Genomic DNA, 56,037 nt, shown 5'->3' with positions numbered 1-56,037 from the left:
CGAAGGCGGCTTCTACAAAATATAAACCGAAAACAGACTGGCAAGATTGCGCCCTCGTTCCTCGCCTGCGAATCACATCACACCGCCGATAACCCGCTGGTCCGGTTCGGGATTGGATAGCAGCCCAGCGGCAGGCGAGCAGAGTTCTCCGTTGATTGATGCGTGCCTCGGGTGAATTGCATCGTTTTGATGTGCCGGTGGAGCGATTACGGAGCTTCTCCGCACATTGTGCCAGTTCAGGCTACGCATATCCTCGCGAATGAATTGCCTTGGGACGCAAGAAATATATGTGTCTGGTTGCGACACATCATTGGGACATGGTAAGCAGCGCTATTGCGGATCACGCATGGCGCTTTGCTGCTCTTGTTGATGAGGTTTTGTGATGGTGCAGATACATCCCCAGGCCCGAACCACGCCTGTTGTGCGGGCGGAAATCGCTCGTTCTACCGAGTCTGCCAGTGTCGTCGCAAAGCGCTATGGCATCAGCGACGAAACCGTCCGCAAGTGGCGCAGACGCGGCGAGAAGGAGGTCCAGGATCGCTCAAGCCGGCCCAAGCGCCTGGCTTGGTGCATGTCCGAGGAAGAGCGCGCCATCATCTGCGCTGTGCGCAGGTCGACTGGCTTCGCCCTGGATGATCTCACCTTCGTGCTCCGGCACTTCCTGCCACACCTCAATCGCGACAGCATCTATCGGGTGCTCAAGGCCGAGGGGCTCAACCGCCGCCCACCCAAACCCACGACGCAGCCGCGCAAAGGGCAAGGCCGCTTCAAGGACTATGATCTGGGCTTCGTCCACATCGACGTAAAACATCTGCCCAAGCTGCGTACCGCGGACGGTGAGATCCGCAAGCGCTTCCTCTATGTAGCCATCGATCGCTGCTCACGGTTCGTCCATCTCGACGTCTACGACGCCGAGAATGCCGCCAACGCTATCACCTTTCTCAACGCCGCTAGGAAGGCGTTCCCTTTCCGCATCACCCATGTCCTGACCGACCGGGGATCCTGCTTCACCGCCGACGATTTTGAACGCACTTGCGCCAAGATCAAGGTCACTCATCGCAAGACAAAACCCTATACACCCCAGACAAATGGCATGGTCGAGCGCTTCAACGGCCGCATCGCCAGCGAGGTGCTGGGCATCAACGTCGCCGGCCACGCGGATCTCGAAATCCTGTTGGCCGGCTTCAACCGCGCCTACAATCGACGACGACAGCGCGCGCTCCAAGGCAGCTCACCACGCCAGAAGGTGGAGGAACGGATCGCACTGGCACCCGCGCTCGCCAATCCTCTTTACAAACCGTCGGTACCGGACGATCTTATGACTAAAGTCGACGACATCTTATATTATGCCAATGATGTGTCGCAACCAGACATTACAGAAGATGACCTTATCTGTGGCGTCGAGGATAAGAGTGTAATCCGGACTGGCCTGGAGGATGGTTCGGTTCAAAGATTCGCTGCGCTCGAGGTCGTTCAACGCCGTCATTCTCGACACCATCAACCGGTGCAATGAGAAGGAGGCTGAGAACATGGTCAGGAAGAAGACGGGCAACTGCACACTGATGATCGGCATGACCGGATCGGCCGTCATCGTCCCGGCGACGGCGCAGGGCAGCAACGTCAAAAAGACCATGATAGCAGCCAGTCTCGGCGTACCAAAATTCCTGAAGCATATACCGCAGACCATGGCCGCGGCCGACAGGCACGCGATGGTAGCCAGAACCCAGTCGCCACTGGTGAGGCAAAGAAAGGTGCCCAAGCCGACCGAGGCTGCCCATGCGCAGGAAAGCAACGCTGCCAGCAGTCGCGGGGGCGTTTGCTCCATACGGATGGCTCGTCGTCCATGAACGACTACAGCCAATCGGATCATCCCCAGCGTGATCTCGAATATCAACCATCCAAGGAATACGGACGACGAATGGCGTGATGTCGCGACTGCTGCAACCGCAGTGATATTCAGGATACCCCCGAGGAAGATCGGAATCGATGCGAAAAGGCCGTTCATCAATTGAGACGCGATGGCCTCCGGGACCACCAATCGTGAACCCAGCAGCCATTTCGTCAATCTATCAACAGGCACTTTTTCCAAACGCATTTCAAATCGGACTCGTCCTACTGCTTTGAAATTTAGCGGTTAATAGTTAACAACTTCGCCAAACAGGAACATTTGGATCGGCTGCGCCCGGTGCTGGCCGGCAGCGAGGATCTCCGGTCTCTTCCCTGATCGTTGACCTTTCGGTCATTCCAGACGCGTTTTGCAGTGCTTGAAACTGGACATTCGTTCAGGCAATCACCTAAGGAACCCAAGTTGGCTACCCTTCCATCTGACGGGCGAAGTCGCGCGCAAATTGGCCCGGTGCGCAGCCTAGCCGTCTGCGGAAGGCCGTGCTGAAGGCGCTCGCGGATTCATAGCCGATCTGGTCGGCGATCCGGTCCAGCGACTTCGTCCCGCGCGCCAGTGCGTCCTTGGCTAACGCCATCCGCCAGCGCGCCAGATATTCGATCGGCGCACAGCCGACCGTGTCGCCAAAACGCGCCGCGAAGGTCGATCGGGACATGCCGGCGAGGCGCGCCAGTTCGGCCACCGTCCTGCTTTCCCGGACATCGGCATGGATCGCGCGCAGCACACGGGCGAGCGCCGGGTCGCGCAGGCCTTTCAGCAGACCCGCTGGCACCATCTCGCCATCCAGTCCGTGCCAGCGCAACGCTTCGACCAGAAGCGTTTCGAGCATGCGCTGGATGATCAGTTCCTTACCGGGAAAATCGGAGACACATTCCTCTGCCAGCAGCTCGATGAGGCGGCCGAAACGGGTCGTGCGGCCCAGCGATGCGGGGATATGGATCAGGTCGGGCAGCAGCGCGAGCAGCAGTGGTGCATTGATCCGCTCGAAGGTAAAGCTCCCGCCCAGCGACACGAAGTCGGGCTCACCATCCTGCTCGCCATGCCGGACAGCATCATTTTGCGGCTCGACCTGAGAACGGCGGTGCAAAATTAGACCACGGTGGCGGCGGCGAAGTGCTGCTGCGGGCGGCGTAAAAGTCGTCCACTTTGCCTTCTTTGCGCGAGCAGGGAGGGCGTGGAGATATATACCGTGGATCTTTACCTGAAGGTGCGTCTTGCTTGCGCGGGCGGCATGAGCCAGCGTGAGGCGGCGAAGCATTTCAACGTATCGCGCGACACGGTCCGCAAGATGCTGTCGTATTCGGAGCCCCCCGGTTACCGCCGGACGGCGGCGGTGCGGCGGCCCAAGCTGGAAGCGTTCGTTCCGATCATCGATGCATGGCTTGATGGTGACCGTCAGGTTCCGCGCAAGCAGCGTCATACGGCGAAGCGGGTATTTGACCGCCTTCGCGAAGAGCACGGTTTCACCGGCGGCTACACGATCATCAAGGATTACATCCGACAGCGCGAGCAGCGCAGCCGGGAGATGTTCGTGCCGCTGGCGCATGCGCCCGGCCATGCCCAGGCAGATTTTGGTGAGGCCATGGTCGAGATCGGCGGTGTTGTGCAGAAGGCGCATTTCTTCGTGCTCGATCTACCGCACAGCGACGCCTGCTACGTGCGCGCCTATCCCGCTGCCGTTGCCGAGGCATGGATGGACGGCCACGTGCACGCCTTCGCGTTTTTCGGCGCGGTGCCGCTGTCGATCGTCTACGATAACGACCGCTGCCTGGTCTCGAAGATCCTGCCCGACGGCACGAGGCAGCGCGCCCGGCTGTTCAGCGGCTTCCTGTCGCATTACCTGATCCGCGATCGTTACGGCCGTCCCGGCAGGGGGAACGACAAAGGCAGTGTTGAAGGGCTGGTCGGTTATGCTCGCCGCAACTTCATGGTGCCGATCCCCCGGTTCGCGACGTGGGAGGCGTTCAACCTGTGGCTCGAGGAGCAATGCCGCAAGCGTCAGAACGACCGGCTGCGGGGCGAGAGCGAGACGATCGGCGAGAGGCTGAAGCGCGATCTGGCGGCGATGCAGGAACTGCCGGCTGCCCCGTTCGAGGCTTGTGACCAGACCAGCGGCCAGGTCTCGTCGCAGGCGCTGGTGCGTTACCGGACCAATGATTACTCGGTGCCGGTGCGCTTCGGCCATCAGGAGGTATGGATCCGGGGCTATGTCGGCGAGGTGGTGATCGGCTGCCGGGGCGAGGTCATTGCCCGTCATGTGCGCAGCTACGAGCGCGAGGACGTGATCTTCGATCCCATCCATTACCTTCCCCTGATCGAACAGAAGATCAATGCGCTCGATCAGGCAGCGCCCCTGCAAGGCTGGCACCTGCCCGAAGCGTTTGCAACGCTGCGCCGCCTCATGGAAGCTCGTATGGGCAAGCATGGTCGGCGCGAGTATGTGCAGGTGCTGCGTCTGCTGGAGAGCTTCACGCTTGCCGATCTGCATGCGGCCGTAAAGCAGGCTCTCGATATCGGGGCGATCGGCTTTGATGCCGTGAAGCATCTCCTGCTGTGCCGGGTGGAGCGCCGACCACCCCGATTGGACATGGCGATCTATCCCTATCTGCCCAGAGCCAGGGTGGAGACGACATCGGCGCGCTCCTACATGCAGTTGCTCTCGGGCGATGCGAAGGATGCGGCATGAGCAGTCCGTCCCCCGAGCTGTTACTGGCCAGCCACCTCAAGACGCTCAAGCTACCAACCTTCCTGCGCGAGCATGACAAGCTGGCCCGGCGATGCGCGGCCGAGGGCGCAGATCACGTCCGCTACCTTGCCCGGCTTGTCGAACTGGAGCTGATCGACCGGGAACGCCGGATGGTCGAGCGCCGGATCAAGGCTGCGAAGTTCCCGGCCGCCAAGAGCCTCGACAGCTTCGACTTTGCCGCGATCCCCAAGCTCAACAAGATGCAGGTGCTGGAACTGGCACGCTGCGACTGGATCAACCGCCGCGAGAACGTCATAGCCCTTGGTCCCTCGGGAACCGGCAAGACCCATGTGGCGATCGGCCTCGGCCTTGCCGCCTGCCAGAAGGGCCTGACGGTCGGCTTCACCACCGCGTCCGCGCTGGTCAGCGCGATGATGGAGGCACGCGACGAACGCCGCCTTCTGCGCCTCCACAAGCAAATGGCCGGATACAAGCTCCTCATCATCGATGAACTGGGGTTCGTGCCGCTCTCGAAAACCGGCGCGGAACTGCTGTTCGAGCTGATCTCGCAGCGTTACGAGCGCGGCTCGACGCTGATCACCAGCAACTTGCCGTTCGACGAGTGGACCGAAACGTTCGGCTCCGAGCGCCTGACAGGCGCGCTCCTCGACCGGCTTACCCACCACGTCTCCATACTCGAGATGAACGGAGAGAGCTATCGTCTGGCCCAAAGCCAGGCGCGCAAGGCACGCTCCAACCCCTGACAGAAAAGACCATCCGTGTGTTGGCGACCCCCACTCGGGCTACGCCCTCGCGGCGCTCGCCAGCACACGGATCACCCGGCCTGATTTTGCGCCGCCCAATGGCCGACTTTTACTCCGCCGTTGACAGGGCCGTCGGTCGGCCGCAACGACCGCAAGCAATATCGCTATGTCGGCGGGCTTGAGGGCAAGTTCGGCGGAAGCTGGAGCTGGGACGCCTATTTCCAGCATGGCCAGACCGATTTCCTCAACGGCGACTATAGCAACAACCCCATCACCGCCAATTTCAACAAGGCCGTCGACGCCGTGGTCAACCCGGCGAACAACCAGATCGTCTGCCGTTCGACGCTGACCGACCCGACCAACGGATGCGTTCCGCTCAACGTTTTCGGCACCGGCAAGAGCACGCAGGCGGCGCTGAACTATATCTACGGCACGTCGCTGCAGACCATCACCATCAAGCAGGACGTGGCGGCAGCGTCGCTGCATGGCGAGCCTTTCTCCACCTGGGCCGGTCCGGTGTCGATTGCGCTTGGCGGTGAATGGCGGCGCGAATCCTACCGGGCGGCCACGACCGCGCTCGACCAGACCAACGCCTTCTTCCTGGGCAATTTCCGTCCCTCCAACGGCCATTATAATGTGAAGGAGGGCTTTTTCGAGACGGTCGTGCCGCTGCTCAAGGATGTGCCCTTCTTCCGCGAGGTCGATTTCAACGGGGCGGTGCGCTATACCGACTATAGCCTGTCGGGTAATGTCACGAGCTGGAAGCTCGGCCTGACCTGGGACGTCGACAGCCAGCTGCGCTTCCGCGGCACGCGCTCACGCGACATCCGCGCGCCCAATCTCGCCGAACTGTTCCAGGCCGGCAACAACCTTAACCAGACGATCAGCGATCCGGTCCTGAACAGAAGTTACAGCATCCAGCAATTCGCCGCGGGCAATCCCAATCTGGTTCCCGAAAAGGCCGATACCACCGCGCTCGGTGTCGTCTATCGCCCCAACTGGCTTTCCGGCTTCGCCGTGTCGGTGGACTATTTCGATATCAAGATCGACAAGGCGATCTATTCGAACACCGCGCAGGCGGTGATCAACCTCTGCCAGGGCGGCGACGCGCTGCAATGTTCGTTCATCACCCGCAATGCCGCCAACCAGATCACGCTCGTCAAGCTCCAGCCGCTCAATATCGGCGGCGAGGCGACGCGCGGCGTCGATTTTGAGGCGAGCTATCGCCGCAACCTGTCCGACCTTGTGCGCCACTGGAACGGCACGCTGGGGCTGCGCATGGTCGGCACCTATGTCGACCGCCGCACGGTGACGATCGGTGGCGTGACCACCGAATATGCCGGGCAGAACGCGAATTTCGACCAGAATTCGCAGGCCGTTCCCAGCTGGCGCTGGCTGGCGTCCGCCACCTATGATTCCGATCATTTCACCGCGACCCTGACCGAGCGTTTCATCAGCGCGGGCAAGCTCAACAATGGCTGGGTGGCAGGGGTCGACATCGACCGCAACCATGTGCCGGCCGTGTTCTACACCGACCTGTCGCTGGGCTTCAAGATTCCGGAGTTCGGCAAGGGCGCTCAGGTCTATTTCGCGGTCCAGAACCTGTTCGACAAGGACCCGCCAGTCGCACCCATTTACGGCGCCACGGGGTTCCTCGGCACCGGCACCAACGGTTATCTCTACGATGTCATCGGCCGGCAGTTCCGTGCGGGCGTGAGGTTCAAACTTTGACCGCCTTGGAGTCTTCGGATGGGGGGATGAACGACAGCGTCCAGGTCCTGATCGTCGGTGCCGGTTCCGCCGGGCTGACGCTGGCGATCGACCTGGCCCGCAGGGGCGTGGCGTTCCGTTTGATCGAGCGGAGCACGGAACCCTTCGCCGGGTCGCGGGGCAAGGGACTCCAGCCCCGCACGATCGAGATTTTCGAGCAATTGGGGATGATCGACGCTTTCCTGGCTGCCTCGGCACCCTATCCGCCCATCGTCAACTATGGAAAGGGCGGAGAGGAGCCTCAGCGGGTTCGCGGCGAAGTGGAGGCAAAAGCCGGTGAGCCTTATCCGCAATCGCTGATGATCCCGCAATGGCGGACCGAGGCGATCCTGCGCGCCCGGCTTGCCGAACTGGGCGGCCGGGTCGAATTCGGCGCCGAGTTGCTCGATTTTGCCGAAACCGGGGGCGGGGTGCAGGCCCATGTCCGTAGCGGGGATGGGGAAGAGATCATTGCCTGCTCCTGGCTGGTCGGCACCGATGGTGCGCGCAGCACGGTGCGCAAGCAGTTGGGGATCGGTTATCCCGGCGAAACGGGCACGTTCCGCATGCTGGTCGCCGACCTGCCGGTCGCCAATCTGCCCGCCGATGCCTGGCATCGTTGGCCCAGGGCGCCGGGCGGGCAGTTCGCGCTCTGCCCGCTCGCCGGGACCGACAGTTTCCAGCTTTCGGCCGAACTCATCGATGGTGAGGAACCGGAGCGCAGCCGGGAGTCGATTCAGGCGATGATCGCGGCGCGGACCGGCGATGCTTCGCTGGTCGCCGGAGAGCTCAGCTGGACGTCGATCTACCGGGTGAACTTCCGCCTTGCCGACAGCTATCGGCGCGGCCATGCCTTCATCGCGGGGGACGCCGCCCATGCCCATCCGCCGACCGGCGGGCAGGGCCTCAACACCAGCGTGCAGGACAGCTTCAACCTCGGCTGGAAACTCGCCGCCGTTCTGGCGGGCGCGGACGAGGCGCTGCTGGACAGCTATGAGACCGAGCGGCGGGACATCGGCGCCGGGGTGCTGGATATGAGCAGGGGCCTGCTGAGCGCCATGACCGACAAGGCCGACATGCATCGCGGCCGGGCCACGCTGCAACTGGACCTCCATTATCGCGCGTCGCCGCTGACCGCCGAACATCGCGCAAAGCCCGGCGGCATCCGCGCCGGCGACCGCGCGCCCGATGCCGCGATCCTCGATCCGGTGGGGACGGCGATCCGCATTTTCGACCTGTTCCGCCATCCCGGTTTCATCCTGCTGGCGGTCGGCGGATCGGCGGAGATCCCCGCGTCCGTCGATGTGCATCTGCGGGTGGTCGAGGTCGATCGCGGTCCCGCTTCCTACCGGGATGCCGGGGGAGAGCTGCGCTGGAACTATGGCCTGACCGGCGACTGCCTGCTTCTGGTACGCCCGGACGGCTATATCGCGGTTGCCGCCGATGTGGATCGCGCCGACCTGATCGAAGACTGGTTCTGCCGCTGGATCGAAGCGGCGCGGGCGGCGGCATGACCACAGGCTTGATGCGCTGGGTGGCGACGGAAGCCGGGGGCTGCCGGTCGGCTCCGGACCGCGAGCGGATTCCGTTGAATGGCCTGCTGCTCCAGGCGGGGGAACGCCCATCGCGCTCTCTCTATCTGTTCCTGCGCCCCGCCGGTGCCTGGCACCTGATGCCGCTGGAGGAAGCCATAGTCGCGCGCGGGATCGATCTGCTGACCGTTTCCACCCGCTATGCGCGCAATGAGGCGCTGGCGGTGGTGGAGCGCAGCCTGCTGGATGTCGGCGCCTGGGTCCGCTTCGCGCGCGAGACGCTGGGCTATGCGCGCGTCAATCTGCTTGGCTGGAGCGGGAGTGGCACGCTGTCGGCCTTTTACCAGGAGCAGGCGACCCGGCCGACGATCGTGGAGACGCCGGATCACACGCCGCTGCGGTTGGCGGAGGCGGGGCTTGAACCCGCCGACGGGCTTGTCTTCCTGGGTGCCCACACATCCCGCGCACGGATGCTTGCCGACATCATCGATCCTGCGGTGATGGCGGAGGAGGCACCGGGCGAGCGTGATCTCGCGCTCGACCTCTATGGCGAAGGCGTGCCTGCACCTCCCTATGACCAGGCCTTCCTGGCGACCTATCGGGCCGCACAGCGTGCCCGGATCCGTCGCATATCCGCGCTTGCATGGGAGCGGATCGACGAGGGGCGGCTTGACCCGTTCATCGTGCCGGGCACCATGGCCGATCCCCATTTCCTCGATCCGACGATCGATCCCAACGGCCGTCCCGCGGGCCGTTGCTGGCTGGGCGTGCCGCAAGCCGTCAACCAGTCGCCCGCCGGTATCGCCCGCGTCACGACGCCCGAAGCATGGCTGTCGCAATGGTCGATTGAGGACAGCAATGTCGATGCGGTCTGGTCGGTCGCAGCGATTGGCAGTCCGCTGCTGGTGATCGAGAATGGCGCGGACGATGCCGTGCCGCCGGGGCATGTGCGAGAAACCTTCGCGGCCGCCATGTCCCGCGACAAACGCTATCTGACGATCCCGGGAGCAAGCCACAGCTATGCAGGCCAGCCCGATGCGCTGGCGTCGGTTGCCGACGCCGTCTGCGCCTGGGCCAGTGAAAGGCACTGACCATGGGCTTGACGCCTGTGAGGTGCCGCTCGGGCACTATGAGGGTAGGCGCCTCTCCGATGTTCTCCGACGCACCCGTCACCCCCCAGCCTGCCAATGCGCGCCGCTTCGGCGCCAGGGGCAATCGGCCCCGCATCACCGCTATTGCCGCGCGCTGCGCCATCCACCCAGCCTTCATCGCCGCTGACGTCTGTGCGCAGGCGGACGCAGAATAGGAGTTTATCCCCATGAAATTCATCAGTTTCCGATTTGCAGGCAGACCATGTTGGGGCGTGCTCCGCGATGATGGAGCGGTCGTCGATCTGTCGGTGGCCGGTCTTGGCGTAACATTGCGGGAGGCTATCGCAGCCGGTCGTCTTGAGGAGGCCGCGCGTCGCGCCGCCACGGGCGAGCCGCTGGGCCGGTTCGAGGATGTCGAACTCGACAGCCCGCTGCCCGATGCCGGCAAGATCCTTGCGGTCGGTGCGAACTATTCCGACCATGCCGCCGAAATGAACCGCGACGTCGGCGGCGATCCGCAATTCTTCATTCGCCTGCCGGCAAGCGTCGTCCCGCACGGCGCGCCGATCCTGAAGCCCCGGGTTTCGGATCATCTCGATTATGAGGGCGAACTGGCCATCGTGATCGGCAAGGCCGGGCGGCATATCGCGCTGGAAGAGGCGATGGGCCATATCGCCGGCTATACCATCTTCAACGACGGCACGATCCGCGACTATCAGCAGGTTTCGCTGCCGGTGGGCAAGAATTTCGACGCAAGCGGGTCGGTCGGTCCCTGGTTCGTTCCGGCCAGTGAAATCCGCTATCCGCTGACGCTCGAAACCCGCGTGAACGGCGAGGTGCGCCAGCATAACAACACCGATAATTTCACCTTCGGCCCGGCGCGGCTGATCGAATATGCCTCGCGATTCACCCGGCTCGAGCCGGGCGACATCATCGCCAGCGGCACGCCCGCCGGGGTCGGTGCGCGCCGCAACCCGCCAAGCTGGCTCAAGGCGGGCGATGTGCTGGAAGTCGAAATCTCGCAGATCGGGACGCTGAGGAACGAGATAGCCGATGAGCCTGCATGAGCCGATCTTGGTGGGGGAGGTTGCCAAGAGCCCCGTCTTTAGGGCACCGGTCAAGGCTGCCATGGAGTCCGCTTCCCCCTCGCAATCCCTGACCCGCAAGGCGGTCGATCATGTCCGCGACATGATCGTGCGCGGGGAATTGCCGCCGCGCTCGCGGGTGCAGGAAAAGCAGCTTTGCGAAAGGCTGGGCCTGTCGCGCACGCCGCTGCGCGAAGCGCTCAAGGTGCTGGCGACCGAAAATCTCGTCGAGCTGCTGCCGCGGCGCGGCGCGCGGGTCACGGCCCTCGATCCCGAAAGGCTGCGCGAACAATTCGCGGTCATCGCCATGATCGAGGCCGAGGCGGCCCGTATCCTCTGCCGTTCGGGCACGGTCGAGCAGATCCGCGACCTGCGCGTGATCCATGACGCGCTGAAATCCGCCTATGTCAGCCATGATCCGGCGCGCTATTATCTTTCGAACGAGCAGTTCCACCGCGCGGTGGTGGTCCAGTGCGGCAACCGGACGCTTGTCGAGATGCACGCCAGCCTGATCGTCCACCTTCACCGGGCACGGCATTTCGCGCTCACCATGCGCGAAATGAATCTGGAGTTCGCGCATGACCATGACGAGATCATCGCGGCGATCGAGCGCCGCGACGCCGAAGCGGCCGGACATCATATGGCGGATCACCAGGCGGGCGTGGCGGACCAGGTGCTGGCGGCCCTTCCGCCGGGCGTGACGGGCGGCCGCGAGAGGAACAGGTCATGAAGATTGACGGTTTCGTTCTGGCCATGCTGGGCGCGGTGGCGCTTGCCCTCGCCATGCCCTGGCTCGGGGCTGAGGACGGCCCCCTGCATCTGGGGATCGTCACCACCGCCGGTATTGCGTTCGTCTTCTTCCTGCACGGCGCCGCACTTTCCCCCGCCGCGATGCGCGCGGGGGCCGCGAGCTGGCGGCTCCATCTGCTGGTCCATGGCAGCACCTACATGCTGTTCCCCGCCATCGGCGCTGCGCTGTTCTTCGGCCTGAAGACCGTGCTGGCGCCGGAGATACGGCTGGGCATCTTCTACCTCTGCGCGCTGTCCTCGACCATTTCCTCCTCGGTCGCGATGACCGCCATCGGCCGGGGCAATGTGCCTGCGGCGATCTTCGACGCGACGCTGTCGGGGCTGCTGGGCATGGTGCTGACGCCGTTGCTGGTGAGCCTGGTGGCGAAGACCGCCACGGGGCATCTGCCGCTGCTGCCGGCGATCTGGGACGTGATGAAGACGCTGCTCCTGCCCTTCGCGGCGGGGCAGCTTCTGCGCCCGTGGATCGGCGGCTTCGTCACCCGGCACAAGGCCTGGACATCAAAGGCCGACCGTTTCGTGATCCTGCTCATCGTCTATGCCGCCTTCTGCGAATCCACGCAGGCGGGGCTGTGGTCGCGCTATGCGCCCGCGACGTTGCTGGTCATCGCGCTGCTCGTGCTGGCGCTGCTGGGAAGCGTGATCGCGCTGACGACGCTGGTCAGCCGCCTGCTGGGCTTCAGCCGGGCTGATGAGGTGACGGCGGTCTTCTGCGGTTCGAAGAAGAGCCTGGCGAATGGCGCGCCGATCGCGCGCGTGCTGTTCGGCCAGAATCCGGCGCTCGGCATGATCGTGCTGCCGCTGATCATGTATCATCAGGCGCAGCTTATCGTCTGCTCGGTGCTGGCGCGGCGCTATGCCGAAAGGGCCAAGCGCGAGACCACGGCCGCCGTCGAGGCCGCCTGACGCCGCCGGGTCCGATGGACCCGGCGGCTTTCCCTCATGGCCAGGCGCGTTCCCCCGGCTGCGCCGTGCCCCTGATCCGTGGCAGCATGATGAGCGGCCAGGGGCTGGGCATCTCCCCCACCGGCACATGGATCAGGGCTGGCTCGTTCGCGCGCAGCGCCTCGACCAGTGCCCGTTCCAGCGCTGCGGGCGTTTCCGCCCGGACCGCGCGGACGCCGAAACTGTCGGCATAGGCGACGAAATCGGGATTGTGCAGGCTGTCGGCGATGCGCCGCCCGCCATAGGCCTGATCCTGGATGCGCCGGACATTGCCGAAGGCACTGTCATCGAACACGACGGTGACCAGCGCGATGCCATGCTTGACCGCCGTTGCCAGTTCGAAGGCCTGATAGCCAAAACCGCCGTCGCCGGTGATCGCCACCACCGGCCGGTCGCCGACCGCGGTCTTGGCGCCGAGCGCGGTGCCGAAGCCGAAGCCCAGATTGTCCTGCTGGCCGCCGGACAGGAAGCTGCGCGGCCGTTCTGCCTGATAGGCCAGCCGTGCGGCGAACCCCATCTGGGTGACTTCATCGACCAATATGCCTTCGGGCGGCAATGCGCGCCGGATTGCGGCGAGAAAGGCCATTTGCAGTTCCAGCCGCCCCAGTTCGCGTGCCATCCAGCCGCGTTCGGCGGACAGGTCGCGCCGCGCGCGCGCGGCGTTGTAGCGGGGCAGGGCTTTGGCCAGCGCGGTCAGCGCCGCGCCTGCGTCCGCCAGGATCGCGCAGTCGGGATTGCGATAGCGGCCCGGCTCCTCCGGTTCGATGTCGATGCGCACGATCTTGAGCTCTTCGTCCACGCCCCAGACGCTTTGCTGGGTGTAAAGCCGGGTTCCGACCGCCAGCACGACGTCGGCCTCCCGCCAGAGCCGGTGCGCCATCGGCAGGTTGACCGCTAGCGGATGTGATCCGGGAATCGCCCCATGGCCGCGCCGGTAGCAGCCGACCGGGGCCTGCAGCATTTCCGCGACGCCCAGCAGCGCTTCGCCCGCATCCTGTGCGCCGCCGCCGACCATGATCAGGGGCCGCTTGGCCGCGCCCAGCAGCTTTGCGGCCTGTTCGATGGCGTCGCTGTCGACGGCGGGCCGGGCGATCGGCAAGGGCGGGGCGGCGTCGCCGGGGCCGCTGGCGGGCCAGACGTCGATGGCGCATTCCAGCGCGACCGGACCGGGGCGGCCGGATTGGGCGAGTTGCAGGGCGGCGGCGATCTTCGGCCCGGCATCGGCGGGGCCGGTGATGCGCTGCGCGTCCTTGGTGAGATGGCGCAGCAGGCCGATCTGGTCGCGGATTTCGTGCAGATGGCCATGGCCGCGCTCCATCGCGTCGGTCGGGATCTGTCCGGCCAGCGCCAGCACCGGCGCGTTCATGCCATAAGCGGTTAGCAGCGCCGCCGACGCGTTGAGGATGCCCGGCCCCGGAACGGCGGCGAAGACCTGCGGCTGCCCGGTCGCCAACGCGGCGCCGAGCGCCATATAGCCCGTGGTCTGCTCATGCCGGGCATGGATCGTGCGGATCCGGTCGCGCGCGCCGTGCAGCGCGTCGAACAGCCCGTCATTATGGATGCCGGGCACGCCATAGAGCCTGTCGATCCCATGGGCGATCATCGTGTCCACGGCCAGTTCAGCCGTAGTATTTTTGACGTTTTTTGGTGACACTAAACTCTCCATTCGATAATAAATCTCCATATATTTGGAGAAGAGATCATGAAGCCTGCTTATTGGATCGCCAGATCGAAAATAATAAAGCCGGATGAATATTTTGAATATGTGAAGAGAGCCGGCCCCGCATCGCAAAAATACGGGGCGAAAATTCTGTCACGCGGCGGACGATTCGAAATATTGGAAGGAACCAGGGAGTTTGAGCGTTTCGTTCTGGTCGAATATCCTTCCTTCGACGCCGCGATGGAATTTTATCACTCGCAGGCCTATCAGGATGCTGCCGCGTTCCGTCTCGCCGGGGCCGGGATCAACGAACTGGTGATCGCGGAGGGGGAGGATAGCGGCTGACCGGCCAGCCGCCTGACCCAATTTCTCAGCCCAATTTCTCCCGGAAGAAGGGAATGAAACGGCTTGCCAGATGGTCATAGGCAAAGCCGCTGGGGACGACTTCCCCGAAATGGCCGAGCACCGGGAACAGTTCCAGCGTCACGTCGCGATTGCCCGCCGCCATGACCTTGTCGCGGACCGCGATGGACTGTTCGACTGGCGCATGCATGTCATGCTCGCCATGCAACAGCAGCAGCGGCTGGACGATGGTCTGTACATGATTGATGGCCTGGATACGCTCGTAAAAGGACCGGGCGGTGACCGGATCGCCGAGCCAGCCGGTGATCAGCCGGTGCCGGGCAGGCGCGAAGGCCGCCGTTCCGTACGCCTGTTGCAGGAAGTCCGACACCGTTCCGAAGGTCGCGACCGCTCTGAACCGATGGTCCGAAGCAGCGGCGCGCAGCGCGGCATTGCCGCCGCGCGAGACGCCGAACAGGCCGATGCGGGCAGGGTCGATGAAGGGCTGTTCCGCCAGCCAGTCGAACGCCTGCGAAATATCGTCGGGATCATGGGTAGGCAGGTCGCCGCGATAGTTCATGCTGAGCGCATGGAAGCCGGCGGCGCGGAGGCGTGAGGCGGCCCATTCGACGATCTCGAACATGCCCGTTCCCATGCCACCGGGGCAGACCACGATCGCTGGCGCGGGGCCGCGGGTGTCGGCCCTGTAGAGCATGGTTTTGATGGCGCTGCCGTCGGGCAGGCTGACGGGCTGGAGTTCGCCTGTCAGCATGACGGGGCCGCCGTCGCGAGGTGTGAGAGTCATGCGATACCCCTGTTCTTGATGAGATGGTCGGGCACGGCGATCTGGGCGCGGCCCTGGAGGATGGCGAGACAAGCCAGCGCGATCGCGCTCAGCAGGCCCGGAATGATGCCGGCGAAGAGGATATGGGCAGGGTCGATCCCCGCGCTCAGCAAGATGCCGCCCAGCGCCGGTCCCAGCAGGGAGCCGCAGCGCGCGACCGCATTGTTGAAGCCGATGCCCGTGCCCCTGAGCGCCGTCGGGAAGAAGGCGGTGATATAGGCCGACAGCGTGATCTGCGAACCGATCAGGAAGAAGCCGCTGGCTGCAAGGCTCGCCATCAATATGGGCAGGGGGATGCCCTCGATCATCGTTGCCGTGCCCGCGCACAGGATGGCGACGACGGCGCAGATATAAGAGAGGGCGAGCACCGCCGACCCGCGCATCCGCCCGTCGACCACCCGCGCGATTCCCAGGCTGCCGACGATGCCCGAAAGGTTGAGGATGACGGTTCCCAGGATCGCGTCGCTCAGGGGAATCCCGGCGCGCTCCAGCAGGGTCGGCGTCCAGTTCACCAGCATGAAGGAGAGGAGCAGGCTGGTGAACATTGCCGCCGACAGCAGGATCGTGCCCGCCGCCAGGCCGTTGCGGAACAGCGCACCGATGGTCGCGCGCCCGACGGTGCGCTCGGGAAGGAGGAAGCGCGTGCCGGGCGGCACGGCCAGATCGGGCGCAATGCGGCGGACGATCGACAACAGCCTTGCATCGTTCCCGCTGCCGAGCGCGAGGAAACGGACCGATTCGGGAAGGCCGGTCCAGAGGATGGGGGCGAGCAGGACCGGCGCGATCCCGGCGACCAGCAGCATGGCGCGCCAGTCTGCGATTTCCAGGACATGGGGCGCCAGCAGGCCGCCCAGCACTGCGCCGAGCGGCGTTCCCCAGGTGATGACCGAAACGATGGTGGACCGCCGCCGCGCGGGCGCATATTCGGCCGCCAGCGCCAGCATGTTGGGGATGGCGCCGCCCAGCCCCAGTCCGGCGACGAAGCGCAGCAGGGCGAGGGAGGTGATGTCGGTCGCGAACGCGCAGGCGATGGTCAGCGAACCGAACCACAGGATCGCGACGATGACGAGCTTCTTGCGGCCGATCCGGTCGGCCAGCATGCCCAGCGTGGCGGCGCCGATCGCCGCGCCCAGCAATGTCGCGCTGAACACCAGTCCGAACGCGGCATGCGATGCGCCCCATTGGCGGGTGATCGCGGGCGCCAGGAACGACATGACCATGGTGTCGAAGCCGTCGAACACCGAAGCGATCAGGGTCAGCGCGAAGACGCGCCACTGGAGCGCGCTGATCGGCGCGGCGTCGATTGTCGCGGCGATATCGATCCCGGTCGCCTGTTGCTGTGCATGATGCCCTTGCAGCAAGATCTTCTCCATCGTCTTTGTCCGGCAACATGGCAAATTCTGCATGCAGAAATGCGCTGCCCATATATGTCGGCTCAGGATATGCGGCGACAGGTGCCGATCCTTCTTATCGAATTGTCCGAATTTCATGAGCAGCGAGGCAGCGTGAATTGACCGGGCCGCATTTCGCGGCCTATCGATTTTGCATGCAGAATGATCCAGCACAATCGACAGCGGCGCAGATCGATGCCGAGCGGGCGGCGCGGCAGGACCTTGCGGCGGCCTATCGGATGATCGACCGCTTCTTTCCGACGACCGATGGCATCTATAACCATCTGAGCCTTCGCGTGCCCGGCGAACCGCGGCAGTTCCTGATTAAGCGCCATGCGCTGCTCTATCGGGAAGTCACCGCGTCCAATCTGGTGCGGGTCGACATGGATGCCGATCTTGATGAATCCTCCGGGGTGAATCGCCCCGGCTTCGTGCTGCACAGCGGCGTGCTGAGGGCGCGGCCTGATGTCGCCTGCGTGTTCCACATGCATGGCGCGACGGGCATCGCCATGTCGGCGCATGGCGGGGGCCTGCGGATGATCTCGCAGGCGGCGATCCGTTTCTACAAGCGGATCGGCTATCATCCGTTCGAGGGTGTCACCGACAATCCGGACGAGCGCGAGCGGCTTGCGGCGGCGCTGGGCGACAATCACGCCCTGTTCCTGCGCAATCACGGCATTGTGGTCGTCGGCTCCAGCGTTCGCGAGACCTTCGAGCGGACGCGCGACCTGATGACCGCGTGCGAAAGCCAGCTCATGCTGGAGGCCGCGACCGACAATATCGTCGAGGTGCCCGACGCGATCTGCGAGAGCACCGTGCGGCAGCTTGAACTGCACGACCGGGGACGGGGCAAGGCCGACTGGCCCGCCTGGCGGCGGCTGATGGATGAAGTCGCCCCCGGCTACGCCGAATAATCACACAGCAATGGGAGAGGCAGGATGAACATTGTCGCGCTTGAAAATGACCTGACAACATTGCCGTCCTCGGTGCGGCGCTGGATCGACCGCGAACCGGCGCATTATGTCGGCGGGCGCTGGCACGGGAGCCATGCCAGCCTGCCGGTGATCGAACCGTCGAGCGGGCGGGAGATTGGCCTGATCGGCAAGGGCGGCGCGGCGGAGATCGACATGGCGGTGGCGGCGGCGCGCGCCGCGCTGGTTGCGCCGGAATGGCGCGACGCCGGGCCACTGGCGCGCGAGGCGCTGATCCATCGCCTCGCGGCCCTGATCGAGGAACGGGCGGACGACCTTGCCCTGCTCGACTGTGTCGACAATGGTATGCCGCTCTGGCTTGCGCGCGGCATCGATGTCGGCGGGACGGTCGATGTCTTCCGCTATTATGCAGGCTGGCCCTCCAAGCTGGCCGGACGCACCGTCGACGTATCGGCGCCGCCGGGCATGGGGCGGTTCGAGGGCATGACCCGGCGCGAGCCGGTCGGCGTAATCGCCGCGATCGTGCCGTGGAACGTGCCGCTGATGATGGCGGCGTGGAAGCTGGCCCCTGCGCTTGCCGCAGGATGCACCGTCGTGCTGAAGCCTTCTGAAGAAGCGTCGTTATCCGCGCTGGCGCTGGCCGATCTTGTCGAACAGGCCGGATTTCCCGTCGGCGTCGTCAATGTCGTGACTGGCCTTGGCAGCGAGGCGGGCGATGCGCTGGTCCGTCATCCGGGCGTCGACAAGATTTCCTTCACCGGATCGACGGGAACCGGCCGGGCCATCGCCCGTGAAGCCGGGGCGTCGCTCAAGAAACTGACTCTGGAGCTGGGCGGCAAGTCGCCGACGATCCTCTTTGCCGATGCCGATCTCGACCGCGCCATCGTGGGGGCGGCCAATGCGATCTTCCTCAATTCCGGCCAGGTCTGCGTCGCGGGATCGCGGCTTTATGTCGAGGATGCGATCCATGATCAGGTGGTCGAGCGCCTTCAGGCGCATATCCGGACGATCCCGGTCGGCGCGGGCATGGGGGAAGGCGTCTTCATGGGGCCGCTGGTCAGCGCGCGTCAGCGCGCGCGGGTCGATGCCTATGTCGAGGCGGCGCGCCTTGGCGGCATGGGCGTGGACAGTGCCGCCGACTATGCGGGGGCGGCGGGCTTCTATGTGGCGCCAACGCTCGTTACCGGCGCGTCGCATGACGATCCGATCACCCAGGAGGAGATATTCGGCCCGGTCCTCGGCATCTATCGCTTCTCCGCTGAGGAGGAACTGATCGCCGCAGCGAACGGCACCGATTTCGGGCTTGCCGCAAGCCTGTGGACGCAGGACATCGACCGCGTCCACAGGCTGTCCAGATCCCTCCAATGCGGCAAGGTGAGCGTCAATGCCGGGGGCTTTCCCTATCCGGGCCTTCCCGAAGGCGGATACAAGGGATCGGGCTTCGGCCGTGATCTTGGCCCCGATGCCGTGGAACAGTGCCTCCAGACCAAGACCCTTCTTATCCATATAGCGTGAGAGAATGATGCGCGAACTCAAGCAATTCGCCCTGCCTGCCGGCCGGGCGCTGATCGCCGCCCTGTTCCTGTGGAGCGGGGTCCGCAAGCTGGGCCACCCTATGGCCGTCATCGACATGATCGGGCAAAGCCTGCCCTTTCCGACGCTGGCCTTCGCGGCTTCCATCGCCTGCGAACTGGGCGCGGGCCTGCTGTTCCTGCTGGGCTACCGGACCCGCTTGATGGCGGGGGCGCTGGCGCTGTTCACCCTGGTGACGGCGGTTGCGTTCCACAATGATTTCGCCGACCGTCAGGAACTGACCAATTTCATGAAGAATATCGCGATCCTGGGCGGCCTTTTCCACGTTTTCGTCGCGGGGGGCGGCCGTTTCTCGCTGGACGGGCTGATCGGCGGCAGGGCTGCGACGGAAATCTGAGGCCAAAGGACAGGAGAGGATCTGGACCATGCATCAGGAAAGCCCGATCTGGATCGTGACCGGCGATTTCGGGCGCGCCACGGTCAATGTGACGGACCGCGCGCTGGTCGAACATGCGCATCATCAGTTCAACATGCTGTTCATGCTGGACGGGGCGGAGACGGTCTTCCGGTCGGGCGATACCGACCTGCCGCTCGACGGATCGACCGTCATCCTGTTCAATCCATGGGTGCCGCATCTGAAACTGGCCAATGCCGCCGGACCCACGACGATCCTGTCGCTGGTGATCGAACCGGACTGGATCGACCGCGTGCTCGAAGCGCGGGGCCTGCGCAATGGGCTCAGCTTCCCCCGGATCAGGGAAGGGATGACCACGGGGGTCCGGCTCGCCGCGCAGCGTCTGGCGGGCGCCATTTCGCGCGGCCTGCTCGACAATGGAGCCGACAGGGAAAGGCCGCTCATGGACCTGATCGACGCGGTGGTCGACGCCTATATCGTGCCAGAGGCCGCCAATGTGTCGTCGCTTGGGCGGCCCATCGACTTCCGTATCCGCAAGGCGCTGGCCTATATTCACGACCATGCGCTGGAAAATCCGCGCGTGGACGGGATCGCGCGGATGGTGGGCCTGTCCCGATCGCATTTCTTCGAACAGTTCCGCCGCTGCGTCGGCGTTTCGCCGCGCCATTATATCGACCATATCCGGATGCGCGCCGCCATGCACTGGCTCAGCACCAGCGAGCGGACGCTGGTCGAGGTCGCCGATGAGCTGGGTTTTGGCGCGCACAGCAATTTCACCCGCTTCTTCGCCCAGCACATGGCTGTCTCGCCCAGCGAATATCGCCGCCAGACCTATGCCGTCGCCTGATTGAACCTGTATCAGTCCGCTCCCGCCAAGGCGGCCGCCTCGACTATCGCCTGCCTGATCGTCTCGGCCGGTTGCGCGCCATAGAGGACCCTGCCGCCAATTTCGAAATGGGGCACGCCGTTGATGCCGCGCCCGCGCGCATGCATTTCCAGCGCGCGAACTTCGAGCGCCAGCCCATCGCCTGGGAGAAAGGCAAGCGCGGCCTCCCGTTCCAGGCCGATCTCGCCTGCGATCCCGGCAAGCGTTTCCGCTCTCCCTATGTCGCGGCCTTCGGCGAAATAGGCCCGCAGGACGGCCTCGACAAAGGCGGTCTGCTTCCCCTCCTGCCGCGCGAACAGGGCCATGCGATGGGCAAGGAAGCTGTTGGGCGTGCGGGTCATGGCGTCATAATCGAACCGGACCCCGTCCGGGCGTCCGGCTTCGACCGTCTTCGCGTCGAGCGACTGCGAATAGTCCCAACTGCCGAACTTGGCGGAGCGATAGGCCTTCCGGTCCAGCCCCTCGGCCGGCATGTCGGGATTCAGTTCAAAGGGAAGCCAGTCAAGATCGACCGCAATCCCTTCCGGAAGGTTTTCGAGCGCCCGGCGCAGCCGCCGCTCGCCGATATAGCACCAGGGGCAGATGAAATCCGATGTGACCGTGATTTTGACGGGTGCCGACATGGCCGGTCTCCTTTCTCGCGTGGACATGGGGTTTGCGGAGATGTTCGGGAACAGGCCTTTGGTTGCGATCTCCATTGCATGTTGCGCAATGATCCCGCTTTTTCCCGTTCGTCCTTTCTCGCGAAGATAATCCAAATCAGCGCGCGATCCGCCAAGACGGCGCGTCGCCAATCGTCCGAAACCGTGAAACATGACGGATGCTTCCCTATCCACCGCGAAGACGGGCGCTCCGGTCGCGATCGGCCGTGGCCTGACCTTTGCCATGGCCATCGCCGCGGGTCTTGCGGTGGCGAACATCTACTATAACCAGCCGATGCTGGGCATCATGGAAAAGGATCTGCCCGGCGGCATCACCGGGCTGGTCCCGACTGCGACGCAACTGGGCTATGCCATCGGGCTCTTCGCGCTCGTGCCGCTGGGCGACCTGATCGAGCGGCGCAGGCTGATCGTCGTCCAGTTCCTGGTGCTGGCCACCGCGCTTGTGGTGGCCGCGCTCGCGCCCTCGGCGGCGACGCTGTTGCTGGCCTCGTTTCTGCTCGGCGTCGCATCCACGGTCGCGCAGCAGATCGTGCCTTTTGCGGCGCATCTCTCATCCCCGGAAAAGCGCGGTGCGACGGTCGGGACGGTCATGTCGGGCGTGCTTTGCGGTATCCTGCTCAGCCGGACGCTGGCGGGGTTTGTGAGCGCGCATGCGGGGTGGCGCGCCATGTTCTGGTTGGGTGTGCCGCTTGCCCTGGGCGCCGGTGCGCTGATGGCGGCCATGCTGCCGCGCAGCCATCCCGACACCGACCACCGCTATGGCAGCCTGATGGCGTCGCTGGTGCATCTCTGGCGCGAATTTGGCCAGCTGCGCCTTGCCGCGGTGACCCAGGCCCTGCTCTTTGGTGCCTTCACCGCCTTCTGGACGATCCTTGCGCTGCGCCTTCAGGAGCCGCGTTTCGGTCTGGGCGCCGAGGTCGCCGGGCTGTTCGGCATCGTTGGGGCGGTCGGCGTCATGGCGGCTCCGCTTGCCGGCCGGATCGCCGACAGGCGCGGTCCGCGCAAGGCCATATTGGCGGGCACGGTGCTGACGGTGGCTGCATGGGCGATCATCGGCCTCTGGGTATCGATTGCCGGGCTGGTGGTTGGATGCATCCTGCTTGATTTCGCCGTGCAGGGTGTCCTCGTTTCCAACCAGCACATCATCTATTCCTTGCGCCCCGAAGCGCGTGCCCGGTTGAACACCATCTTCATGGGATCGATGTTCCTGGGGGGCGCAGGCGGTGCGGCTGGCGCGACGGCGGCCTGGAGCGCCGGAGGCTGGGCCGCAATATCCCTGTTCGGCATCGTGCTGGCCCTTCTGGGCGCGCTGCTCCAGCTCTCCCGCCTCGGCAGGGGGTGATGAACCATCCCTGTTTCCTCCAGCAAGGAAAGCATCCATGACGGCAAGAACCCTTTTGACACCCGCCGATTGCGCGATCGTTCTGGTCGATGAGCAGGCGGGTCTGGCCTTCGCCACCGGATCGGCCGATCGGCAGATCCTGCGCAGCAACGCCGTGGCGCTCGCCCGCATCGCGCGCGCCTTTGATATACCCATTGTGGTCAGTACATCGGCCTCCAAGGTCTATAGCGGCCCGCTGATGCCGCCGCTGCGCGCGGTGTTGCCCGATGTCATGGCCATAGAGCGGCGGAGTATGAACCTGTGGGAGGATGAAGCGGCAAGGGCGGCGGACGCTGGTGATCGCCGGACTGCTGACGGAATCCTGCGTCAGCTTTCCAGTGCTTTCGGCCCTGGAGGAAGGCTATGACGTTCGTGTCGTGGCCGATGTCTGCAGTGGGCTGACGCCTGCCAGCCACGAAGCTTCGCTGCGGCGGCTGGAACAGGCCGGGGCCGTCATGACATCCTGGCTCCAGTTCCTGCTGGAGATGCAGCGCGACTGGACCCGGCACGACAGTTATGAGGCTGCGCGCGCCATCGTCGTCGATCATGGCGGCGGCTATGGCATCGGGCTCGACTATGCGCGGGACATGATCCACCCGGCATGACCGGGGGTCCCCCTGGCAATCCCCGGTGCCGTTCGTTCAGGACGCGTGGAACATCAGATAGGTGCCGGTCTGCATGCCCTGACGCAACAACGCCTTGCCGAGCGCGACTTGTTCCGGTTCCCAGCGGGCAAGCGCCTGATCGATACCGGGCGCCCGTTCCAGCGCATCGGCCAGCGCCAGTGCATTGGCCGCCGCCTTGGAGGTGCTGGCGGCGGTATGCGGTCGCGGGATCGCGGCGGCATCCCCAAGGACGATCACCCGGCCGTCGACCATATGGTCCGATGCCAGATCCCTGATCGCCTGCATGAAGGGGTGTGGCGTAGCCTTCACCACCTCCCGGAACGGGGCGGGAAGAAGTGAGTCGGCATCCTGGCGAAGATACGCGATCCATTTTTCGGCCGGCCGGCCCTCCGGGATCGCGGCGATCCGCCGCTGGCCGTCCCTGTCGACCAGGATTTCCTGAAGCAACGCATCCGGCGCGACGCGATACCAGACCCAATTGTAGAAGCGGTGCCCCGGCCGCATGTCATTGTCGATACCAGGGACGAGATAGCCCAATATATGCGATCCCCGATTATTGGCGAAACCGAAGTCGCCATGCAGAATCGCGCGCGCGACTGTCGGCATCGCCTCTTCCAGGATCAGGCCGCGCCAGGCGAGATAGCCCGCATAGTCCGGTTTCGCCTTGGGCCAGATCAGCGTGCGAACGGTGGAATTCCCGCCATCCGCGCCGACCAGCAGATCGGCCGTCCGGCTGGAGCCGTCGGCGAAGCGGGCGGTGACGGTCCCGGCCGCGTGGTCCTGTTCCAGATCGGTCAGCGCCACGCCCTGATGATAATGTTCGTCGCCAAATGCGCTCCGCAGCAGCGAATAGATCAGCGACCAGGATGTCTGCGTCTGCGGCGCGAAATGCTTGGACTGGATCGAGCCGTCGGGGCGGAAGACCGTGCGATAGCGCGATTCGACGCCAAGGTTCAGATGCCGGACGTCGCCCCCTGTCCGCCGGAACAGTTCGACCACATCGGGTTGCAGCACGATCCCGCCGCCTCGGCTGTCGAGATCATGGGGCGATCGTTCGAAAATTTCGACGTCCCAGCCCGAGCGCAGCAGCAGGTTGCCGGTGAAGAGCCCGGCCAGCGATCCGCCGATGATCAGCGCACTGGGCCTGGATGAAGCTGTCGTCATGGCACCTGTCTCCCATATTGTGCCGGTCACAGATGAACCTTGCGATCAAGGTTGAGAATAGGACAAAATCTGCTATCATCATTGCGTAATTCGCAACGGTGGCCAATGGATCTGTTCGCGGCGATAAGGGCGTTTCTGGCGGTTGCCGACGAGGGTGGCTTCGCGCCTGCCGCGCGCCGGAGCGGCATGGCGACCTCCTCGCTCACGCGGCAGGTCGATGCGCTGGAAGCCCATATCGGGGCCGTGCTGCTCAATCGATCGACGCGCAGCGTGACGCTGACGCCGGCCGGGGAGGATTATCATCTGCAGGCGGCGCGGATCATGGCCGATCTGGACGAGGCCAACCGGGGCGTCAGCGAACGGGAAGGGCGTCCGCGCGGCCAGCTTCGCGTCAGCCTGCCGGTGGCCTTCGCTCGCCTGCACGTCGCGCCGTTCATTCCCGATTTTCTGGCGGCTTATCCCGGCATGGAGCTGGACCTCTTGATGACCGACGAGGCCGTCAATCTGGTCGAACATCGCATCGATGTCGCGATACGGCTGGGAAGCCTGGAGGCGTCCACCCTGATCGCGCGCCGCCTTGCGCCGCACCGGCGCCTGCTGTGCGCGAGCCCGGCCTATCTTGCCGAGCGGGGCGAGCCGCTGGAGCCGTCCGATCTTGCCCGACACAATTGCCTGACCTTCTCCTATGCCAGCGGCAACAGGACGTGGCGTTTCACGAAGGGCGGGCGGGAAGAGCTGGTCAGGGTCCGCGGGTCCGTCCGCGCCAATCATTCGGAGACCCTGCGCGAAGTGGCGCTTGCCGGTCTTGGCGTGTTGCTCATGCCCAGCTGGCTGGTCGGACAGGACATTGCCGCCGGGCGCCTGCGGCCGGTGTTGCCGGAATGGGAGGCGCATGTCGGGCGCCTGTCCCCCTCCGTTTCGCCGGACACCGCCATTCATGCGATCTATCTTGCCGACAGGCGCGATTCGACGCGGTTGCGGGTATTTGTCGACTTTCTGGCGGATCGCTTCGGCTCGCCGCCCTATTGGGACCGGTTCTGATTGCGACATTGAGCCGGGTGCAGATCGGCGGCCATGATTGCAGGGCGCTACTCTGTGGCGCCGCCGACCCTCCGCGGGGTTGCATCATATGATCCGTGCCGGCTCGCTGTCCTGGAGTGAGGCCGGGTCAGCGATAGGCGACCCTGGCCGGGATGATCAGGCGGACTTCCGTTCCGGCGGTTTCCCTGTCCAGCAGGCTCAATGTCGCGCCCAGTCTGGCGGCCCGCTCGCGCATGCCGACCAGGCCATAATGGCCGTCCCGCTGGCCCAGCCTTTTCACCTCATCTTCTATCCCCACGCCGTCATCGGCGATGGAGATGGTGACATGCGCCGCATCATGAAGAATGCGGATCGCGACCTTGCGCGCCTGCGAATGGCGGAGTGCGTTGAACAGCGCTTCGCTGGCGATCCGGTCGATATCGTCCGCGACGGGCGCGCAGACGGCGCGGGTCCGCCCGAACTCGCTGACGGTCCATGCCATGTGGCCGTCCAGCACCTCATCGGCGATTTTCGAGAGCATCGGCCTGAGGTCCACCGGCTCGGTCCGCTCACGCAGGAAGCGTACCCGGTCGCGGGCGTCCTGGAGCACATCGTCGGCGCGTTCCAGCGTGGCTTCGAGTTCAGCCCGTGCGACGCCGCCGGGCGGCAGGCGTTCGAGAATGGACTGGAAGCGCAGCACCAGACCCTGAAAGCCCTGCAACAGTGTATCGTGCAGTTCCTGCGCGATATGTTCGCGAACGGCAAGGCGGTCCTCGATCCGGTTGCGGGTGACATTCGCCGCCAGCCTGATCCGCCAGCGCACAAAGGTCCAAAGCAACAGGATGGCGACGAGAAGGAGCACCGCCTTGCACCATAATGTCTGCCAGAAGAAGGGCTTGATGGTGATCGTCATGCCCGCGCCTGTGCGATTCCAGACGCCGTCCGAATTGGCCGCGATCACCTGGAACCGGTATGTGCCCGGCCCAAGCCCGGTATAGGAGGCCTGCCGTCGCGGCCCGGCCTCGATCCACGATGCGTCCACGCCGTCCAGCCTGTAGCGATAGCTGTTCTTCGTCGGATCGGTGAGGCTGAGCGCCACATAGTCGATCTGGATGCGCGATGTTCCGGCGGGCAGCGTCGCGCGCGCCTGCCCGTAATTCATGCCGTTGGCGACAAGGTCGCGGATGCTGACCGGCGGCGGAACCAGATTGCGGCGAATGCGGCTGGGGTCGATCACATGGATTCCCCGGTTCGTCACGAACCAGGCGCGTCCCTGCGCGTCGAACACGGCGTCATTGGCCATATAGGCGGAGCTTCTTGCGGCGACCCCCAGGCTGGCGCCGATGATCTGGTGGGGGAGGGGGTTGGCCGGCGCCGCGAACGCCCGGTCCAGGTCGCGGGCGGACAGGCGCGCGATGCCGCCGCTGGCGATCACCCATGCATCGTCGCGCTCGATCGCCAGCCCGGTGATCCCGCTCAGCCAGGGATGCTCGCGGGATTCCAGCGTCTGGAAGCGCCGGCCGTCATAGCGCGCCAGCCCCTTTTCGCCGCCGACATAGACATGACCGCCAATCCGCTTGATGAGCTTGACATAGCCCACGGCCATGTCGTCCGCCTGCCAGATCGTTCGGCTTTTTCCCGGTTCGAGGAGGAAGAGCGCGCGCAGGGCCTGACTGGCGTAAAAGCGCCCTGGCCCGTCATTGATCAGGAAATTCGCCTGTGGCCATGATTTTTCCTGGCTCCATCGGCCGCCGTTCAGCCGGAATATCCCGGCGATGGCTGTGGAGGTCCAGATATTCCCGGCGGGGTCGATCGCGCAGCCGCCCGACACGAACGGCGCCACCGGTTCCGGATATCTGGTCCATTGGCCTGCCCGCTTCAGATGAAGTCCGTCGCCCGCCACGACCATCAACCTGTCGGGTCCGGTGCAGAGCGTGTTCACTTCCGGCGACTTCAGGATCAACCGGGGAGCGCCATCGTCGATCCGGTACACACCCGCATCGGTTCCGACATAGAGCGACCCGTCGGTCCCGGTAACGAAACCGGTCGTTGCCGATCCGGCGAGCGGCTGGCCGATGACCGGGGAGCGGATATAGTTGACGAGACCGTCGGGACCGCCGCCCCAGATGGTGCCTTCCCGGTCGCGGAAGAGGGCGATGGAACGGACATGGATCGCTTCCCGCGAACCGGACGGCTTTCCGTCGAGGGCTTCGCGGACCAGCCCCTGCTGATTGCCGGCGATCCAGGCCATCCCATCCTCGAACAGCAGCGACCTTTGCCCGTAAAGGCCGCCGCTTTGATGATCCGTCCCGATCAACCTGCGATCGCCCGGCCCGTTCAGCCGCTGCAGGCCCAGGCTGGAAAGCAGCCAGACATGGCCCTGCGCGTCTTCGGCGAAGGTGGCGGCGTAGCCCACCTTGACCGACAGCGTTTCGGGCCGGCTGGCTCCCGGCGCCAGGCGCCGGATGGAGGGATATTCCGCGATCCAGAGCGCGCCGTCGCTGGCGACGAAGATGCCCTGGATCGGCTCGTCGCCCAGCCAGCCGGTCTTGTCATGGACCCGCCACCGGCCCTCATGGAAATGCCGGAGTTCCGAACCATAGCTGCTTTGCGCCGATATCCAGACATCGCCATCGGGGTGGACCGCGATGGCCGCGACGGAACCGTGCGGACGGGGCGTCGCATTGGCCGGAACCAGCCGGCCGTTGCGATAGACGCCGACGCCGCCATAGTCGTACCCGACCCAGAGCGCACCGTCGGGCGCGGCGGCAAGCGCCGTGATCTGGTTGGATTGCCGCCGGTCGTAAATGCTCGGCTCGATCTTCTCGAAAGTGAGCCCGTCGAAACGGTAAAGGCCGTTGGACGACCCCAGCCAGAGAAAGCCGTCCTTCGTCTGGGCAATGGCCCGGATCTCCGAAGGCGCGCCTTCCTCCACATCCCAATGCTTGTGGCCATAGCCTTCGACCTGTTGTGCGTTCAGGGGCGCAAGTCCGCCGGCCAGCACGATCGCAAACCCCAATCCACGGGCCAGCAGGCCGGTTCGGCGACCCCGTCCCCACGGCTTCATCGACACTGTGAATCCCGGCCCATCATGTCATGCCTCCCCACGCTGCGCGGCCATAGCGTAGCGATAGGGTCGCGGCCATCGCCGTGACGATCATGCCGTGCGGGGAACCGCCGCAGCCGGGTGCCTGACGCAGGCAATGGTTCCCCCCAGGACGAGAAGGCCTGCAACGCCAAGCGGCAGGGCAAGGCCGGAATGGACAACCATCAGTGCGCCGACGGCGGCCCCGAACAGGATCGCCAGAATGGCGGCGATCCGTCTGGGCAGATTGGGCGCGCTGCCCCCGGCCAGCCGCGAATCCGCCGCGATCCCGGTGATGGTGAGCGTCAGGACCGTGGTGGTCAGGTCCGGCACCTTGAGCTGCCGGATTGTGGCGTTGCGAAAGCCCATGGCGACGGCGGTCAGGCCGATGATGGCGAACAGCGCCCATTTCGGTCCAAGTCCGGTCGGATCGAAGAAGAAGGAAACGACCGCAGCAAGCCAGAGCAGCGCCGCCTCTATCGTCGCGGCGACGATCAGCCAGTGCCGCAGCGGGCGCGAACCAAAGGTCTGACCCGTGCGCCCGCCGATCAGCGCGCCGACAAAGAAGGTGAGCAGCGCGACCAGCGTGGGGGCGACGGCAAAGCCCGGCGTCCGGGCCAGGGCGAAACCCAGGAAGACGATATTGCCGGTCATGTTGGCCGTGAACACCTTGCCAAGGCCAAGGACGCTGACCGCATCCACCAGCCCCGTCGTCGCCGACAGCAGGATGAGAAGCCCTGGCAGCGGCGATGAGGCGGGATTGGCTGCCTGTGATGTACTCGCCATGGGCGATCTCCTTTACCTCTTGTCTAAAAACGGAAATTGGCTTCCAGGCCGATCATCCGGATCGTTCTGGCGGGTCCCGTATCGCGGATGAAGGCACCGGGACCGAACAGCGAGAAGGATGTCGACAGCTCCAGCTCGGCGGTCGCCTGCCAGGCCAGCGTTGCCTCCGCCTCCTTGCCGATGAACCGCGCGCTGCTGCCGCCGGGGGCGCGAAGCAGGTTGCCGGGAATGCCGTACACGCCGTCGGCGGTCGAATAGCGCCAATAGGCCATGGCGGCGAGGCTCGCTGAAAAGCCGTCGCCCAATGCGGCACTGACGCGCGGATTGAGGCTGACGATATTGGTCGGCCCGACCGGCGAAAGTTCGCCGAAATATTTCCCCTTGGGGAACAGGGCATTGAACGTGCCCAGATGCCTGTCGCCGGGCTTGCCGTCGCCGCTCACGACGTTGACGCGCACTGTCGCGTCGGGCGTCATCGGCAGTCCGGCGAAACGCCAGCCCACTTCTGTGCCGACGGTCCATGCGCCGATCTTCTGTCCCGCGAACTGGCCGAACTGGGCGACGCCCTCCATATTCCAGTGGAGATTGCCACGCGTGCCGTAGAAGCGCGCGCCGAGGCTGTGGCGAACCTCCCGGCCTTCAATGCCGCCGAAACGGGCGGCCCGGTTGCGATAACCCAGATAATAGAGGTCGAGGCCGGGCAGCACGGCATAGGCGCCCCACAGCGCCTTGGTCGGGGATGTCCGGTCGTCGAAACTGGCCGGCCCCGGTGCGACCGGCTTCACCGCGAACAGGTTCACGCGCGCCTTGCCCACGGTCGCGATCGCGCGCACCCCGTCAAGGGCCAAGGGCACATTCGGGCCGTAGCGCGTGCCCACCAGCCTTTCAGTGCCGAGCGAGAGCATCTGGCGACCGCCGCGCAGCGTGACTGGACCCAGATCCACCTCGCCAAACCCCTGGAGCAGGTCGACGCGGGTCTGGTCGATGGGGCTGGGCGAGGGCTGCACCCCGACCGAATAGGCCAGGATGGGCTGGACGAAGGCGCGCAGCTTGCCGACATGCAGGTCGGCATAGGGCATGGCCCGCGCCCACAGAAAGCTGTCGTCGGGCGCATCGGCCCCACCCCAGAGATTGTTCCTGTAATCCTCGCTGCGCGCCCGGACCTCCACCCCGGTCGAAAGCCAGGCATCATCGGAGATCGGAATATATTTGAACTGGCCCGTCCAGTGATGCGCGCGCCTGTCGGCATCGGCGAGATCGGACCAGTCCTCGTCATAGCGGGTGATCGTCAGCGTCGGCGCTTCCCAGGCTTCGGTCGTCTGCGCGGCGAGGGGGGTGGGAATCAGGGTCGCCAGGACCAGGGCGGCGCCAAGACTGGAGCATGTTCCCATTGAACTGAATCGGAACATGCCGTGACTTCCCTTTGTTTGCCGTGATTTCCGAGCCGTGAAATATTCCATCTCACTCAAAATCACACTAGCCACGCCGCTTCGCTTGTTCGGCCACCAGCGCGGCAAGAACGAAGCCGCCGATCAGGCCGATATGTTCGAAAAAGGCATTGGTCGCGGCGAAGCGCTCAGGTCCCTGCGGCATCGCCCAGAAGGCATTGGCGGTGAAGGCGGCCAGAAGGGTGAAGACCCCCAGCATGCCCGCGCCGAGCCAGATCAGGCGGCCGGACAGGATCAGCAGCGGCCCGACCAATTCGATGCCGATGGTGAGCGCGGCCCAGAATGCGGGCGGGTTCATGCCGAAATGCGCCTGTTCCGCGACCGCGCCGGGCCAGTCGGTCAGCTTGACGATGCCGCCCAACAGATAGGCGCCGACCAGCATCAGCCGCGCGAGGAACCAGGTTGGTGGCCAGTCGAGTATGGCGTCGACAAAGCGCGGATCGCGGTCGGCGTGCATCGTCATTTGCCCTTCTCGGTGTGGATTTCAGCGACATAGCCGCCGGGGAAGCGGATGATGGCTGTCTGCCGGGTGCCGGCGCTGAACGGCGCGACCAGCGTTTCAACGCCGGCGGCGGACGCCTTTTCCAGCGTTGCCGTCAGGTCGCTGACCGCATAGCCGGTCATGTCCCGCCCATAGGGCCAGGGCAACTGGCCGTCAGTGATGAACACCACCATCCTGCCATAACCGGATTCGATGGCGACCCGGCGGATCGTCTTGCCGGGCTGGCCGACTTCCGCGCCCGGTGCCGCCCGGTTATCGGACACGATCCGGCCGTGCGCATAGGCGGTCCAGCCGCCGATGAAGCGATCCGCCGCATCGGCGGTCAGGTAGATGCGATTTTCCGGCACGGTCGTCAGTGGCGTGTAGCTCGGCTTGGTGGTGTGCCAGTAAAGCTGCATGTTCACGCCGCCGGGCCACTGGACGATCGCGTCCCGGCCGATGGGGTCGGGGAAGGTGGCGATGCGGCGGATCGCGCCATGCTTCACGGCGGACGCCACGGCGGCGTCCATGTCAGTGACCAGATAGCCCGTCCGCTCGTCGCCGAAGGGATAGGGGATCGGCGTCTTGAACCCGAAGACCGAAACGGTCCCGGCGGGCGTCAGCGCGAGTTGCGACTTGGTAAGGCTGTTCGTCGGCGTGACCTGGAACTCGCCCTGTTTCGACGTGGTCCCGCCGAAGGTCGCGACGAAGCTGGTCACGAACCGGTCGAATTCGGCCTCCGGCACATAGACATGGGTCGTGTCATATTGGGGGCCGACCGAATAATCGGCGCTGGCCGTCTCCCGGGCCAGCAGCGGCGAGGAAAGCGGGGCCGCCGTGACGAAGGCGGTGGCGAGAAGAAAGGCAATGCGCTTCATCGGTAATCTCCTGAAAGGGGCGGTTCAGACGGCCCAGCATCCGCAGCCGAACGATCCCCAGAAGGTCTGGACGTCTGCTACCGGCACGGTCGCTGCGAGCGCGCTGGCATGATCGTGGCCGTGGACGGCACAGGCCGAATGGCATCCGCAGGCAGAGGCGAGCTTGGCCTTGGCCTCCGGTGTCTTGTGATAGCCGCCGAAGATCGCGACCGGCGACCAGTCCGGCATTGGCCTGGGCAGGGCCGGGGCGATGGGCGCATAGTCGCCCTCACCATGCACCACCTTGCCGCCCAGCAGGGTCAGCATGGAGCGGATGTGGACGATCTCATCCTCCGGCACGGAGAAATAATCGTCCGACAGGACGGCGAGGTCGGCGAGCTGGCCGGCCTTGATCTGCCCCTTCTTGCCTACCTCGTTCGAGAACCAGGTGTTTTCATGGGTCCACATCGCCAGCGCCTTTTCGCGGCTGACACGGTTTGCGCCGGGATAGAGCCGAAGGCCGCCCATGGTGCGGCCCGTCACCAGCCAGGACAGGGAGACCCAGGGGTTGTAGCTGGCCACGCGCGTCGCGTCGGTGCCCGCGCCGACGGGGATGCCCGCCGCGATCATCTTCGCGATGGGGGGGGTCCGTTCCGCCGCCTTCGCACCATAACGCTCGACGAAATATTCGCCCTGATAGGCCATGCGATGCTGCACCGCGATGCCGCCGCCAAGGGCCGCGATGCGGTCGATATTGCGGTCGCTGATCGTTTCGGCATGGTCGAAGAACCAGTTGATGCCGGTCAGCGGAATGTCGCGGTTCACCTTTTCATAGACGTCGAGCGCACGGCCGATCGTCTCGTCATAGGTGGCGTGCAGCCGCCAGGGCCAGCGATGCTCGGCCAGCAGGCGGATGACCGGTTCCAGATCGCCCTCCATGCTGGGCGGCATGTCCGGGCGGGCGACGCGGAAATCCTCGAAATCGGCGGCGGAATAGACCAGCATCTCGCCCGCGCCATTGTGGCGGTAGCTGTCGTCGCCCTGGCCGGGGGTGACCTGCTTCACCCAGCCGGTGAAGTCGGCCAGTTCCTCCTTGGGCTTCTGCGTGAAGAGATTGTAGCTGATCCGGACGGTCAGTTCGCCGTCAGCGTGGAGCTTCTCGATGATCTGATAATCGTCGGGATAGTTCTGGAAACCACCGCCCGCGTCGATCACGCCGGTGACGCCCAGGCTGTTCACGTCGCGCATGAAATGGCGGGTGGAGTTGATCTGATATTCCGGCGGCAGCTTCGGCCCTTTGGCGAGCGTCGAATAGAGGATCGCCGCATTGGGCTGGGCCAGCAGCAGGCCGGTGGGGTTGCCGGCCGCGTCGCGGACGATCTCGCCGCCCGGCGGGTTGGGCGTGTCCTTGCCATAGCCCACCGCCCGCAGCGCCGCCGCGTTGAGCAGGGCGCGGTCGTAGAGATGGAGGATGAAGACCGGCGTGTCGGGCGCGACCCGGTTGAGTTCGTCGATGGTCGGCAGGCGCTTCTCCGCGAACTGATGCTCGGTGAAGCCGCCGACGACGCGCACCCATTGCGGCGCCGGGGTGCGGTCGACCTGCGTCTTGAGCATCGCCATCGCTTCGGCAAGACTCGGCACCCCGTCCCAGCGCAGCTCCATGTTGAAGTTGAGGCCGCCGCGGATGATGTGCATGTGGCTGTCGATCAGTCCGGGGATGATGCGGCGGCCCTTGGCGTCGATTTCCGCTGTCCCGGGACGGACGGCGGCGCGAACCTCCGCCTCGCTACCCACCGCCAGGAACTTGCCGTCGCGAATGGCAATGGCCTCGGCTTGTGGGTTGGCGCGGTCCAATGTCGAAACCTTGGCGTTGACGATGATGAGGTCGGCCTGGGCCATCGGATCGTTCCTTCCGTTATTCTTTCCGTACAGGGGTGATGCAAGCAGCGCCCCGGCGGCAGCCGCTCCCGCGGCGATGGTGTCGCGTCGTGTAAGGCTCATACCTGGTCCCTGGATTTGTCGACCGGCAGGCCGAGGACATGCTCCGCGCAATCCTTGCGCAGGAAGACGACCATTTCCTGACCGGAGGCGAACCGCCTGGCGATGGGGACCACCTGTTCCCCGACCAATATTCCGAGCAGGCCGAGCAGTGCGATGGCGGGGGGCGCGGGCGAACGGACGCCAAGGAGGCTGTAAATGATACCGATCAGCAAACCGGCGGCGAGCGAGAGCAGATAGGGCTTCATCGACGGATACTCCTTGGCATCGGTCTGTTTCAGCTACGGGTGAAGGCGAGAAGATCGGCTTTCAGCGGGGAATGGGTGGGACCGGCGGCGGGGAGGGAGGGGAATGCCGCCGGTCCCGGCCGGATCAATGGCCTTCGGACGCGTTGAACATGGTCTTGGCATAGGTGATGCCAAGGCCGTAGCCACCGCCATAGGCCCGTGCGATGCCGGTGGTGGATTCGTAGCTTTCGGTGCGTGCCCAGTCGCGCTGCAGTTCCAGCAGATACTGGAGCGAGGTCATCGGCTTGGCGCCGAGCTGGATCATCCGCTGCACGGCGCGTTCATGCGCTTCTTGCGAAACGTCGCCGCAGGCGTCCGAGATGAAATAGACGTCAAAGCCCTGGTCGATTGCAGATGCGACGGGACCGACGATGCAGACGCTGGTCCACAGGCCTGCCATCACCAGCCGTTCCTTGCCGATGCGGTTCACTTCTTCGATGACGGCGGCATCTTCCCAGGTGTTCATCGACGTGCGGTCGAGCAGCCGCTGGCCGGGGAAGGCGTCGGTGATCTCGGTGAACATCGGGCCGGAAAAGCTCTTTTCGGCAACCGTCGTCAGGATGGTCGAGACGCCGAACGACTTGGCGGCCCGGCTGATCAGCGCCGCATTGTTGCGCAGCAATTCGGTCGGGATCGATTTGGTCGCGAACGCCATCTGAGACTGGAAGTCGATCAGGATCAACGTGTGATCGGTCGGCGTAATCAGCGATTTGCCGGGCGTGGGCGTGGCGGTGATGGTCATGCTAGGGCTCCTCTGTTCTGGCAGCGACCGGCTGCTTTTGATGACGCTAGTCGAGCTATCGATTTCAGGTTATCCGTATAAAATTGGACATACTGTTCGATAAAGTTGAAAACCTGCCGCGCTTCATGCGCGAACGCTCCCGGATCAGCCGCGTCTTGCTGCTAAGGTGGGATCGCGAAGCGTGGCATTGCGCCGACCTTAGGGTCGGCGGCCTGATCCGTCTTGGATCGGTATGATGCAAAGCTGCGATTCGCCGCCATGAACATCCTTCTCCCCTGACGAATGGGAGGCCCAGCGCACCGACGCGGTGGCGCCACGATCTCCCTTACAGGTCGATCAGTCCCCGCTTCGCGGCGATCGTCACGGCATGGGTGCGATCTGTCGCGCGCAGTTTCGAAAAGACGATCTTCATATGACCCTTCACCGTCTCTTCGGAAATATCGAGCCGGGCCGCGATCTGCTTGTTGGAATTGCCCCATGCAGCCAGCGACAGCACGGAAACCTCGCGGTCGGACAAAGCGTCGTCCAGCACATGCATCGCGATGGCCGTCGCGACCGACGCGTCGAGATGCTTGCCGCCATGGTGCACCGAACGGATCGCGTCGAGCAGTTCGTTGCGAAGGCTGGCTTTCAGCAGATAGCCCATGGCGCCCGCCCGCAACGCCTTGATGGCGCGCCCGTCCCCCGAATAGGTGGTGAGGACGAGTATCCGGGCGTCCGGATTGGCCGACCTGATGGCGGAAATCGCATCGACGCCCGACATGTCGGGCAGTTGCAGGTCCATCAGCACGACATCCGGGCGCAGGCGGTCATATTCCGCAATGGCTTCGGCGCCGCTGCCCGCTTCGCCGGTGATGCGGATGTCCGCCTGAGTCGCCACAACCGCGCCGACGCCCTCGCGCAGCAGGACATGATCGTCCACCACAAGCACAGAGATCACGGCAAATTGTCCTGATATTGACACCCCATTCGCCGCTTCCTCCTCCGTGCCGGAGCCATCATATATCATCGGCGCGTTTTCAGGCATCTCCTAATCTCTTCATGACGACGCTTCGAGCGCCCGGCCCAGCGTTGCCTCCACCCGTGCCATGTCGTTGGCCCGGATATCGAAGACCCAGTCCAGTGCAGGCGTTTCGCCTGTATCCCGATGCTCGTCGATCGCTTTCATCGCACCCTGCATCATGGTCGCCGCACAGGCCTCGATCATGGCGGAGGGGATGTCGCGCTCCAGCGAGGCGAGAAGACAGCCAACAGACCGCGCCCGCATGCGAAGGGCGGTGCGCATCGCAAGTTCGGTGGGATGGGCGATCGCCCCGCAATCCGCCGACAGGCCGTCCCCCAGGCCGACCAGCATCAGCGAGCGGGCGCAAAGCGGCGCGGGCGGCGTCGCGATGGTGAGGGTTTCGCCCGCGATGCCCTTGAATATCTCCCCTTCGCGCAGGCGGCCCAGTGTTCCGTGCAGCAGCCGGTCGATCCGGTCGGCGCCGCCGGTCGGCTGGTTGTCGGCATGGCGTTCGAACATGCCGACAACCAGCAGGTCGACCTTCGCCGTCACGGCGTCGATCTGCCCGGCCTTGAAGCACACTGTCCGCCGATATCCTATGGTTCGCGCCGCGATCTGTTCCATGGCGTCAGCCTCTCATCCTTTCGGGTCGAACCGGTCATTCCCGCCACTCGGGCCGATAGGCCGGAAGGGTGAGCAGCACAGTCGTGCCGTTTGGTCCGCCAGTCTGTGGCGTGATCGTCGGCGACCATGGACTCAAAATGCCCGGAGCAGTGCCGGCGGTACAGCCATACGATGGGATAGGCGCACGATCCCTTTGACGCAGGCGCGCGCCATTGCCGGGGAGCCTCATGCGAGCCGCCCCAATATGTCTTCCAGGCAATGCGCCATGTCATCGGCCGACCAGGGTTTTTCGAGGAGATATCTCGCCCCTTCCTCCAGCGCGCGCTCCCTGATCCGCCTGTTGGGATAGGCGGTGACAAGAATGAGCGCCGCGCCGACGCCGCGCCGCTTCAATTCGCGATGCAGTTCAAGCCCGGTCATACCCCCCATCTGCACGTCGGAGACGATGCAGTCGAAAAGCTCTGGAGCCGATGCGAGCAGTCGTTCCGCGGAATCGAACATCGCCGTGTCGAACCCGAAGGACCGGATCAGGCTGGCCATGGATGAGCGTACCAGCGCATCGTCATCCACGATGGCGACCAGCCGATTCCTCTCCGGCCTGCGTCTGGATCCGGCTGCGTGCGTCATCCGGAAGTCAATCCCATTGTCAGGCCGAGTGCTGCCAGTTCCGTCGCCAGGACATCGGCGTCGTTCCGACGATGCGCCGGAACAGGCGGGTCAGATGGGCCTGATCGGTCAGCCCGCAGGCATAGGCGATCTGGGACAGGGTATCGCGGGTCTTGAGCATCAGCCATTGCGCCCGCCTGATCCGCTGGCGGATGATATAGGCGTGCGGTGTCTCTCCCAGGCTCGTCTTGAAGGCGCGGCAGAAATGCCCGGTGCTCAGCTGGGCGACGGTGGCAAGGTCCTCGGTGACGAGGGCGGTGTCGAGCTGCCGGTCGATATGGTCGGTCACGCGCCGCACCTGCCAGGCCGCCAGTCCCCCCTTTGCGAGAGGGTCCCCATGGGTCAGCCGCTGGGGCAGCAGGACGCCCTCGGGGACAGCGCTTTCGAAATCCTGTTCGAAGATCGCCGACAATTGCTCGAGATAGTGCCGGGCAAGGTTCAGGTCCCCGTCAAGGCTGTCGCGCGCGCCTGTCAGCAGGGCGACGACCTGCGTGGGGCAGGCGATCTGCGGGCGGTGCGGGGGGGATGAGGTTATGGCTGCGCTGACGAACATGAATCACTCCGCAAGGCTCTTTTCCAGGAGTGTCCTTCAGCGCCGCCGCCTGCGAAACCAACCGACCGATCAGTCCGGCATCGCTTTGATCTGGCTTGGCTATACGATGGTGTAGGTGCGGGGGTCTGGCGGGCCGATACGCGTCTGCTTTTCCGCATCCCCTTTTGGGGTGTAGCGGCGCAACCCCTTGGGGGCTTGTATGAAATGGGCGATTTTTGCTTCTTTCGGTCATGGAAGGAACCGCCATGACCGTAATGCCAGCCTTCTCGAACAAGCCCGCCGTGCTGGTCGTCGACGACGATCCGCTGGTCCGGGGCGCGCTCGATTCGCTGCTGCGGTCTGTCGGCATTGCCGTGCGCCCTTATGAGTCCGCCCGGCAATTGCTGGCCACGGCATTGCCCGATTCACCGCTCTGCCTGGTGATGGATGTGCGGATGCCGCATATCGGCGGTTTCGAATGCCACGCTTTGCTGATGGACAAGGGGCATGACATCCCCGCGATCTTCCTGACCGGGCATGGCGACATTCCCATGTCGGTAAAGGCCATGAAGGCAGGGGCCATCGATTTCCTGACCAAGCCGTTTCGCGATCAGGATATGATCGATGCGGTCAATGCCGGGCTTGCGCTTGCGCTGGAAAGACAGGTGCTGCGGGACCAAAGCCGGGCGCTGCGGGAACGGTTCGGCACGCTTTCCCGGCGGGAGCGGCAGGTGATGGACGGTGTGGTGCGTGGCCTGCTCAACAAGCAGATTGCGGCGGAAATCGGCATTACCGAGATCACGGTGAAGCTGCATCGGTCCAGCCTGATGCGGAAGATGGGCCTACGCACCGTGCCGGACCTGGTTCGTGCTGCGGCGACGCTTCCCGATACACCGGCCGAGAAGATGGTGGCCTGACAGATCAGGCTTCGGCGGGGAGGGTGAGCGTCACTTCCAGCCCGCCTTCGGGATGGTTGGCAAGGGCGATCCGGCCGTCATGCAGTTCGACGATGGACCGGCAGATCGAAAGGCCCAGCCCCATGCCCCCGCGCTTTGTCGTGAAGAACGGTTCGAACGGTTTTTCGCGCCCCGATCCGGCAAGGCCGGGACCGCGGTCGCGCAGGGTGACGCGGGCATCGGTAACCGTCAGCGACAGGTCGATCTCCACCAGCCTGTCGCCGGGGGGCAGGGGCTCCATGGCCTGGAAGGCGTTGGTGATGAGGTTCAGCAGCAATTGCTTGAGCAATATCCGGTCACCAAGGATGATGAGGTCGGCCGCGCTGCTGGCGAAGATGATCTTTGCGCCGTGCGCGCCGGCGTCGCGTCCGGCAAGGGTCACGGCATCGCGGACCAGCGCATGCAGGTTGAGCGGCGCTGTTTCGCCGCGCGCATTGGCGACCAGGTTCCGGACCCGCTGCATGACCTCATACACATTCTCGACCGCGCGGTTGAGGCCGGCGAGCGAATCGCGCGCTTCGCGGATGTCGGGCGGATCGCGGTCGAGCCAGCGCGCGGCGGCGCTCGCAAAGCCCTGGATGGCCGCGAGCGGCTGATTGATCTCATGCGCGATCGATGCCGACATGGCGCCGACGGCGGCGGTGCGCTGCACCTCGTCCAGTTCGAAGCGCGCTCGTTCGACCGTCATCTCCAGGTGCTTGCGCTGGCGGATGTCGAGGATGCTGCCGGGCACGCGGTCGAGCGGCTTGCCCGGCGAGAGGCTGAAGGCGACGATGATGTCGATCGGCTCGCCATGGGCGGCGATCACCTGGGTTTCCGCCTGGAACATGTCCCGCCGCTCGTCGATGGCGAGGATGCATTCGAGGAAACTGTCGTCATTGTCGGGAAGGAAGTCGCTGAGCCGCTGGAAGAAGGCCTGTTTGGTCGGCACGCCCATCAGGTCAAGCGCCCTGTCGTTGACATCGGTGATCCGCACCATGGCCCGCGCCTCGGCCACGAAATCCGGATGGGCGTTAAGATAGGCGCGCAGGTCGGTGATCCCGGCCGCCCGCACTGCCGCAATTGCGGCCTCCACGGGTCGGAAGTCATGTTCCCAGACCGCGACCGCCAGCGCGTTCAGGACATTTTCGTAGCGCTGCCCTTCCTGCCGGACACGTCTGTCCATCTCCTCCCGGTGCAGCAGCAGGCCGGATGTGATGATATTCGCGCCGAGGCTGATGATGAGGCGCAGCACCGGATCGATGCCGGGATGGCGTGCATGCACGATGGTGAAGCTGAGCAAGGTGAGGGCGGCGCAGCCGAGCGACCAGATAATCAGCCGGCGGCGGCCCAGGCGATCGCCGGCGATCACCAGCACCAGCACATAGAGCACCGCCAGCGCTACCTTGATCCCCGCCAGGGTGTCGATGCAGAAAATCAGCGCAGCGAGGCAAAAGGCGACCGCCTGCCTGCCACCTGTCGGGGTGGGCAGGGGCCGTTCCGCCGGTGAAGCGGGACCGGCCATGCCGGCTGTCATCGATATGTCCATGCTTTCCGGCATGAAATGACGATGATCGAGCCGTCCTGCTGCGCATAGCCCCGGCCGGGATCGATTTTGCCCCCCAAAAGAGGGGGACGCGATGCCCTCGACCTTTTCATGGTTCTGGCCGAAACCAGTGCCTGATCCAAATCCAGCGGATAATCGACAATATCCGGGCGGCGAAAAGGCCCATGCCGGTCCCTCGGCGGCCGCCCGGCCGGAAGAGAGCCAGGAGGTGAAGGTGACGGAACGGCATGCGACGGAGGAGATCGGCACGCGCGACCATCAGATGTTCCCGGCCCTGACACCTGTGCAGATGGCGACGGCGCGCCGCTTTGCCAGCGGACCGCCCCGGTCCTTCGTTCCCGATGTGCCGGTCTTTGCCGCGGGGGACCGGAACGTGCCGGTCTGGCTGGTGCTGGAAGGCTCCATCGAGGTCCTGCGGCGCGACGGGCTGGACGAGGAAGCGCCGATCACCACCCACCGCACGGGCCAGTTCACCGGGGAGGTCAGCCAGATCGACGGCCGCGCCTCCATCGCGTCGGCGCGAGCGGGCGGGGACGGCGCCACCCTGCTGCCGTTCGATGCGCCGCATCTGCGCGCGCTGATGATCGGATCGGCCGAGGTTGGGGAGATCGTCATGCGGGCGCTCATCCTGCGCCGGGTCCGGCTGATCGAGCAGGGCGGATCGGGCACCATCCTGATCGGCCGTCCGGACGACCCGCATCTGCTGCGGCTGCAGGGTTTCCTGACCCGGACGGGTTATCCCCATCTGGTCATGGACCCCCGGATCGGCGGCGAGAGCCGCGATTTCATGGAGCGGCTGGCGCTTCTGCCCGGCGACCTGCCGCTGCTGGTCTGCCCCAATGGGGCAATGCTGAAGCGTCCGGACGAACGGCAACTGGCGCTGTGCCTTGGCATATTGCCCGCCATCGACGGCGAGAAGGTCTATGACATCGCCATTGTGGGCGCCGGGCCCGCCGGGCTGGCCGCGGCGGTCTATGGTGCTTCGGAAGGGCTTTCCGCCCTCGTGCTCGACGAACGCGCCATGGGCGGGCAGGCCGGGGCGTCGGCCCGGATCGAAAATTATCTGGGCTTCCCGACCGGCATATCGGGGCAGGCGCTGGCCGGCCGGGCATTCAACCAGGCGCTCAAATTCGGGGCGGAGGTCGCCGTTCCGATGGGCGTCGAGCGGCTGGAACGCATCGGGGGACGGCTGCGCCTCTCACTGTCCGGCGGCTCGGCCGTCACGGCCCGCACCGTGGTCATCGCGTCGGGCGCCGCCTATCGGAAGCCCGACATTCCCTCCCTCTCCCGTTTCGAGGGGGCGGGCATCTCCTATTGGGCCTCGCCAGTCGAGGCGCGCCTGTGCGCCGGGAAGGAGGTGGCGCTGATCGGCGGCGGCAATTCCGCCGGGCAGGCGATCGTCTTCCTCGCCGCCTATGTGAAGCGGGTCCATGTCTTCGTCCGGCGCGACCTGTCCGAAACCATGTCCCGCTATCTGATCGACCGGATCGCCGCACTTTCCAATGTGGAGCTGCATGTCGGCGCCGACCTTGTCGAGCTGGAAGGGGAGGATGGCGTGCCCGCCTGCGCGGTCGTGCGCGACCGCGCGACCGACGCTCTCACGCGTCATGCCGTGGCGCACCTGTTCCTCTTCATCGGCGCGACGCCGCACACGCACTGGCTGGGCGGATCGATCGGCACGGACGACAGGGGCTTCATCCTGACGGGTGCTTCGGCCCTGCCGCTCGAAACCAGCATGGCGGGCGTCTTTGCCATTGGCGATGTGCGCGCCGGTTCGACCAAGCGGGTCGCCGCCGCGGTCGGCGACGGCGCCGCTGCCATCGCCCAGATCCACGCCTATCTGAGTGAAGCCGAAAAGGAGGCGTCATGACAATCTGTACCCACAAAGATGCGATCCATGCGGTCGTGCCGAGCGCGCTGGGCTGCGAGGAATGTCTGAAGATGGGGAGTAGCTGGGTGCATCTGCGGCTGTGCCGGACCTGCGGGCATGTCGGCTGTTGCGACTCCTCGCCGATGCGTCATGCGCGCGCGCATTTCGAAGGGACGGGGCATCCGATCATCGAGGGATATGATCCCCCCGAAGGCTGGGGATGGTGCTATGTTGACCGGCAGGCGATCAGGCTTCCCGAGAGGACGCCGCAGCGCGGTCCCATTCCCCGATTCCTCTGACGGGAGGACCATCCATCTGCATCGCCGTCAGGGCGTGGCCAGTTCGCCGGTCGCGGTCTGACGGCGGAACTCGCTGGGCGACACGCCGATATGCTGGGTGAAGAAACGGGTGAAATTGCTGTGGCCGGCAAATCCCAGCTCGTCGGCCAGTTCGATGAGCGGCAGGTCGGTGGTGCTGAGGCGCCGGGTCGCGGCGGTCAGCCGGACATAATCGGCATAATGCTGGGGCGAGGTGCCGACGCAGCGGCGGAACTGTTCGAAGAAGCGCGACCGGGACAGGCCGACCTCGCGCGCGACCTCCTCCATGCGCGGGTTCCGCAGCGCATGGTCGTGGATGTAGGAAAGCGCCTTGCGGATACGGAAATCGACCATGCGGCGGCGCGGAAGCGCGGCCCGGTCGACCGACTGGTCGGCATGGTGCACAACCAGCGCGTCCATCAGGTTCAGCAACAGTTCGTCGCACTGATCCTCCACGTCGCGCACATGGGTCGGGATCGCCGAGGCCAGGCGGTTCGCCAGCATCCGGACATCGTCGTTGAGCCGGGCGCTGGCCAGCGGGAACAGGCTTTCCACTACCGTTGCGGTTTCGGGCAGGACTTCGGACAGCCAGGCCGGCTCGATGAACAGGGACAGGATCAGCGTCGGCTTGCCGTCATTGGCGAGCTTGGCATGGGGCAGCCAGGAATTGAAGAGCAGGACGCTATCGTCGTCCAGCACCAGATCCTTCCCGCCCGCCTGGAACAGCGCGTCCGCGCCGCCCATCTTGAACAGGATGTTGATCTGGCGATGGCAATGTTCGACCAGCGGACGGTCGTTCAGGTTGACGGTTGCTCGTCCGAAACGGCCGGAAAATATCCAGATCAGTCGTTCCTGCATTATGCCGCCCATATCCTCGTCCCATCTTTTTCGTTGCCGCCAGCCGAGCCGTATCTAACGCAAATGGGCGCGGAGCGAACCGCTCCATCCCCATCCCGCTTCGAAAAACCGGACTGATTGGCAAGCCGATGGATCGTGCCGACAGCGCGCCGTGAACGGCCGTGCCAGAGAAGGAGCGACGGAACAGAGGGCGACACGCCCCGCCGGATACACAGGACAGGGGAAGAGAGAGGATGGGAATGATTGCGCAAGAGCAGGGATCGATGGAGAGGCGCCGCCTGAACCGCCGCAGCCGCCTGAAGGCGACGAGCGCGGCGGCCGCGATCCTGTGCCTGATCGATGCCGGCGCGGCCCGCGCCCAGATGGCGGAAGCGGCGGCGCAGGCGAAGGGGGAAGTATCGGTGAGCGATATCGTGGTCACCGGCTCCCGCGTGGTGCGGGAGGGCTTCACCGCGCCGACGCCCACCACCGTCATCGGGGTGGAGCAGATCAGGGCGGCCGCGCCCGCCAGCATCGCCGATTATGTCAACCAGTTGCCGGCGCTGGTCGGGTCGAACACGCCGCGCATCGCCAATACGGGCGCTTCGGCGACGGTCGGCTCCAACCTCTTCAACCTGCGCAGCCTGGGTGCGAACCGGACGCTGGTGCTGCTGGACGGGCATCGGGTGGTGCCGTCCACCATCACCGGCAATGTCGACATCAACCTGCTGCCGCAGGCGCTGGTCCAGCGCGTCGACGTGGTGACGGGCGGCGCATCGGCGGCCTGGGGATCGGACGCGGTCGCGGGGGTCGTCAATTTCGTCCTCGACCGCAAGTTCGAGGGCGCGATGGCGAACATCCAGAGCGGTATCGCCGACGCGGGCGACGCGCGGAGTTTCAAGGCGGAGCTTTCCTACGGCACCAGCTTTGCCGGCGGGCGCGGCCATTTCATCCTGAGCGGCGAATATCATGACGATGACGGGGCGGGGAAGGCGACCTCGCGCGACTGGTTCAAGGGGCGCAAGGTCATCTTCAACCCCGGCTGGACGGCGACGAACGGCCAGCCCCGACGCATCATCCGGACGGGCGTAGGCGCCAGCAACGAAACCTCCGGCGGGCTGATCACCGGACCGGCGACCGTCACGGTCGGCGGCGTCACCCGGCCCAATACGCTGCGCAACATGCAGTTCGGGCCGGGCGGCACGCTGATGCCCTATGATCCCGGCACGGTCAGCGGCATTTCCGCCTTTGGCGGCGATGTCGAGGACATCAGCCAGGCGATCGAACTGGCCGTGCCGCTGCGCTACGGCACCGCTTATGGTCGGTTGAGCTATGACCTGACGCCCGGCATCACCGTCTATGGCGAGGCGAACTATGCCAGGGCCTGGAACGAGATCGTCGCCCGTGTCTATGACCGTGGCGGCAATATCACGATCCAGCGCGACAATGCCTTCCTGCCCGCGGACGTCCGCACGCAAATGGCGTCGCTGGGCCTCAATAGCTTCCAGATGGGGCGCATGTTCCTCGACTGGGGCCCGTTGCGCGGGCGCAACCGGCGTGAGCAGCAACGCTATGTCGCCGGGCTGGAGGGCAGGCTGGCCGGCGGTTGGTCCTGGGACGCCTATGTCCAGCATGGGGTGACCGATTTCTCGACCGGCGCCTATGCCAACAATCCCATCGTCGCCAATTTCAACCGCGCGGTCGATGCGGTCGCCAATCCGGCCAACGGCCAGATCGTCTGCCGGTCGACCCTGGCCGATCCGACCAATGGCTGCGTGCCGCTCAACATCTTCGGGGCCGGGTCAAGTTCGCAGGCCGCGCGCAACTATGTCTTCGGCCGCTCTGTGCAGGACATCCGCATCCAGCAGGATGTGGCGGCGGCCAGCCTGCGCGGTGAGCCTTTCTCGCTCTGGGCCGGGCCGGTTTCTGTTGCCCTCGGCGTTGAGGCGCGGCGCGAGAAATATCGTTCCACGGCCGACGCCCTTTCGTTGACCGACGCTTTCTTCGTCGGCAATTTCAAGCCGTCGCGGGGCAAATATGACGTCAAGGAAGCCTTTTTCGAAACGGTGGTGCCGCTGCTGGCGGACAAGTCCTTCGTCAAGTCGCTCGACCTCAACGCCGCCATCCGCCTGACCGACTACAGCCTCAGCGGATCGGTGACGACCTGGAAAGTCGGTTCGACCTGGGATCTGGACGACCAGTTCCGTGTCCGGGGCGTCGTCTCACGCGACATCCGCGCGCCCAATCTCAGCGAACTTTTCCAGGGCGGCGCCACGCTCAACCAGACCGTGGACGATCCGGTGACGGGCACCAGCTACAGTTCGCGTACCGTCAGCCAGGGCAATCCGGACCTGAAGCCGGAAAGGGCGGACACCAGGTCGTTCGGTATCGTCTATCGCCCGGCCTGGCTTCGCGGCCTGTCGCTCTCGGTCGATTATTTCGACATCAAGATCGACGGCGCGATCGCCAGCCTGATCGCCCAGCGCGTGATCGACAAATGCCAGCAGGGGATCACCGCGCAATGCGGCTTCATCACCCGCGGATCGCCTGCCGGACCGATCACCAGCATCCTGCTGGTGCCGCAGAACATCAATGCGGAACGAACAAGGGGCGTTGATATCGAGGGGACTTACCGCACGGAACTGGGCAAGGGCGACCTCATATTGCGGGCGGTCGCGACCTATGTGGACCAACGGTCGGAGAAGGCCGACGGGCAGAAGGTAGACTATGCCGGGACCAACGCCAATGAATCGCAACCGTCCAAGGCGGTGCCGCGCTGGCGGGGCATGGCCTCCGCCACCTATGATCTGGGCAAGGTCGCCTCCACCCTGACCGGCCGCTTCATCAGCGCGGGCAAGCTCAACAACGCGTGGGTCGAGGGCGTCGATATCGACGACAACAGCGTGTCCTCCGCCTTCTATCTCGACTGGTCGATGACCTGGCGCATCGACGGCGCCGCCAAGGGCACGGAGGTCTATTTCGCGGTGCAGAACCTGCTCGACAAGGGCCCGCCGGCCTCGCCCAACTATTCGACCGCCAGCACGATCCAGACCGGCGTCAACGGCTATATCTATGACGTCATCGGCCGCCAGTTCCGCGTCGGCGTGCGCACCAGATTTTGAAGGAACAGGGATTTTGACAGGAGAAAAACCGATGCTGTGCAAGAAGCTGCATCATGCCGCATTCCGGTGTGTGGATGCGGCGGAGACGGTGGAGTTCTACACCACCGTCCTTGGCCTTACATTCACCCACGCCATGGGGGAGGATCATGTGCCCTCCACCGGCGAATATAGTCCGCACATCCACATCTTCTTCGAGATGGAGGACGGGTCCAACATCGCCTTTTTCGAAGTGCCCAAGGCGCCGCCCGGCATCAAGGACCGCAACACCCCCGACTGGGTGCAGCATTTCGCCTTCGAGGTTGAAAGCGTCGACGCGCTCAACAAGGCCAAGGCCGAACTGGAGGCGAAGGGCATCGACGTGCTCGGTCCCACCGACCATGACGATTTCATCCTCTCCATCTATTTCTTCGACCCCTCCGGGCACCGGCTGGAACTGACGGCCCGTACCGGGACGCCGGAACAGCATGCGCGATTCGAGCAGGAAGCCGTGGCGGTGCTCGACTGCTGGAACGAAACCCATGACTGGTCGAACCGGGAGCGCGTCTTCGGCAGCGCCAGCGGCTATCGGCGGGAGGTGCTGCAATGAAGCTGGCAAGTCTGAACGAGGGCGGCCGCGATGGCCGGCTTCTGGTCGTTTCGGCCGACATGCGCAAGGCGGTGCGGGCGACGGGTATCGCACCGACCCTGCAGGCCGCGCTCGATGACTGGGCGGATGCCGAACCGGCGCTGCATGCACTGGAGCGGGCGCTGGCCGAGGGCAGGGCGGAGGGCGCGTTCGATTTCGATCCCGCCGCCGCGCTGGCGCCGTTGCCGCGCGCCTATCAGTTCCTCGACGGCAGCGCCTATTATCATCACATGTCGGTGGTCCGCGCCGCGCGTGGCGCCAGGCCGCCGGAGGATTTCTTCGAGGTTCCGCTGATGTATCAGGGCCTTTCGGACCCCATTCTCGGCCCCGGACAGCCCCTGCGGCTGACCGAGGACGAGGCGCTGGGCATCGACATAGAGGCGGAGATCGCGGTCATCACCGGCGACGTGCCGATGGGTGTGACAGTCGAGGACGCGCCGGGCCATGTGCGGCTGATCGTGCTGCTGAACGATTATTCGCTGCGTGGCGTGATTCCGCCCGAAATCGGCCGCGGTTTCGGTTTCCTCCAGGGCAAGTGCGTCAACAGCATGGGGCCGGTGGCGGTGACCCCCGACGAGCTGGGCGACGCGTGGAACGGGCGGCTGCTGTCGGGCATCTATCGCATCCACATCAACGGCAGGCGATTGGGGGAGCTTCAGCCGGGCATCGACGCCAGTTTCGATTACGCCCAGCTGATCGCCCATGCGGCGCGGACGCGGGAGTTGCGCGCGGGCACGGTGATCGGCGCGGGCGCACTCGCCAATGCCGATCATGCCCGGCACGGCAGCGGCTGCATCGCCGAGGAGAGGGCGCATGAGCAGCTTCGCAACGGGGCGCCCACCACGCCCTATCTGCGTTTTGGCGACCATGTCCGGCTGGAGATGTTCGATGCGCGGGACGTCTCCCTCTTCGGCGCGATCGATCAGCGCGTCGAACGGTATGTCGCGGCATGAGCGCGCCGGTCATCGGGCACGCCCTGCGGGGACGTGGACCGCGCCATCTGCTGGCGCTGCACGGCTGGTTCGGGGATCATCGCAGCTTCGATCCCCTGCTACCGCATTTCAGCGAGGATGACTGGTCGCTCGCGTTGATGGACCAGCGGGGCTACGGCCTTTCCGGCGACCGCGCCGGTCCCTATGATGTCGCGACCATCGCCGCGGACGCGCTGGCGCTGGCGGACCATCTGGGCTGGGACAGCTTTGCCGTCGCCGGTCATTCCATGGGAGGAAAGGCGGCCCTGCGCGTCGCGGCCGAAGCCCCCGGCCGGGTCGAAGCGCTGGTCGGGATCGCGCCCGTCTGGGCGGGCGCGGCGCCCTTTGATGCCGACGCGCTGGCCTTGTTCCGATCGGCGGCGAGGGACAATGGCGCGCGCGAGATGATCATCCGGCATTCGACGTCGGACAGGCTGTCCGATGCGCTTTATGCCGATCTTGTGCGGGATTCGGAACGAACCGCCAGCATCGAGGCCTTTGCCGCCTATTTCGAATCCTGGGCGCTCGACGATTTCACCGCGCTGGCGGACGGTCTGCCGGTGCCGGCGCAAGTCATTGTCGGGCGTTTCGATCAGGCGATCACGGCGGAACTGGTCGACGCCACCTGGCGTAGGCATCTGCCCTCCTGCGACCTGCTGGTCCTCGAAAATGCCGGGCATTATCCGATGCAGGAAGATCCGTCGGCACTGGCGGCGGCGATGATCGGCTTCCTGAGTGCGGGAACATCCAGATAGGAGCTGATCGGAGGAAGATATGTCGACACGTCCCTCTGGAATCGGATGAGGTTCATGACGTTCGCTTTCTCGTTGTTCGACACTTTGTCATTCGGCGCTGGGCGGGCTATCTCCAAAAGCGGCTGGACCTCGTCGAGACCCCTGAGTGCATCGCGGATGAACTCGAATTTGTTTTCGCCAAAAGGCGGCGGCCTAGTCAAATTGAGGGAAGTGGGGCCACGTCGCCTTGGGTAAACATTCCTGGCGCTCCATCTGCCAAGGCTGCATCCCGCTTCATTGCGGGTGCTGGTCTTGGCATGGACGAATCCGTTGCTGCGGTGGAGGCGTGAAAGGTTCGTTTGGCCGATGCGATCAATGAGATCTGCAAAGAGATCGTCGTATCGCCCAGACCATGTATTTGGGGGAAGGTGTTGCGGCATAGAAAGCTAATAATTGCCGGTGCGGTAATGGCAGTAGCCGCCGGGTTCGGCTGGGCTTGGCAGGCCAACATGTTTCGGACGAACCCCACGATCGACTTTTCCGGGCCGGTTGCGAGTTGGGATTATTGGGGCAATGATGCCGGCGGGTCGCGCTATTCGCCGCTGACACAGATCACCCCTGCAAATGTCTGGGCGCTCAAACCTGTCTGGACCTACCATGTCGGGATGGTCGAAGGCACCCCGCAATTCTCGTCCCCGACGTTGGAAGCGACGCCGATCGTCGCTGAAAATCGCCTGTATATATGCTCCGGCAACGGCCGCATTGCTTCCATCAATCCTGAAACCGGCAAGGAAATCTGGGCCGTCCAGCCCAGGTCGGACAATTTCAGTACCTATCTGATCAATTGCCGCGGGGTCACCTATGCGCGCGACGTGGAGGTGGAGAAAGGCAGGCTGTGTGCGGGCAAGATAGTTGCGGGCACGCTGGATGGCCGCATGCTGGCCTTCGATTCCGTCACGGGCAGGTCATGCCCGGCCTTCGGCGCGAACGGCGTTGTCGATCTGAAGCGCGACCTTGGCAAATATGAGCGCGGCGACATATCGATTTCATCGCCGCCGGTGGTGATTGGGACCAATATCGTCACCAATAATCGCATTGCCGATAATATTCGCACCGATATGCCCGCTGGCGTAATCCGTGCTTTCGACATTCACACGGGCCGACCGACATGGTCCTGGAACGCCCTGCCTCCGGGCATGTCCGATAAAGGCGATGCGCCCAAAGGTGAGGCATTCGTGCGTTCGACGCCCAATAGCTGGGCGCCGATGTCAGTCGATCCGGCGCTTAATCTGGTCTATGTTCCCATGGGCAACGCCCCGCCGGATCACATTGCCGCGCACCGCAAGGGGCTGGATTATTATTCCAGTGCGGTCGTCGCGCTGGATGCTACAACGGGTAAGGTACGCTGGCACTTCAATACCGTGCGCAAGGATGTCTGGGATTACGACGTTCCGTCACAGCCGGTATTGTTCGATCTGCCCACTGCAAATGGCACCGTGCCCGCTCTGGCCCAGGCGACCAAGATCGGGCATATCTTCATTCTTGATCGACGGACGGGCCGTCCCTTGTCGCCGGTGGAGGAGCGCCGCGTGCCGGCAAGCAGGCTGCCGGGTGAAAAACTTTCACCGACACAGCCGTTTCCGGCCAATCCTGCCTTTATCCTGCGCGATCCTGACTTGTCCGACAGCGATATGTGGGGCTTTACACCCTATGACAAATATAGGTGCAAACAGGCTTTCCGTTCCCATGATTATGCGGGTCCGTTCACCCCACCCTCAACCAGAGGATGGGTTCAGTTCCCCAGCTTCATGGGCGCTTCGAACTGGGGCAGCGTTTCGATCGACCGTAAGCGCGGTATCCTGATCGCCAACACCAATCAGGTCCCGGCGATCATGCAATTGATCCCGCAGGCGGACATCGCAAGACGCACGGCCGCTGGTGAAAAGATCATCCCCACGAAGGGCGCTGCATACGGCCTGTCGATGAAGCCGTTTCTTTCACCCTTTGGCGCACCATGCAATCGCCCCCCATGGGGGCGCCTGACGGCGATCGACCTGAAGGCCGGCAAGGTCTTGTGGAACGTGCCGCTCGGCACCACCCGCGATCAGGCGCCGTTTCCGTTGTGGTTCAAGATCGGCGTCCCCAATATGGGCGGCACGATGCTGACCGCATCGGGGCTGATCTTCATCGGGGCGACTACGGACCAATATTTTCGCGCATATGATGTCAGGACCGGAAAGGTCGTGTGGCGCGCGCGCTTGCCCGCAGGGGGGCAGGCCACGCCAATGACCTATCGTCTGACGAAAAATGGCCGCCAATATGTCGTCATCGCCGCAGGAGGGCACAAATTCATGGGGACAGGCCTTGGCGATTCCCTGATCGCCTATGCGTTGCCAGATGGGTCCTGAATGGGGTGATTGGCTGAAGTTGTTATGGGAGGATCAGGATGACGGCGGACGATTATTTTGCCATTCAGAATATATTGTTCAGCTATCCGTTCGCACTGGACGCTGGTGACTTCGATGCGGTGGGCGAATTGCTGGGCGATGCCCTGGTGCGAAGTGGCGGCGCGATCATTGCCGATCGCAATCCGGCTGCCGTGGCCAGGTCATTCCGCGATTGGGTGCTGACCTATGCGGACGGCACTCCACGCACGCGGCATATGCTGGCCAATGTGATGATCGTCCCCGAAGGGGAAGGCAGGGTTCGCGTCAGTTCCTATGTCATGGTGTTTCAGCAGGCTGAGGATGGGCCGCTGCAGCCTGTCATCGGGGGCGATTATCTCGACCGGCTGGAGAAAAGGGACGGGAACTGGCGGATCGTCGAAAGGACGATGGGGAATGACCTTGTGGGCGATCTCTCCCGTCACGGGCGTGATCTTGGAACGATCCGGCCGACGCGGGCGAATGGCGCGCGACCACTGGCCCGTTAGAGCATCGTGCGCAAAAGTGGGCGAGCCGGAGGCACGTGACTCCGAGCTCGGGTTTTGCGCTTAAAACGATGCGACAACAAAAGCTTAGAGAGCGATGAAACAGGCATTTTCGGCGATGCAATTGCCATGCCGGTCAATTCTGGGACGGGGCCGGCCCTCCTTATTTTTCCTACAGCCGTGCATCCCATTCTTGCACGGCTGTAATGTCGGATGATATTGCGTTCAAATATTTGAACCAAATTTCTTTATTGACGCGCCCCTCGTGTGAAATGACTGGAATCCTCAAAGGGCGCTATCATCACCAGAAGGAACGGAGTGAAGCAATCTTTCCGTTTTTTGACGCCTTATAGATATTGATCGCGCGGGACGATTGCGTGGTGCCATCCTTCATGGTGACATGCAGTGTCACTGAAACCGCAGCTTCGTTCCCACGGACTACCTGATGGTGGATCTCATAATTGAAGGACTGCTGGAAACTCATGAACATATCATAGAAACGGCCGATTGCTTCTTTGCCGTTTTGCCCTTCACCAGACGGATCCCATTCGCATGGCCCCACGGGGTCCTGGACCACCGCATCGTCTTCGAACAGGGCGAGCCAGCCTGTGCGATCCTGTGCCTTCACCGCGTTCAATGACGCCAATGGCATATCTTCGGTATTCATCCTGTTTCTCCTTTTTGCGTTGGCAACTCTCGAGAGGAGAGTGCCGTGAGGTCTGGCCTGTCGAACACCCCCAAATCGACTAGGACGGATCGACATTCAGTTCTGGCGGCCTGCAAATGGCGCTTTCCTGCGCTTCCGGTGCTCACGTACTTTTAGTACGCTGCGCTCCGGGTCGCAGAAAACCACCATTTTCGGCAGGCCATCTCCTGAATGTCGATCCGTCCTGGGCCGCATGAAGAAGGTGACGGAAATGTGGCTTTCACGATGTGGCCCGGGCTTCGTCAGCCGGCTGTCTGCGCACCATCGACGGGAAAGGATATGCCGCTGATAGTGCGGGCATCCGTCGAGCCGAGAAAGGCCACCGCTGCGGCAACGTCCTCAGGGTCGATCATGTCGCCCATCTTGGAGGCGTTGCGCATCAGCAGGGCCGGGTCCATGTCGTCCGGCCAATCCAGCGTTCCGGTCATGGGCGTCTTGACCCCGGTCGGGCAGATCGCGTTGACGCGGACCCCCTGGCTGGCGAATTCGATCGCCAGTGACTTGGTCATGGCGAGTACCCCGGCCTTGCTGGCGCAATAGGCGCTGTTATAGGCAATGCCTACCAATCCCGCTGCCGAGCTCATGTTGACGATATTGCCTCTGGTGGCGAGGAGATGCGGCATTGCGGCCTTGGCCAGATAATAAAGACTGTTGAGGTTGATCCGCACCACACGGTCGAACTGTTCCTCACTGAAGCGGTGTAGCGGACCCCAGTCCATGACGCCTGCAATGTTGCATAACATGTCGAGCTTGCCGCTGCGGGCAACGGCAGCCGCAATCATCTCGCGGCACGATGCCGCGTCGGCTCCATCGAAGCCCAGACCATAATGCCCGGTCCCGGAGAGGTTTTCTGCCGTTGCCACTGCGCCTTGCTCGTCAATATCCGCGCAGATGATGCGTGCACCTTCCACGGCGAGCCGTATCGCTGTCGCTTTACCGATCCCCGACGCCGCGCCGGTGACGATCACATCCTTGTCCTTATAGCGCATGGCTTCGCCTCAACCTTCCTGCCTGAAGTTTTCCGGGCCCCAATAGGCGACCATCTCCGTGATCAGTCCGGCGTCGTTGAAGGTCATCACATCGAGCGTTTCGACCCGATAGACAGGCTGGCTGCGCACGGTGCGGACGATGAAAGCGGCCGCCGCCTGATTGCCCGCGATCCGGACCGCGCCTTCAAGCGTCATTTCATTGGCTCCGCCTGAAGCGGCAAAGCCGGCCTCGAAAAAGGCCCGCAATTCTGCCTTGCCGTGATTGGCTGGCGCATTGGCGGGATCGCGCACGACCGCGTCATCGGCAAACAGGGCAAGGATGCCATCGACATCACCCATGCCTTGCAACGCGCCATATGTCACGAAGACATGACGGATATGCGCGGCGGGCGGACCTTCGGGGGCCTCGGGGGCCATGTCGTGCGCCATCTTGGGAAGCTCTGCCATCAACTGCTCCATTGTCGTTCGGGCAGAAGCAAAGCAGGATCTCTGGACCGTCGCTTACCCTGTTTGGAGTAACTTCGACCTATTGGTCGCGCTATCTCTTGCCCCCGCCGAAAAGGGAGCAGCGCTCCCCGCCGACGATGGCGGCGGGAGTGCGGCCCAGGCGAGGAGGCCGCTCATGCCCACCCGGATGCGGTGCACCAGCTGCGATTGGCGGGTCACCCGCAACTTGTCGAAAATCGATCGAAGATGCGCACGCACGGTATTTTGCGCGATGCCAAGAATTTCTGCGGTTTGGGCCAGGCACAGGCCGTTCGACAGGCTGGCCGCAATCTCTCCCTCCATCGGGGTCAGGCCGAATATTCCGGCAACGGCTTTGCCGGTCAGATTGGCCTGCCGTTGGGGGTCGGTCAGGAATATCGCTGTGGCAGGAGCAGTGCCCAGGATTGTGGATCGGGCCGGATCGAGGGGCCGGATCGCAATGCCGATGTCGCGCCGGTCCGACTGCTGCTCGACGCGCATGAATTCGAGTGTCGAACTGTTCAGCTCATGCTGCGCGGCAATATTCTTGCGAAATCTGCGGTCAGCATTTGGGCTGGAAAAGGCAAGGCGCTTGCCGACCAGCCGGATCGTGTCCCTTTCGTCCAGCACCCTTTGCGCGATGCCGTTGCAACGGACGACCTCGCCAGCCCGGTCGAGCAGGATCGTGCCTATCGAAAGCTGCTCGATGGCATTGTCATAGATATCATCCTCACCATTATGAGACTGGAAGCGCTCATAAAGGTCGAGCGCGGCGCGCAGATGGGGCACGAAGCGGGCCAGCCTGCCATGCTCGGCTCCGTCAAAATCAGCTTCTGCGTCCGAACGGCAGACCCGCAGGCGCATCTGGAACCCGCTCTGGGCCATAAGGTCCAGGCCCAATATGTCGCCGATCCCGTAATGGGCGACATAGTCGCGATAGAAGCGGCTGGCGCGATAGGCCGCCTTCCCGACAAAGTTGGTCGAGGAAACGACCTCACCTTCGGGCAGGCCGACAAAAGGATCGCAGGCGAAGAATTCGGTCGCAGTATCGATCGCAGCCGGTTCCACGTTGGGGGTCACGATCATGCCGGGTCGTTGCGCAGTCGGCGGCGTCAGGATGATCGTGGCGAACGCCGCATCGAAATGAAGGCGAATGGCAGCGAGGAATTGGGTCCAGGGGTCAGGGCCTGCGAGACTGGAATAGAGTTTGAGCAATGGGACCGAAATCCCGTCGACCTCGTTCACGCTGTCCAAGGCAGGCCTCTCCAAACATGTTTTCTCCATATTATCATCGCTGGGAAAGGCCCGACACCTCCATTTGGACTACTGAGTCAGAAAATTGGAGGATTCGCTAGTTTCGAAATCGTGCTAGCCGCAGCGCTTCATGGTCAGCGGGGAGCAGCTGAGATGAATGGCGTGAGCGAAGCAGCATTTTTTGCCTATGTCCAGAAGCTGGTGGACGTGGTGGGCCACGCGGATCGCGCTGATCCGCTGCGAGATTATTGTCTTGGCCTGATAATGCCGGTGGAGCGCAAAAATGTCGAACCATTGGCGGCGGTGACGGCGCCATCGCGGGTATCGGCGAAGCATCAGTCCCTGCTCCACTTTGTTGGTCAGGCGCCGTGGTCCGATACAGAATTACTCGCAAGGGTGTATGAATTGGTCCGACCCGGGATTACACGCTGCTGGGCTGGATCTGAACTTGCAAGACAACAGATAGATGGATTTGATCGATCCGAGCTCACGGCATTCCTTACGATGCAATGGCAATCAAGTGCCGCAAACTTGTTAGGAACTTGAACAGCGGAAGCCATCCTGGCCAGCGATTAATCGAGATCGCACCTCAAAGGCCGGACATATGAAGGCAACCGATCAGCCGATATCTGTCTAAATGTCCTGTAAGAGGGAGGCCGTCCACATATGATCATTTAGGGAAGTATGTCAGGGCTGCGGCCTTGCTCCTAATAGGCCCAGTACAGTCTGCTTGCCATCCATCCAGGCGGCCGCGACCGGGCTACGCCATGCAATCATGTCATGGAT

The 56,037-nt window shown here is 64.2% G+C and carries 54 protein-coding genes and 1 pseudogene (1 of these 55 running past the window's edge); 30 read left to right on the top strand and 25 right to left on the bottom strand.

Translation table 11 applies throughout. The annotated features are described in order from the left end of the window. Nucleotides 1-382: 382 nt before the first annotated feature. Together HUK73_RS21105 and HUK73_RS21100 are read left to right on the top strand one after the other, a co-directional pair. Nucleotides 383-1,372, top strand: a pseudogene (locus HUK73_RS21105) (IS481 family transposase); the annotation flags it as partial. A gap of 157 nt (nucleotides 1,373-1,529) precedes the next feature. Continuing rightward, nucleotides 1,530-1,847, top strand: coding sequence for a hypothetical protein (locus tag HUK73_RS21100; protein WP_176593797.1), 318 nt, complete (start codon nucleotides 1,530-1,532; stop codon nucleotides 1,845-1,847). A 465-nt stretch (nucleotides 1,848-2,312) separates the two neighbouring features. Here HUK73_RS21100 and HUK73_RS21095 read toward each other — a convergent pair whose 3' ends face one another. After that, the gene (locus tag HUK73_RS21095) at nucleotides 2,313-3,161 is read right to left on the bottom strand and encodes an AraC family transcriptional regulator (protein WP_176593796.1); all 849 of its coding nucleotides are present in this window, start codon (nucleotides 3,159-3,161) and stop codon (nucleotides 2,313-2,315) included. Between HUK73_RS21095 and istA the strand changes: the two genes are divergently transcribed. From istA to HUK73_RS21050, 9 genes are all read left to right on the top strand, one after another. Beyond that, nucleotides 3,093-4,589 (top strand): IS21 family transposase, encoded by a 1,497-nt coding sequence (gene istA, locus HUK73_RS21090; protein ID WP_082430708.1) that lies wholly within the window; start codon nucleotides 3,093-3,095, stop codon nucleotides 4,587-4,589. The two genes, HUK73_RS21095 and istA, sit on opposite strands and share 69 nt — an antisense overlap. After that, nucleotides 4,586-5,353: an IS21-like element helper ATPase IstB gene (gene istB, locus HUK73_RS21085; protein WP_054944222.1), complete on the top strand. Its 768-nt coding sequence runs from the start codon at nucleotides 4,586-4,588 to the stop codon at nucleotides 5,351-5,353. The genes istA and istB overlap by 4 nt, the downstream gene beginning before the upstream one ends. Nucleotides 5,354-5,473: 120 nt before the next feature. Beyond that, nucleotides 5,474-7,084, top strand: coding sequence for a TonB-dependent receptor domain-containing protein (locus tag HUK73_RS21080; RefSeq protein ID WP_176593795.1), 1,611 nt, complete (start codon nucleotides 5,474-5,476; stop codon nucleotides 7,082-7,084). A 26-nt stretch (nucleotides 7,085-7,110) separates the two neighbouring features. Beyond that, nucleotides 7,111-8,616: an FAD-dependent monooxygenase gene (locus HUK73_RS21075; protein ID WP_176593794.1), complete on the top strand. Its 1,506-nt coding sequence runs from the start codon at nucleotides 7,111-7,113 to the stop codon at nucleotides 8,614-8,616. Continuing rightward, nucleotides 8,613-9,725 (top strand): alpha/beta hydrolase, encoded by a 1,113-nt coding sequence (locus HUK73_RS21070; RefSeq protein WP_176593793.1) that lies wholly within the window; start codon nucleotides 8,613-8,615, stop codon nucleotides 9,723-9,725. The genes HUK73_RS21075 and HUK73_RS21070 overlap by 4 nt, the downstream gene beginning before the upstream one ends. Before the next feature lie 59 nt (nucleotides 9,726-9,784). Further along, entirely contained in the window at nucleotides 9,785-9,940 is a 156-nt protein-coding gene (locus tag HUK73_RS21065) for a hypothetical protein (protein ID WP_176593792.1), read from the top strand. A 12-nt stretch (nucleotides 9,941-9,952) separates the two neighbouring features. Next, on the top strand, nucleotides 9,953-10,792 hold the full coding sequence (locus HUK73_RS21060) for a fumarylacetoacetate hydrolase family protein (protein WP_176593791.1): 840 nt from the start codon (nucleotides 9,953-9,955) through the stop codon (nucleotides 10,790-10,792). After that, a complete protein-coding gene (locus HUK73_RS21055) occupies nucleotides 10,779-11,540 on the top strand; it encodes a GntR family transcriptional regulator (RefSeq protein ID WP_176593790.1) in 762 nt (253 codons plus the stop codon). Before HUK73_RS21060 ends, HUK73_RS21055 begins: the two co-directional genes overlap by 14 nt. After that, nucleotides 11,537-12,526, top strand: a complete 990-nt coding sequence (locus tag HUK73_RS21050) for a bile acid:sodium symporter family protein (protein ID WP_176593789.1) — start codon at nucleotides 11,537-11,539, stop codon at nucleotides 12,524-12,526. The genes HUK73_RS21055 and HUK73_RS21050 overlap by 4 nt, the downstream gene beginning before the upstream one ends. Before the next feature lie 34 nt (nucleotides 12,527-12,560). Here HUK73_RS21050 and HUK73_RS21045 read toward each other — a convergent pair whose 3' ends face one another. Further along, nucleotides 12,561-14,219: a thiamine pyrophosphate-dependent enzyme gene (locus tag HUK73_RS21045; protein ID WP_369805588.1), complete on the bottom strand. Its 1,659-nt coding sequence runs from the start codon at nucleotides 14,217-14,219 to the stop codon at nucleotides 12,561-12,563. 48 nt (nucleotides 14,220-14,267) lie between these two features. Here HUK73_RS21045 and HUK73_RS21040 point away from each other — a divergent pair, with 48 nt between their 5' ends. After that, nucleotides 14,268-14,570 (top strand): DUF1330 domain-containing protein, encoded by a 303-nt coding sequence (locus HUK73_RS21040; protein WP_176593787.1) that lies wholly within the window; start codon nucleotides 14,268-14,270, stop codon nucleotides 14,568-14,570. Nucleotides 14,571-14,595: 25 nt separating this feature from the next. On the opposite strand, the gene HUK73_RS21035 is transcribed toward HUK73_RS21040, so the two are convergent. Both HUK73_RS21035 and HUK73_RS21030 read right to left on the bottom strand, forming a co-directional pair. Then, nucleotides 14,596-15,372, bottom strand: a complete 777-nt coding sequence (locus HUK73_RS21035; protein ID WP_176593786.1) for a S9 family peptidase — start codon at nucleotides 15,370-15,372, stop codon at nucleotides 14,596-14,598. Further along, a complete protein-coding gene (locus HUK73_RS21030; protein ID WP_176593785.1) occupies nucleotides 15,369-16,784 on the bottom strand; it encodes an MFS transporter in 1,416 nt (471 codons plus the stop codon). The genes HUK73_RS21035 and HUK73_RS21030 overlap by 4 nt, the downstream gene beginning before the upstream one ends. A gap of 173 nt (nucleotides 16,785-16,957) precedes the next feature. On the opposite strand from HUK73_RS21030, the gene HUK73_RS21025 reads away from it, so the two are divergent. Genes HUK73_RS21025 through HUK73_RS21010 form a run of 4 tightly spaced genes read left to right on the top strand, consistent with a single transcriptional unit; the run spans nucleotide 16,958 to nucleotide 20,529 of the window. Continuing rightward, nucleotides 16,958-17,716, top strand: coding sequence for a class II aldolase/adducin family protein (locus HUK73_RS21025; protein ID WP_176593784.1), 759 nt, complete (start codon nucleotides 16,958-16,960; stop codon nucleotides 17,714-17,716). A 24-nt stretch (nucleotides 17,717-17,740) separates the two neighbouring features. Beyond that, on the top strand, nucleotides 17,741-19,249 hold the full coding sequence (locus tag HUK73_RS21020) for an aldehyde dehydrogenase (RefSeq protein ID WP_176593783.1): 1,509 nt from the start codon (nucleotides 17,741-17,743) through the stop codon (nucleotides 19,247-19,249). Nucleotides 19,250-19,253: 4 nt separating this feature from the next. Continuing rightward, entirely contained in the window at nucleotides 19,254-19,664 is a 411-nt protein-coding gene (locus HUK73_RS21015) for a DoxX family protein (RefSeq protein ID WP_255326471.1), read from the top strand. 28 nt (nucleotides 19,665-19,692) lie between these two features. After that, entirely contained in the window at nucleotides 19,693-20,529 is an 837-nt protein-coding gene (locus tag HUK73_RS21010) for an AraC family transcriptional regulator (protein WP_176593782.1), read from the top strand. Nucleotides 20,530-20,540: 11 nt separating this feature from the next. Here HUK73_RS21010 and HUK73_RS21005 read toward each other — a convergent pair whose 3' ends face one another. Then, nucleotides 20,541-21,191: a DsbA family oxidoreductase gene (locus HUK73_RS21005; RefSeq protein ID WP_176593781.1), complete on the bottom strand. Its 651-nt coding sequence runs from the start codon at nucleotides 21,189-21,191 to the stop codon at nucleotides 20,541-20,543. Nucleotides 21,192-21,381: 190 nt separating this feature from the next. Here HUK73_RS21005 and HUK73_RS21000 point away from each other — a divergent pair, with 190 nt between their 5' ends. From HUK73_RS21000 to HUK73_RS26580, 3 genes are read left to right on the top strand one after another with little or no spacing between them, the layout of a single operon-like run. Then, nucleotides 21,382-22,572 carry an MFS transporter gene (locus HUK73_RS21000; protein WP_218036675.1) on the top strand — a complete coding sequence of 397 codons (1,191 nt, stop codon included), beginning with the start codon at nucleotides 21,382-21,384 and terminating at the stop codon, nucleotides 22,570-22,572. A 37-nt stretch (nucleotides 22,573-22,609) separates the two neighbouring features. Continuing rightward, entirely contained in the window at nucleotides 22,610-22,978 is a 369-nt protein-coding gene (locus tag HUK73_RS26585; RefSeq protein ID WP_218036674.1) for a hypothetical protein, read from the top strand. Next, nucleotides 22,881-23,216 (top strand): isochorismatase family protein, encoded by a 336-nt coding sequence (locus HUK73_RS26580; RefSeq protein ID WP_255326470.1) that lies wholly within the window; start codon nucleotides 22,881-22,883, stop codon nucleotides 23,214-23,216. The genes HUK73_RS26585 and HUK73_RS26580 overlap by 98 nt, the downstream gene beginning before the upstream one ends. Nucleotides 23,217-23,252: 36 nt before the next feature. Here HUK73_RS26580 and HUK73_RS20990 read toward each other — a convergent pair whose 3' ends face one another. Further along, the gene (locus HUK73_RS20990; protein ID WP_176593780.1) at nucleotides 23,253-24,401 is read right to left on the bottom strand and encodes an FAD binding domain-containing protein; all 1,149 of its coding nucleotides are present in this window, start codon (nucleotides 24,399-24,401) and stop codon (nucleotides 23,253-23,255) included. 105 nt (nucleotides 24,402-24,506) lie between these two features. Between HUK73_RS20990 and HUK73_RS20985 the strand changes: the two genes are divergently transcribed. Beyond that, nucleotides 24,507-25,442, top strand: a complete 936-nt coding sequence (locus tag HUK73_RS20985) for a LysR family transcriptional regulator (protein ID WP_176593779.1) — start codon at nucleotides 24,507-24,509, stop codon at nucleotides 25,440-25,442. A gap of 127 nt (nucleotides 25,443-25,569) precedes the next feature. Here the strand turns inward: HUK73_RS20985 and HUK73_RS20980 are convergent, their stop codons facing one another. From HUK73_RS20980 to HUK73_RS20925, 12 genes are all read right to left on the bottom strand, one after another. Beyond that, nucleotides 25,570-28,488, bottom strand: coding sequence for a sensor histidine kinase (locus HUK73_RS20980; RefSeq protein ID WP_255326599.1), 2,919 nt, complete (start codon nucleotides 28,486-28,488; stop codon nucleotides 25,570-25,572). A gap of 90 nt (nucleotides 28,489-28,578) precedes the next feature. Continuing rightward, the gene (locus tag HUK73_RS20975) at nucleotides 28,579-29,292 is read right to left on the bottom strand and encodes a YoaK family protein (RefSeq protein WP_176593777.1); all 714 of its coding nucleotides are present in this window, start codon (nucleotides 29,290-29,292) and stop codon (nucleotides 28,579-28,581) included. 23 nt (nucleotides 29,293-29,315) lie between these two features. After that, nucleotides 29,316-30,683: an alginate export family protein gene (locus HUK73_RS20970; protein ID WP_176594741.1), complete on the bottom strand. Its 1,368-nt coding sequence runs from the start codon at nucleotides 30,681-30,683 to the stop codon at nucleotides 29,316-29,318. 85 nt (nucleotides 30,684-30,768) lie between these two features. Next, complete coding sequence (locus HUK73_RS20965) at nucleotides 30,769-31,197, bottom strand: DoxX family protein (RefSeq protein WP_176594740.1); 429 nt, start codon at nucleotides 31,195-31,197, stop codon at nucleotides 30,769-30,771. A gap of 2 nt (nucleotides 31,198-31,199) precedes the next feature. Further along, on the bottom strand, nucleotides 31,200-32,099 hold the full coding sequence (locus tag HUK73_RS20960; protein ID WP_176593776.1) for a glyoxalase: 900 nt from the start codon (nucleotides 32,097-32,099) through the stop codon (nucleotides 31,200-31,202). A gap of 24 nt (nucleotides 32,100-32,123) precedes the next feature. Then, entirely contained in the window at nucleotides 32,124-33,977 is a 1,854-nt protein-coding gene (locus HUK73_RS20955; RefSeq protein ID WP_176594739.1) for an amidohydrolase, read from the bottom strand. Between the two features lie 98 nt (nucleotides 33,978-34,075). Next, a complete protein-coding gene (locus HUK73_RS20950; RefSeq protein ID WP_176593775.1) occupies nucleotides 34,076-34,324 on the bottom strand; it encodes a DUF1427 family protein in 249 nt (82 codons plus the stop codon). Nucleotides 34,325-34,448: 124 nt separating this feature from the next. Then, the gene (locus tag HUK73_RS20945) at nucleotides 34,449-35,105 is read right to left on the bottom strand and encodes a hydrolase (protein ID WP_176593774.1); all 657 of its coding nucleotides are present in this window, start codon (nucleotides 35,103-35,105) and stop codon (nucleotides 34,449-34,451) included. Nucleotides 35,106-35,430: 325 nt separating this feature from the next. Beyond that, nucleotides 35,431-36,045 carry a response regulator gene (locus HUK73_RS20940; protein ID WP_369805587.1) on the bottom strand — a complete coding sequence of 205 codons (615 nt, stop codon included), beginning with the start codon at nucleotides 36,043-36,045 and terminating at the stop codon, nucleotides 35,431-35,433. A 99-nt stretch (nucleotides 36,046-36,144) separates the two neighbouring features. Continuing rightward, a complete protein-coding gene (locus HUK73_RS20935) occupies nucleotides 36,145-36,732 on the bottom strand; it encodes a M17 family peptidase N-terminal domain-containing protein (RefSeq protein ID WP_176593773.1) in 588 nt (195 codons plus the stop codon). Nucleotides 36,733-36,957: 225 nt separating this feature from the next. Next, entirely contained in the window at nucleotides 36,958-37,359 is a 402-nt protein-coding gene (locus HUK73_RS20930; protein ID WP_176593772.1) for a response regulator transcription factor, read from the bottom strand. 19 nt (nucleotides 37,360-37,378) lie between these two features. Next, nucleotides 37,379-37,951: a helix-turn-helix domain-containing protein gene (locus tag HUK73_RS20925; RefSeq protein ID WP_176593771.1), complete on the bottom strand. Its 573-nt coding sequence runs from the start codon at nucleotides 37,949-37,951 to the stop codon at nucleotides 37,379-37,381. 245 nt (nucleotides 37,952-38,196) lie between these two features. On the opposite strand from HUK73_RS20925, the gene HUK73_RS20920 reads away from it, so the two are divergent. Beyond that, nucleotides 38,197-38,847: a response regulator transcription factor gene (locus tag HUK73_RS20920; protein WP_176593770.1), complete on the top strand. Its 651-nt coding sequence runs from the start codon at nucleotides 38,197-38,199 to the stop codon at nucleotides 38,845-38,847. A gap of 4 nt (nucleotides 38,848-38,851) precedes the next feature. On the opposite strand, the gene HUK73_RS20915 is transcribed toward HUK73_RS20920, so the two are convergent. Continuing rightward, entirely contained in the window at nucleotides 38,852-40,402 is a 1,551-nt protein-coding gene (locus HUK73_RS20915) for a sensor histidine kinase (RefSeq protein WP_176593769.1), read from the bottom strand. Nucleotides 40,403-40,541: 139 nt separating this feature from the next. On the opposite strand from HUK73_RS20915, the gene HUK73_RS20910 reads away from it, so the two are divergent. Together HUK73_RS20910 and HUK73_RS20905 are read left to right on the top strand one after the other, a co-directional pair. Further along, entirely contained in the window at nucleotides 40,542-42,302 is a 1,761-nt protein-coding gene (locus HUK73_RS20910) for an FAD-dependent oxidoreductase (protein ID WP_369805586.1), read from the top strand. Next, nucleotides 42,299-42,601 carry a UBP-type zinc finger domain-containing protein gene (locus tag HUK73_RS20905; RefSeq protein WP_176593767.1) on the top strand — a complete coding sequence of 101 codons (303 nt, stop codon included), beginning with the start codon at nucleotides 42,299-42,301 and terminating at the stop codon, nucleotides 42,599-42,601. The genes HUK73_RS20910 and HUK73_RS20905 overlap by 4 nt, the downstream gene beginning before the upstream one ends. A 27-nt stretch (nucleotides 42,602-42,628) precedes the next feature. Here the strand turns inward: HUK73_RS20905 and HUK73_RS20900 are convergent, their stop codons facing one another. Further along, nucleotides 42,629-43,477, bottom strand: a complete 849-nt coding sequence (locus tag HUK73_RS20900; RefSeq protein WP_255326469.1) for an AraC family transcriptional regulator — start codon at nucleotides 43,475-43,477, stop codon at nucleotides 42,629-42,631. Between the two features lie 239 nt (nucleotides 43,478-43,716). Between HUK73_RS20900 and HUK73_RS20895 the strand changes: the two genes are divergently transcribed. The 6 genes from HUK73_RS20895 (at nucleotide 43,717) to HUK73_RS20870 (ending at nucleotide 51,840) form a co-directional block, all read left to right on the top strand. Continuing rightward, nucleotides 43,717-46,578 carry a TonB-dependent receptor domain-containing protein gene (locus tag HUK73_RS20895; RefSeq protein WP_176593765.1) on the top strand — a complete coding sequence of 954 codons (2,862 nt, stop codon included), beginning with the start codon at nucleotides 43,717-43,719 and terminating at the stop codon, nucleotides 46,576-46,578. A 31-nt stretch (nucleotides 46,579-46,609) separates the two neighbouring features. Then, complete coding sequence (locus tag HUK73_RS20890) at nucleotides 46,610-47,164, top strand: VOC family protein (RefSeq protein WP_176593764.1); 555 nt, start codon at nucleotides 46,610-46,612, stop codon at nucleotides 47,162-47,164. Then, nucleotides 47,161-48,156: a fumarylacetoacetate hydrolase family protein gene (locus HUK73_RS20885; RefSeq protein WP_176593763.1), complete on the top strand. Its 996-nt coding sequence runs from the start codon at nucleotides 47,161-47,163 to the stop codon at nucleotides 48,154-48,156. The genes HUK73_RS20890 and HUK73_RS20885 overlap by 4 nt, the downstream gene beginning before the upstream one ends. Then, nucleotides 48,153-48,929: an alpha/beta fold hydrolase gene (locus tag HUK73_RS20880; RefSeq protein WP_176593762.1), complete on the top strand. Its 777-nt coding sequence runs from the start codon at nucleotides 48,153-48,155 to the stop codon at nucleotides 48,927-48,929. Before HUK73_RS20885 ends, HUK73_RS20880 begins: the two co-directional genes overlap by 4 nt. 488 nt (nucleotides 48,930-49,417) lie before the next feature. After that, nucleotides 49,418-51,316 carry a pyrroloquinoline quinone-dependent dehydrogenase gene (locus HUK73_RS20875; RefSeq protein ID WP_255326468.1) on the top strand — a complete coding sequence of 633 codons (1,899 nt, stop codon included), beginning with the start codon at nucleotides 49,418-49,420 and terminating at the stop codon, nucleotides 51,314-51,316. A gap of 38 nt (nucleotides 51,317-51,354) precedes the next feature. Next, a complete protein-coding gene (locus HUK73_RS20870) occupies nucleotides 51,355-51,840 on the top strand; it encodes a nuclear transport factor 2 family protein (RefSeq protein ID WP_176593760.1) in 486 nt (161 codons plus the stop codon). A 298-nt stretch (nucleotides 51,841-52,138) separates the two neighbouring features. Here HUK73_RS20870 and HUK73_RS20865 read toward each other — a convergent pair whose 3' ends face one another. From HUK73_RS20865 to HUK73_RS20850, 4 genes are all read right to left on the bottom strand, one after another. Continuing rightward, nucleotides 52,139-52,504, bottom strand: coding sequence for a nuclear transport factor 2 family protein (locus HUK73_RS20865; protein WP_176593759.1), 366 nt, complete (start codon nucleotides 52,502-52,504; stop codon nucleotides 52,139-52,141). 281 nt (nucleotides 52,505-52,785) lie between these two features. Then, complete coding sequence (locus HUK73_RS20860; RefSeq protein ID WP_176593758.1) at nucleotides 52,786-53,532, bottom strand: SDR family NAD(P)-dependent oxidoreductase; 747 nt, start codon at nucleotides 53,530-53,532, stop codon at nucleotides 52,786-52,788. A gap of 9 nt (nucleotides 53,533-53,541) precedes the next feature. Beyond that, nucleotides 53,542-53,979, bottom strand: a complete 438-nt coding sequence (locus HUK73_RS20855) for a nuclear transport factor 2 family protein (protein WP_255326467.1) — start codon at nucleotides 53,977-53,979, stop codon at nucleotides 53,542-53,544. A gap of 54 nt (nucleotides 53,980-54,033) precedes the next feature. Beyond that, nucleotides 54,034-55,242: a helix-turn-helix transcriptional regulator gene (locus HUK73_RS20850; RefSeq protein ID WP_369805624.1), complete on the bottom strand. Its 1,209-nt coding sequence runs from the start codon at nucleotides 55,240-55,242 to the stop codon at nucleotides 54,034-54,036. Nucleotides 55,243-55,404: 162 nt separating this feature from the next. Between HUK73_RS20850 and HUK73_RS20845 the strand changes: the two genes are divergently transcribed. Further along, nucleotides 55,405-55,797, top strand: a complete 393-nt coding sequence (locus HUK73_RS20845; RefSeq protein ID WP_176593756.1) for a transposase — start codon at nucleotides 55,405-55,407, stop codon at nucleotides 55,795-55,797. Nucleotides 55,798-55,938: 141 nt separating this feature from the next. Here HUK73_RS20845 and HUK73_RS20840 read toward each other — a convergent pair whose 3' ends face one another. Then, nucleotides 55,939-56,037, bottom strand: partial view of a hypothetical protein gene (locus tag HUK73_RS20840; protein ID WP_255326466.1) — the 3' portion only. It continues 366 nt past the right edge of the window; 99 of the gene's 465 nt are visible here — the last part of the coding sequence; its start codon lies beyond the right edge, outside the window; the stop codon is at nucleotides 55,939-55,941.

This window comes from Sphingobium sp. EM0848, from assembly GCF_013375555.1.
Lineage (GTDB): Bacteria > Pseudomonadota > Alphaproteobacteria > Sphingomonadales > Sphingomonadaceae > Sphingobium.
Note: the sequence above shows the minus strand (reverse complement) of the source record. Positions and strands in the feature narration are given on the sequence as shown.

Coding starts and splice junctions, on each gene's coding strand:
- HUK73_RS20895 (WP_176593765.1), top strand. CDS start 43,717: ATGATTGCGCAAGAGCAGGGATCGATGGAGAGGCGCCGCCTGAACCGC.
- HUK73_RS21030 (WP_176593785.1), bottom strand. CDS start 16,784: ATGGAGAAGATCTTGCTGCAAGGGCATCATGCACAGCAACAGGCGACC.
- HUK73_RS20900 (WP_255326469.1), bottom strand. CDS start 43,477: ATGCAGGAACGACTGATCTGGATATTTTCCGGCCGTTTCGGACGAGCA.
- HUK73_RS26580 (WP_255326470.1), top strand. CDS start 22,881: ATGAAGCGGCAAGGGCGGCGGACGCTGGTGATCGCCGGACTGCTGACG.
- HUK73_RS20890 (WP_176593764.1), top strand. CDS start 46,610: ATGCTGTGCAAGAAGCTGCATCATGCCGCATTCCGGTGTGTGGATGCG.
- HUK73_RS21075 (WP_176593794.1), top strand. CDS start 7,111: ATGAACGACAGCGTCCAGGTCCTGATCGTCGGTGCCGGTTCCGCCGGG.
- HUK73_RS20885 (WP_176593763.1), top strand. CDS start 47,161: ATGAAGCTGGCAAGTCTGAACGAGGGCGGCCGCGATGGCCGGCTTCTG.
- HUK73_RS21095 (WP_176593796.1), bottom strand. CDS start 3,161: ATGCTTCGCCGCCTCACGCTGGCTCATGCCGCCCGCGCAAGCAAGACG.
- HUK73_RS20985 (WP_176593779.1), top strand. CDS start 24,507: ATGGATCTGTTCGCGGCGATAAGGGCGTTTCTGGCGGTTGCCGACGAG.
- HUK73_RS20925 (WP_176593771.1), bottom strand. CDS start 37,951: ATGTTCGTCAGCGCAGCCATAACCTCATCCCCCCCGCACCGCCCGCAG.
- HUK73_RS21010 (WP_176593782.1), top strand. CDS start 19,693: ATGCATCAGGAAAGCCCGATCTGGATCGTGACCGGCGATTTCGGGCGC.
- HUK73_RS20960 (WP_176593776.1), bottom strand. CDS start 32,099: ATGAAGCGCATTGCCTTTCTTCTCGCCACCGCCTTCGTCACGGCGGCC.
- HUK73_RS20930 (WP_176593772.1), bottom strand. CDS start 37,359: ATGACGCACGCAGCCGGATCCAGACGCAGGCCGGAGAGGAATCGGCTG.
- HUK73_RS20965 (WP_176594740.1), bottom strand. CDS start 31,197: ATGCACGCCGACCGCGATCCGCGCTTTGTCGACGCCATACTCGACTGG.
- HUK73_RS21025 (WP_176593784.1), top strand. CDS start 16,958: ATGCAGAATGATCCAGCACAATCGACAGCGGCGCAGATCGATGCCGAG.
- HUK73_RS21070 (WP_176593793.1), top strand. CDS start 8,613: ATGACCACAGGCTTGATGCGCTGGGTGGCGACGGAAGCCGGGGGCTGC.
- HUK73_RS20905 (WP_176593767.1), top strand. CDS start 42,299: ATGACAATCTGTACCCACAAAGATGCGATCCATGCGGTCGTGCCGAGC.
- HUK73_RS20860 (WP_176593758.1), bottom strand. CDS start 53,532: ATGCGCTATAAGGACAAGGATGTGATCGTCACCGGCGCGGCGTCGGGG.
- HUK73_RS20935 (WP_176593773.1), bottom strand. CDS start 36,732: ATGGAACAGATCGCGGCGCGAACCATAGGATATCGGCGGACAGTGTGC.
- HUK73_RS21055 (WP_176593790.1), top strand. CDS start 10,779: ATGAGCCTGCATGAGCCGATCTTGGTGGGGGAGGTTGCCAAGAGCCCC.
- HUK73_RS20865 (WP_176593759.1), bottom strand. CDS start 52,504: ATGAATACCGAAGATATGCCATTGGCGTCATTGAACGCGGTGAAGGCA.
- HUK73_RS26585 (WP_218036674.1), top strand. CDS start 22,610: ATGACGGCAAGAACCCTTTTGACACCCGCCGATTGCGCGATCGTTCTG.
- HUK73_RS20875 (WP_255326468.1), top strand. CDS start 49,418: ATGTTTCGGACGAACCCCACGATCGACTTTTCCGGGCCGGTTGCGAGT.
- HUK73_RS20975 (WP_176593777.1), bottom strand. CDS start 29,292: ATGGCGAGTACATCACAGGCAGCCAATCCCGCCTCATCGCCGCTGCCA.
- HUK73_RS20855 (WP_255326467.1), bottom strand. CDS start 53,979: ATGGCAGAGCTTCCCAAGATGGCGCACGACATGGCCCCCGAGGCCCCC.
- HUK73_RS20915 (WP_176593769.1), bottom strand. CDS start 40,402: ATGACAGCCGGCATGGCCGGTCCCGCTTCACCGGCGGAACGGCCCCTG.
- HUK73_RS20945 (WP_176593774.1), bottom strand. CDS start 35,105: ATGACCATCACCGCCACGCCCACGCCCGGCAAATCGCTGATTACGCCG.
- HUK73_RS21015 (WP_255326471.1), top strand. CDS start 19,254: ATGATGCGCGAACTCAAGCAATTCGCCCTGCCTGCCGGCCGGGCGCTG.
- HUK73_RS21005 (WP_176593781.1), bottom strand. CDS start 21,191: ATGTCGGCACCCGTCAAAATCACGGTCACATCGGATTTCATCTGCCCC.
- HUK73_RS20870 (WP_176593760.1), top strand. CDS start 51,355: ATGACGGCGGACGATTATTTTGCCATTCAGAATATATTGTTCAGCTAT.
- HUK73_RS20845 (WP_176593756.1), top strand. CDS start 55,405: ATGAATGGCGTGAGCGAAGCAGCATTTTTTGCCTATGTCCAGAAGCTG.
- HUK73_RS20980 (WP_255326599.1), bottom strand. CDS start 28,488: ATGAAGCCGTGGGGACGGGGTCGCCGAACCGGCCTGCTGGCCCGTGGA.
- HUK73_RS21050 (WP_176593789.1), top strand. CDS start 11,537: ATGAAGATTGACGGTTTCGTTCTGGCCATGCTGGGCGCGGTGGCGCTT.
- HUK73_RS20955 (WP_176594739.1), bottom strand. CDS start 33,977: ATGGCCCAGGCCGACCTCATCATCGTCAACGCCAAGGTTTCGACATTG.
- HUK73_RS20970 (WP_176594741.1), bottom strand. CDS start 30,683: ATGGGAACATGCTCCAGTCTTGGCGCCGCCCTGGTCCTGGCGACCCTG.
- HUK73_RS21060 (WP_176593791.1), top strand. CDS start 9,953: ATGAAATTCATCAGTTTCCGATTTGCAGGCAGACCATGTTGGGGCGTG.
- HUK73_RS21065 (WP_176593792.1), top strand. CDS start 9,785: ATGTTCTCCGACGCACCCGTCACCCCCCAGCCTGCCAATGCGCGCCGC.
- HUK73_RS20880 (WP_176593762.1), top strand. CDS start 48,153: ATGAGCGCGCCGGTCATCGGGCACGCCCTGCGGGGACGTGGACCGCGC.
- HUK73_RS20920 (WP_176593770.1), top strand. CDS start 38,197: ATGACCGTAATGCCAGCCTTCTCGAACAAGCCCGCCGTGCTGGTCGTC.
- HUK73_RS21040 (WP_176593787.1), top strand. CDS start 14,268: ATGAAGCCTGCTTATTGGATCGCCAGATCGAAAATAATAAAGCCGGAT.
- HUK73_RS20950 (WP_176593775.1), bottom strand. CDS start 34,324: ATGAAGCCCTATCTGCTCTCGCTCGCCGCCGGTTTGCTGATCGGTATC.
- HUK73_RS20990 (WP_176593780.1), bottom strand. CDS start 24,401: ATGACGACAGCTTCATCCAGGCCCAGTGCGCTGATCATCGGCGGATCG.
- HUK73_RS21020 (WP_176593783.1), top strand. CDS start 17,741: ATGAACATTGTCGCGCTTGAAAATGACCTGACAACATTGCCGTCCTCG.
- HUK73_RS21035 (WP_176593786.1), bottom strand. CDS start 15,372: ATGACTCTCACACCTCGCGACGGCGGCCCCGTCATGCTGACAGGCGAA.
- HUK73_RS21100 (WP_176593797.1), top strand. CDS start 1,530: ATGGTCAGGAAGAAGACGGGCAACTGCACACTGATGATCGGCATGACC.
- istB (WP_054944222.1), top strand. CDS start 4,586: ATGAGCAGTCCGTCCCCCGAGCTGTTACTGGCCAGCCACCTCAAGACG.
- HUK73_RS21000 (WP_218036675.1), top strand. CDS start 21,382: ATGACGGATGCTTCCCTATCCACCGCGAAGACGGGCGCTCCGGTCGCG.